The following is a 56,057-nucleotide window of genomic DNA, read 5'->3' as shown; positions in this document are numbered from 1 at the left end:
TTGTCGGCGGCGTTCGACATCATGTCCGAAGCCGAAGCGTTCGAGGTGTTGTCGGCCATCGCGTCCATGTTGTCAGCGGCCGCATCGATGTTGTCCGCCACCATGTCGGCGTTGTTCTCGATAGCAGCAGCCTCGGGGTTCTTGTGGCACGCGCCAAGCGACATCAGGCCGGCGGCGACGAGAACAAGGGCGATCTTCTTCATGCGGTTGCTCCCAAAGCAGTCTATATATTCCGCGGCCAGCCCGATGCCGTCGCGAAGCGTGGATGAACCATCGCGCATCCGTAACGTCTCAATCGCAAATCATATCCCTGGTTGTAAATCGGGGATTTGCGGCTGTTTACGCGTCGCCGCCTTATTGGGAAGATTGCCCTGAGACAAGAGGTTCGGGCGCATCCGCAACGATCGCCAGCATCGCCGTCCACGCGGCGACGTTCTGGCGGAGCTGTTCGGGGTCGATCCGGTCGAGCACGTCCTCGGGCGTGTGGTGCCAGTCGAAGTAGCGCAATGCCGACTGGTTGAGGTCGATTCCCGCCGCGCCCAGCGCCAGCGTCGGCTCGACATCGGTGCCGCCGTGCGCCGTGTCGTGCCCGCGCACCACGCCGATCGGCGCGAGCGCGACCGCGATCCGGTCCGCCACCGGTTTGGCGGCGTCGGGGAAACTGGCGTTGAAGCGATAGACGTAATCCGCACCCGAATCGGATTCGGCGGCGAGGGCATGGCGTTCGCTCGCATGCGCCTTGGCATAGGCGAGGCCGCCGAACCCGCCGGTCTCCTCATCGCCGAACCACACGACGCGGATCGTGCGGCGGTGCCTGCCCGCTTCCATCAGCCACTTCGCCGCCGCGGTGGTGATCGCGAAGCCGGCGCCGTCGTCGATCGCGCCGGTGCCGAGATCCCAGCTGTCGAGATGCCCGCCGATCGTGATGATCCCCGCCCTGGGGTCGGTGCCGGGCACTTCCGCGACGACGTTGCCGGAGGTGCGCGTGCCGACGAACTTCGGCGTGAGCGTCAGGTGCAACGTCACGGGCTTGCCGCGCTTGATGATGCGCACGAGGTTCTCGGCATCCGCGACCGACAGCGCGGCGGCGGGGATCGGCGCGACGCCCGCCTCGAAATCGGTGGTGCCGGTATGCGGCGCACGGCTGTGATCGGTGCCGATCGAGCGAATGACGATCGCGGCCGCGCCCTTCTTCGCGGCGAGGTTCGGCCCGAGGAAGCGCGCGACGCCGTTGCTGCCATAGCCTTCACCGCCCTGCGTGGGCTGCATCGCGTTGGAGACGAACGCGATCTTGCCGGCCAGGCTGCCGTCGGGCGCGAGCATGAGATCGTTGACCGTTTCGAAATAGACGACCGGCGCAGTCAGCCCGGCCGCCGGCGTCGCGCCCGAATTGCCAAGCGCGGCGAGCTTCAACGGCTGCGGATAGGGTGCGACCACCTCGGCAGTCTCGGCGCCGCGCTCCCATACGTTGTGGAGGTCGTAGGGTTCGACCCGCACGTTCCTGAAGCCGAGGCTCTTGAGCTTTGCCACCGCCCAGTCCCGCGCGCGCTGTTCTGCGGGCGAACCGTCGGGGCGCGGGCCGATTTCGGTCGTGATGCCCTCGACGATATCCCAGGCGACATCGTCCTTCATCGCGGCATCGCGCAGCGCGGCCACCTTCGCATCCGGCACGACACCGGCGGGCATGACACGTGGTGCGGCGAGTGCGGGCAGCGGCGAAGCGAGGGCACAGCAAAGCAGGGCGAGGCGAAGGGAGGTCATGAGCTATCCCGAATTGGCAGGCTGGATGGGCGAAAGCCCGAGCGAACGCGCCGCCGAGAACTGCTGGCGGTCGAGGGTGAGTAAGGGAACACCGAGCCGTTCCGCAATCGCGATATGAATCGCGTCAGGCAATTTGATTGCCAGCGAAGCGCGGGCGGTAAGGGCGATCGCGCGGTCGAGATCGCCGGGCGTCCAGTCGGCCCAGTCCCAGTTCGTCAGAAAAACCCGGAGATCGCGAAAGCGGTCGGCGGCATCCTCGTCGCTGCCGTGTGCGGCACGGGTGCGTGCGGAGATTGCCGAAACGACTTCGCCAAAGCCAAACGTGCTATAAGCCAGCACCGTGCCGATTGGCACAACGGTGGCAACGGCGTCGGTCTCGATATCGCCGAGTACGATACCGGCAATCACGCTGGGGTCGACGTAGAACGCGGATGCGCTCAATGGTCGGACGCGTCGCGCAGTTCGCGTATCAACTGGGCTCCTGTCACGCCCGGAACCCGCAGCGGCGCCATCGCCGCCTGCACCGCCGCGAGCGCGTCCGGGTCGAGCGGATTTTTCCTGCCCTCACGCCGCGCCGCAAGCTCCGCCACGGGCTTGCCGTCGCGCACGAACACCACTTCGTCGCCGCGTTCGAGCGCGTCGAGCCAGCGCTCGCTGTCGCCATCCACCGGGATTTCGAGCCGTTCCATGCCGCCAGTCTAACCGCCCGCGCTCACGTTGCCAATTGTGCCCGAGCCTCTTAAATGCCCGTGCAACTTCCAGTTTATCCTGTCTCGGAGCACGACCCCGAATGGCCGTCCAATATTCCTATGTGATGAAGGGCCTGACCAAGACCTTCCCGGGCGCATCCAAGCCCGTTCTCAACAACATCCACCTCCAGTTCCTGCCCGATGCGAAGATTGCGATCATCGGGCCAAACGGTTCGGGCAAGTCGACGCTCATGAAGATCATGGGCGGCATCGATCAGGATTTCACCGGCGAGGCGTGGGCGGCCGAGGGCATCAAGGTCGGCTATCTGCCGCAGGAACCGACGCTTGACCCCACCAAGGACGTGATCGGCAACGTGCGCGACGGCGCCGGCCCGATTGCCGACATGCTCGCGCGCTTCAACGCGATCTCGGCGGAGATGGGCGATCCCAAGGACGACACCGATTTCGATGCGCTGATGGAGGAGATGGGCGATCTCCAAGCCAAGATCGACGCGGTCGACGGCTGGAGCCTCGACAGCCAGCTCGAACAGGCGATGGAGGCGCTCCGCTGCCCGCCCGGCGACAGCCCCGTCACCAACCTGTCGGGCGGCGAGAAGCGCCGCGTCGCGCTCTGCAAGCTGCTGCTGGAGAAGCCCGACATCCTGCTGCTCGACGAGCCGACCAACCACCTTGATGCCGAGAGCGTGCAGTGGCTTGAGAACTATCTCAAGGAATATACCGGCAACGTCATCCTCGTCACCCACGATCGCTACTTCCTCGACAACGTGGTGAACTGGGTGCTCGAGCTCGATCGTGGCCGCTATTACACCTACGAGAGCAACTATTCGGGCTATCTCGAGAAGAAGTCGCAGCGGCTGGCGCAGGAAGAGCGCGAGGAGCAGGGCAAGCAGAAGGCGATCGCCGACGAGCTGGCGTGGATGCGCCAGACCCCCAAGGCGCGCCAGACCAAGTCCAAGGCGCGTATCCGTGCGTTCGACGAACTGATGGCCGCGCAGGAGAACCGTTCGATCGGCAAGGCGCAGATCCTCATCCAGATCCCTGAGCGGCTGGGCGGCAAGGTGATCGAGGCGAAGGGCCTGACCAAGTCCTATGGCGACAAGTTGCTGTTCGAGAACCTCGACTTCACGCTGCCGCCCGGTGGCATCGTCGGGGTGATCGGGCCGAACGGCGCGGGCAAGTCGACGCTGTTCAAGCTCATCACCGGGCAGGAGCAGCCCGATGAGGGTTCGCTCGACGTCGGCTCGACCGTGCGGCTCGGCTACGTCGACCAGTCGCGCGACGATCTCGACCCCAACAAGAACGTCTGGGAGGAGATTTCGGACGGGCTCGACGTGTTCCGCTTCGGCAAGCAGGAACTCGGCACGCGCGCTTATGTCGGCGCGTTCAACTTCAAGGGGCAGGACCAGCAGAAGAAGGTCGGCCAGCTTTCCGGCGGTGAGCGCAACCGCGTCCACATGGCGAAGATGTTGAAGGAGGGCGGCAACGTCCTGCTGCTCGACGAACCGACCAACGATCTCGACGTCGAGACGCTCCGCGCGCTTGAGGAAGCGCTGGAGAGCTTCGCGGGTTGCGCGGTGGTGATCAGCCACGATCGCTTCTTCCTCGATCGCCTCGCCACGCACATCCTCGCCTTCGAAGGCAACAGCCATGTCGAATGGTTCGAGGGGAACTTCGAAAGCTACGAGGAAGACAAGCGCCGTCGCCTCGGCGATGCTGCCGACCGTCCGACCCGGCTGGCGTACAAGAAGCTGACGCGGTGACGACCCGGTCCTCCGGCCTCGATGGCGGCACGCTGTCGCAGTGGCTGGAGGACGAAGGCATCGTGCCCGCCGAGACCGGACCGGGCACGATCGCCGACGTGGCGCGCGTGCGTGCGCTGCTCGTAGCCGCCGCGCGCGACGGGCGGGTGGTGAGCTATTCCGAGGCGCTGCGCGATCTCGGCCACCGCTTCACCCGGCCCAAGATGCGCGCGTTGTGCAAGACGCTCGACGCGATCGACATGCAGGGGGCGGGAGCGGGCGAGCCCGAACTGGCGGTTCTGGTGGTGCGCGAGAGCGACCGCTTGCCGGGGCAGGGCTGGTGGACCGGCGTCGCCGAGCGGCACGATTACACCGGCGCATGGGAAGGGCCGGAGGCGGCGGGGTTGGTGCGCGAACTTCAGGGCCGCGCGTTCGAGTATTGGCGCGGGCGCTGACGGATCAGAGCGTGTCGGTGGCGATGGTCAGGCCGGCGACCGTCGCCGCGGTGATCGGCGTGCCGAACGCGATCTCGCGGCGTTCGGCATAGGTCTCGCCGGCGGGCGACCACATCTGGTGAATGATGCGCTTGTTGACGTCGACCACCCAATATTCCGGCACGTCATCGCGGGCATAGATGCGCTGCTTGCGGCCGAGATCGTTCCTGACTGTCGCGTCCGCCACCTCGATCACCAGTGCGAGCGACGCGAGCGGGATGAGGCCTTTGCCCTCAGGTTCGGCCGTCAGCGCTATATCCGGTTCCGGCACGTTATGCGGCGGCATCGCGATCGAGCCTTCGACCAGCGCTTCGAGGTTGCTTGCCGCAGCGTCCAGCGCATCAGCAAGCACCCGGAACAAACGAGATTTGATCCGCGCATGCGGCCGATGCTGCGCATTCATGTAAACGACTTCCCCCTCGATCAGTTCGGTCTTGCCGTAAGCCTCGAACGCGCCGAGTTCGTCGAGCACGAGGTAATCCTCCACCCGCAACTTCACGGGTAACGGCTCGATCGTCAGGGGAACAAGCTCGGTCATGATCCGATCGTATCACGAAAATCGTAACGTCGCATCATCGTACGGTGATCAGAGCGCGCTCGTCTCTACCGTCAGGCCGGCTATCGTCGCGGCGGTGATCGGCGTGCCGAACGCGATCTCGCGGCGCTCGGCATAGGTTTCGCCGGCGGGCGACCACATCTGATGGATGACGCGACCCTCGACGTCGATCACCCAGTATTCCGGCACGGCATACCGAGCGTAGAGCCGCAGCTTGCGGCCAAGATCGATATCGAGCGTGGAATCGGAGATCTCGATGGCGATGCGCACGTCGCCGCCGGGCAGGATGCGTGCGTCGTTGGGGTCAGCGACGGCAATGTCAGGTTCGGGCAGTGAGTCGCCGGACAATTCGGTCGATGGTGCGGTGTAGAGCAGCAGCGGCGAGGCCATAACCTTCAGTGCGATGCCGAGTTCCACGGTGACGATGGAATGCGCACGGGCATGGCGGCTGTGGACGGCATTCACGACCCAGATTTCCCCCTCGATCAGTTCGGTACGGGCGTAATCCTGAAACGCGCCCGCCTCCGCGAGCAGCAGAAAGTCGGCCACGCGCAATTTCGCGCGGTGGGGGATGGTGATGACTTCCTGCGCCGTCATGGCATGCAGAGTAACACGATCGCGGTGCGATGCCACCGGCGATTTCCGACCAACCGCCTGCCGCAATTTTTGCTTTTGATACGAGACACCTTAGCGGCTTTGGCTTATATATTGCGGCATGGTTCCGGGGGTCATCAAATTCGTGTTGCTGGCGGCGGGTGCATCCGGCGCGATCGCCGTTGCCGGCGCGGCACAGGATCAACTCGGCTGGGGGCGCGCGACGCAGGCGCTGACGCAGCAGCAGAATCCGGCGCAGAACGCCGCGCTGTCGGCGGCGGTCGCGCAGTGGAAGTCGCTTCAGCAGACCAGCGGCTATCCGTTCGAGACGTATGCCAATTTCCTGATCGCGCACCCGGGCTGGCCGGCGGAGATGTCGCTGCGCCGCGCGGCTGAGCGTGCGCTCGACGGCACCACACCGGTTTCGCCGACCACCACGGTCGCGTTCTTCCGCCGCTTCCCGCCGCTGACCGGCGCGGGCAAGACGCGTTTCGCCGAGGCGCTGGCGGCATCGGGCTATCGTGACGAGGCGAACCTCGCCGCGCGTAACGCCTGGGTATCGGGCAACCTGTCCGTCACCGATGAAGCCAAGATCATCACCGGCTTCTCGGCTGCGCTCACCCCGGCGGATCACGATCTGCGTATGGACATGCTGCTGTGGCAGGGTGCGACCTCGGCGGCGCAGCGTCAGCTTGCGCTGACCAGCTTCGCGCGCCGGCCGGTGTTCACCGCGCGGCTCGCGTTCCGCACCAATGCGGCCGATGCGCCGTCGCAGGCGATCGCGACTCAGGCGGTAGGCACGACCGATCCGGGCTGGCTCGCCGATCGCGCGACGTGGCTGCGCAACAACGGCGGCTTCGGCGCGCGCGAGCTGCTCGCGCGGCGCCCTGCGCTCGCGACGCGGCCGGGGAGCGTCGAGGAATGGTATGAGGTGCTGCTCGCCAACGCCAAGGGCGCGGCGGCGGATGCGCAATATGCCACCGCCTATGATATCGCGCGCCAGGTGGATGACGCCTACCCGGTCGGCACCGACGTCAGCGCACAGCCTTATGGTGAGCGCGACGATTACACGAGTCTGGTCTGGCTGGCCGGCTACACCGCGCTGAAGCAGCTCGGCCGTCCCGCCGATGCGGTGTCGCTGTTCGCGCGCTATGCGCATGCCTCGAAGGCGCCGACCACGCAGTCGAAGGGGCTGTACTGGGCGGGCCGGGCCGCCGAAGCCGCCGGGCAGCGCGACGTGGCGACCGGCTATTACACGCAGGCCGCCGGCTTCCCCGACCTGTTCTACGGCCAACTCGCTACCGAACGGCTCGGCCGCGCGCTCGCCGCACCCGGCGCGCCGGTGATGCGCCCGGTCGATCCGGTCGCGCGTGACGCGTTCTACAATCGCGAGACGGTGCGCGCCGCGCAATATCTCGGCACTGCCGGCGACTGGGAGGATCAGAGCGCGTTCGTCCGCCAGATAGCGATCGACGCCAAGACCGACAGCGACCACGCGCTCGCGACCGAGCTGTCGCGCACGCTCGGTCGCCCCGATCTCGGCGTGATGGTCGGGCGCAGCGCGCTCCAGAACGGCCTCAGCGATTATTCGACGGTCGGCTTCCCGACGGTGCGCGTGCCCGCCAGCGCCAACGATAGCTGGGTGATGATCCACGCGATCGCCCGGCAGGAGAGCCAGTTCGACCGCGCCGCGGTCAGCCATGCCGGCGCGCGCGGGCTGATGCAGTTGATGCCCGGCACCGCGCGCGAAACCGCGACCAAGCTCGGGCTGAGCTATAATCCCGCCGATCTGACCACCGACACCGATTACAACATCATGGTCGGATCGAGCTATTTCGCGCGGATCTACAATCTGTACGGCAGCTATCCGTTGGCCGTGGCGGCGTACAATGCCGGGCCCGGCAACGTGAACAAGTGGCTCCGCGCCAACGGCGATCCGCGCACTGGGGCGGTGGACGTGGTCGACTGGATCGAGGCGATTCCGATCTACGAGACCAAGAACTACGTCCAGCGCGTGCTTGAAAACGCGGTGGTGTACGATCTGATGAACCCGCAGCATGCGCGTTCCACCGGGGTGAACCGGATCAGTTGGTATCTCGGCAAGGGCCGGCCCGGCTGAACCATGACAGCACGGCGGCGGCGCGCTAGGCCGCTGCGATGAACGACCGTCCCAATTACATCACGCCCGCCGGCTATGCGGTGCTGCGCGCCGAATACGACCAGTTGCTGGGCGACGAACGGCCCAAGCTGGTCGATGTGATCTCCTGGGCGGCGGGCAACGGCGATCGTTCCGAGAACGGCGACTATATCTACGGTCGCAAGCGGTTGCGCGAGATCGACCGGCGGCTTAATATCCTCGCGCGGCGGATGAAGGCCGCCAGGATCGTCGATCCCGCGCAGCAGGCCGACCGCAGCCGCGTGTGGTTCGGCGCGACCGTCACCATCGCCGACGAGGACGATACCGAGCGGGTGCTGACGCTGGTCGGCGACGACGAGACCGATGCGGGTGCGGGCAGGATCGGCTGGAACGCGCCGCTCGCCCGCGCGCTGCGTGGCGCCGGGATCGGCGATCTGCGGCGCGTGGTGCTGCCGGCGGGCGAACGCGAATATGAGGTGATCGCGATCGACTATCCGCCCGCGCGCTAGCGGCTGCGCGACCAAGGCGGCGTGCTTTGCGACAAGCCGCTCGCATGGCCTATGTCCTTCGCGGCCGCGCGTGCTAGGCGTCGCGGCATACCCGTGCCGGGCGGCGCGGTCGTTCAAGGGAAGCTAGGTCGCAATGCAAGTCGTTCAACGCGTTTACGTGAGTGGCAAGGTTCAGAACATCGGTTTCCGCGATTGGGCGGTGCGCCGCGCGCGCGATTTCGGCGTGGCGGGCTGGGTACGCAACCTGCGCGACGGACGGGTCGAACTGCTGATCGCGGGCGAGGAGGAGCAGGTCGACGGCATGGTCGAGGCGGTGCGTGAAGGCCCGGAAAAGGCGCGGATCGACAATGTCGAGGCGCGTGCCGATCAGGAGCGCGCGCCCAAGGGCTTCACCAAGCGGTTCACCGCCTGAACGGGCTTTCGTTTCGACGCGCCCGCGCGTAGGGGACGGCCATGTTCACAGGCTCGATCCCCGCACTCGTCACGCCGTTCGCCGAAGACGGCAGCTTCGTGGAAACCGCGTTCCGCGACTTCGTCGAATGGCAGATCACCGAAGGCTCGACCGGTCTGGTGCCGTGCGGCACCACCGGCGAATCCGCGACGATGGATTTCGAGGAGCATTTCCATGTCGTGAAGGTCTGCGTCGATCAGGCGAAGGGCCGCGTGCCGGTGATCGCGGGTGCGGGCAGCAACGACACGCGGGTCGCAATCCGCAACATCAAGGCCGCCAAGGATGCCGGTGCGGATTGCGCGCTGATGGTGCCGCCATACTATAATCGCCCGAGCCAGGAGGGCATCTTCCGCCACTTCGCCGCGATCGTCGAGGCGTGCGACCTGCCGGTGCTGCTCTACAACGTGCCCGGGCGCACCGTCACTGACATCCAGCCCGAGACGATGGGGCGGCTCGTCGAGGCGTTCCCCGCCAGTATCGTCGGGGTGAAGGACGCCACCGGCGCGCTCACCCGCGTGTCGCAGCAGCGCGCGGCGTGCGGGCCGGCATTCGCGCAGCTTTCCGGCAACGACGAGACCGCGCTCGCCTTCAGCGCGATGGGCGGAGTGGGCTGCATCTCGGTGACGGCGAACGTCGCGCCGCGGCTCTGCGCCGAGTTCCAGGCGGCGATCGACGATGAGGATTACACCGGCGCGCTCGCGCTACAGGATCGGCTGTTCGCGCTGCATCTGGCGATGTTCACTGATGCCTCGCCGGGGCCGGTGAAGTACGCGGTGTCGAAGGTGATCCCCGGCTTTCCGACCGGCCTGCGCCTGCCGATGACCTGGCCGAACGAGGCGGCGCGCGCTGCGGTCGATGCGGCGATGGCGGCGGCTGGGCTATAGGCGCTCGTCTCGTGCGCGAGATGATGGTATGTTCCACGCGATGAACGTCGAGCGAGCCCTCTACGAGCAACCCGATCCGCAAGCTGTCGCGGATGCCGATGCGCGCGCGGACGCGGACGTCGCTGCTGGCCGGATCGTCGATCATGCCGAGGTCGCCGCGTGGCTGGCGACATGGGGAACGCCTGCCGAAGCCCCGGCACCTGCCGAATGGCTCGAATAGTCTGGACACGCGAAGCGCTCGCCAGTCTCGAGGTGATCCGCCGCTACATCCACCAGTTCGACCCGCAGGCGGCGCAGCGCATGGCGCGACGCCTGATCGACGCCGCCGATACCCTCAAGGACTTTCCCGAACGCGGACGCACCGGCGGCCGGCGCGAGCTTGCGACGATCCCGCCCTATGTCATGCGCTACCGGGTCGACGGCGAAACGGTGTATATCGTCGGCGTCCGCCACGGCGCGCGGCGGCCGGACTGAACACCGCAGTCGGGGCCGACGCAACTCCGGCCTTCCCATAAGCGGCCGCGCGCCTTACATCCCCGTCTCTTATGGCCCGTCCCAAACCCCCCGTTTTCGAAAAAACCAAAATCGTCGCCGAGAACCGGCGCGCGCGGTACGATTATGCGATCGAAACCACCTACGAGGCCGGCATCGCGCTGACCGGCACCGAGGTGAAGTCGCTGCGTTCGGGCACCGGTTCGATCGCGGAGAGCTATGCCGAGGTGAATGACGGGCAGGTGTGGCTCATCAACTCGAACGTGCCCGAGTTCAGCCACGGCAACCGCTTCAACCACGAGCCTAAACGGCCGCGTAAACTCCTCCTTCACGAGCGCGAGATCAACAAGATGCACGGCGCCGTCGCCCGCGAGGGGATGACGCTGGTGCCGTTGATGATCTACTTCAACTCGAAGGGTCGTGCGAAGGTGGAACTGGCGCTCGCCAAGGGCAAGAAGGCGCACGACAAGCGCGAAGCGACCAAGGAGCGCGACTGGAAGCGCGAGCAGGGCCGCCTGATGCGCGAGCGCGGATGAGCGGCATGCTCGCGCGGGCAACTGCGTGGCTGCGCGCCAACGTGCCGACGCGCGAGAGCATGGAGCGCAGCCGCATCCTCCGTCCGGTCGCGCACCGCGTGCTCGCGCCGGAGCTTTGGCGGTTCACGCGGCGATCGGTGCCGCGCGGCGTCGCGCTCGGCATGGTGACCGGCATCCTGTTCCCGGTCGCGCAGGTGCCGCTGTCGGCGCTGCTCGCGCTGCCGTGCCGGGCGAACGTGCCCACCGCCGCGCTTACCACGCTCATCACCAATCCGCTGACGACACCGCCCCTGTGGGTCGCGGCCTATTGGGTCGGCAGCCGACTGCTGCGGTACGAAGCCGAAGGCGCGAACGTGGTGCGCGCGAGCGAGGGCTGGCTGCACTGGCTGCTGTCAGAGGCTGGGCCCGCGCTGGCGCTCGGGCTGGTGACGATCACGGTCGTCTTCGCGGTGACGGGCTTCGCGGCGAGCACGCTCGGCTGGCGCTGGTGGATCGTGCGCAAGTGGCGCGCGCGATCGTTACGGCGGGCTGGACCGGGGCTGTAACATCCGCTTACAACACCCTATCATAATGTTTCAGGGGTGTTTCATGATCCGATCCTCGCTTCTCGCGGCGTTGCTTTCCGCCACGATGCTGGCCGGCTGCGCGACCGACTCCGCGCCGCCCGCCGCAGACGTGCCGCCGCCGCCCGCCGCCGATCGCGCTGCCGCGGCGACGACAACCGGCAAGCCGCAATTCGGCACGTTCGGCTTCGACGAAGCCGGGATGGACCGCTCGGTCCCGCCGGGCGACAATTTCTACAAGTACGGCAACGGCACCTGGGCGAAGACCACGCCGATCCCGGCCGACAAGTCGAACTACGGTTCGTTCAACCTGCTGTCCGATCTGTCCGAATCGCGCACCAAGGGTATTCTCGAAGAGGCCGCGAAGGATTCGAACTCGAAGATCGGCACGGCGTATGCCACCTTCCTCGATCGTCCGGCGATCGACGCCAAGGGGCTTGCGCCGATCCAGCCGTGGCTGACCAAGGTGAAGGGGCTGAAGGCCAAGGGTGCCTATGCGGCTTTGGTGGCAGAGGCCGCACGGGCGGGGATCGACGGCCCGTTCGGCGCGGGGGTCGGTCAGGACGACAAGAACCCCGAAGTCTATGCGCTCAGCCTGTCGCAAGCCGGGCTCGGCATGCCCGACCGCGACTATTATCTGAGCAAGGACGCCAAGCTTGCCGAAGCCCGCGCCGCCTACGAAACACACATCGCCAAGGTGCTGACGCTCGCCGGCGAGCCCAATGCGGCAGCGCGCGCTAAGGCGCTGGTCGAGTATGAGACCAGGATCGCAGGCGTAAGCTGGACGCGGACCGAAAGCCGCGACGCGGACAAGACCTACAACAAGATGACCGTCGCCGCGCTGACCAAGGCCGCACCCGGCTTCGATTTCGTCGCCTATTTCGCCGGCATCGGCGCGCCGGTCGACAGCGTGATTGTCGCGCAGCCCACCGCCGTCGCCGGCATCGCGCGGCTGATCGCCTCGGCGTCGCTGACCGTTCTGCGCGACCAGTTGCTGATGCGCTCGCTCGATGCCTACGCCGACGTGCTGCCCAAGACCTTCGATGACGAGCATTTCGCCTTCTACGGCAACGTCCTGTCCGGCACGCCCGAGCAGGAGGCGCGGTGGAAGCGCGCCGTGCAGTTCACCACCGGCGCGATCGACGACGAGGTGAGCAAGCTCTACGTCGCGAAGTATTTCCCGCCCGAGACGAAGGCTGCGGCGGACAAGCTCGTCCACAACATCATCGCCGCGATGGACGCCCGTATCGACAAGCTCGACTGGATGACGCCCGCCACCAAGGTCCGCGCGCATGCCAAACTCGCCGCGTTCACGCCGAAGATCGGCTACCCGAGCCAGTGGAAGGATTATTCCGGCCTGACCGTCACGGCGGGCGATGCGTTCGGCAACGCGTGGCGCGCTAACCAGTGGAGCCACGCCTATAACGTCAGCCACCTCGGCAAGCCGCTCCAGCGCTGGGAATGGGGCATGACGCCGATGGAGGTGAACGCCTACGCCAACCCGCCGATGGTCGAGATCGTCTTCCCGGCGGCGATCCTCCAGCCGCCGTTCTTCGATCCGGCGGCGGACCCGGCGGTGAACTATGGCGGCATCGGCGCGGTGATCGGCCATGAGCTGACCCATCATTTCGACGATCAGGGTGCGAAATATAACGAGCACGGCCAGCTCGCGAGCTGGTGGTCGCCCGCCGACGTCAAGGCGTTCAACGCGCGCACGGAGGCGCTCGCCAAGGAATATGATGCGTATGAACCGCTGCCCGGCATGCACGTCAACGGCCACCTCACACTCGGCGAGAACACCGCCGATCTGGGCGGCCTGACGATCGCTTACGACGCGTATCACGCTTCGCTCGGGGGTGCGCAGCCGCCCGTGATCGACGGGTTCAGCGCGGATCAGCGTTTCTACCTCGGCTGGGCGCAGGTCTGGCGGCGCAGCTACCGCGAGGCGAACCTGCGCCAGCGGCTGCTGGTCGATCCGCACAGCCCGTCCGAGCAACGCGCGGATATCGTGCGCAATCTCGATCCGTGGTACGGCGCGTTCCAGCCCAAGCCGGGCGAGACGCTGTATCTCACGCCCGAGCAACGCGTCCGCATCTGGTAGCTTGACGCTGGTCCGGGTGCGACCACAGAGAGGGTTCGAATGGCCAGCTTTCCTGCCCTGAACCCGGACCCGACCGCCGCGCAGCGCAGCGCCGCGCTGATCGCCGTTGGCAGCGGCATCGCCGCCGCGCTGGTGATCCTGCTGCTGCTCGGCAACATCGTGATCGCGGCGGCGTTCCTCGCCACCGCGATCCTGGTGGCGGGCGGCGCAATCGCGTTCCGCCGCCTGTTCCCGGCCAATGCGGGCGAGGGGGCGGAACCCGACTGGGCACTCGCCCGCACGCTCGCCGCCGCCAGCCCCGATGCGGTCGCCGTGACCGACCGCGCCGGGCGGCTGGTGTGCGCGAACGATCGTTACGAGGCGCTGTTCGGCGGTTTCCCGACGCCGCCCGGCCTGCCGCTCGACGGCGACGGCGCGGACCGGCTCGGCATCGCTGGCCGCAAGGCGTGGCGCGACGGCACCGCGACGGTCGAGCGGCTCGTCGTGCGCGGCACCGCCGTCACCGGTGAGATCGCCTGCGCGGGCGAGGACGGGGACCTGCTGGTGTGGCGCTTCCGTCAGTCCACCGGCATGAACCTCGCCGCGACGGTCGAGGATCTCGTCGCGAGCCGCACCGGCGACCAGTTCGGTCGGGCCGGCATCATGATCGCGCTGATCGGGCATGACGGGCGGGTCGTCACCGCCAACAGCGTGCTGCGCGCGCGGGCGATGGGGCATGAGGATGCCGCCATCACCGGCCGTGATTTCGCGCGCTTTCTCATCACCGACGAACGCGGCATGGTCCGTTTCGAACGCGAGGGGATGCTCAGGAACCCGCTGCGGATCCTGCAAATCCCGTTCCTCGAAGGCGACGAGGCGCCGATGCTCGTCGCGCTGATCGACGAGGAGCAGGGCGGTGCACCCGCGATCGGCGCGAGCGCCACCGCGCATGTCCAGACGCTTGTCGCGCTGATGCCGTTCGGCGTCGCGCTGGTCGGGGCCGACGGGCGCTTCCTGCAAATGAACGATTCGTTCGCGCGCGCCGCCGGGGTCGATCCCGCCGCGCCGCCGCTCTATCCGGGCGATCTGGTGGTGCGCGAGGACAAGGGCGTGGTGTCCGACGCGGTGCGTCGCTTCGCGAGCGGGGCGGCGCATTCGAGCGATCTCGCCATCCGCCTGAAGGATCATCCCGACGAGCCGGTCGCGTTGTCGATCGCGGGCGCGCGGGGGCTGGGCGATGCGGCGGTGCTGCTCAGCCTCAAGGACAATGGCGAGGAGACCCGGCTCAAGCGCGAGGTCGCGCAGGCCACCAAGATGCAGGCGGTCGGCCAGCTCGCCGGCGGTGTCGCGCATGATTTCAACAACATCCTCACCGCGATCATCGGCCATTGCGACCTGATGCTGATGCGCCATTCGCCCGGCGACAGCGACTATGACGACATCCAGCAGATCCGCGCCAATTCGAACCGCGCCGCCTCGCTGACGCGCCAGTTGCTTGCCTTCTCGCGCCAGCAGACGCTCCGCCCGCAGGTGCTGCAACTGCCCGATATCGTCTCGGAAGTGTCGCAGCTTCTCAAGCGCCTGCTCGGCGAGACGATCACGCTCAACGTCAAGCATGGCCGCAGCCTCGCGCCGGTGCGCGCCGATCCGGGGCAGCTCGAACAGGTCGTCGTCAACCTTGCGGTCAACGCGCGCGATGCGATGCTCAGCAAACCGCCGCAGGGTGGCGCGGTGCTGTCGATCCGCACCTTCGCCGTCACCGCCGCCGACGTGCGGCGGATGGGGTCGGACATCCTGCCGATCGCCGATTACGTCGCGCTCGAAGTCGCCGACAATGGTGCGGGTATTCCTCCTGAGATCCTGCCCAAGATCTTCGAGCCGTTCTTCACCACCAAGGAGGTCGGCAAGGGCACCGGGCTCGGGTTGTCGACCGTCTATGGCATCGTCAAGCAATCGGGTGGCTATATCTTTGCGGAATCCAAGGCGGGGCAGGGGGCGGTGTTCACGCTCTATCTGCCGGTCCACACCGCCTCGGTGCCGGTCGCCGATACGGTGATCGTGCCGCCCAAGAAGCCGCTCGACCTGTGGGGCAGCGGCACCATCCTGCTGGTCGAGGACGAGGACATGGTGCGCGCCGTCGCCGAACGCGCGCTGACGCGGCAGGGTTATACCGTCCTCACCGCCGAACATGGCGAGGCGGCGCTCGAACGGCTCGCCAGTCAGCCGCGCCCCGATCTGCTCGTCACCGACGTTATGATGCCGCTGATGGACGGGCCGACGATGGTGCGCCACGCCCGCAAGCGCTACCCGGACCTGCCGATCCTGTTCATGTCGGGCTATGCCGAGGAGACGCTGCGCAAGTCGATCGATCTCGACAACGTCGCATTTTTGGCCAAACCGTTTTCAGTTCAGCAGCTTGCCGAGGCGGTGCGCGCGCTTATGACGGCAAAAGGGCTTGGTGCGGGCGGGGGTTGACGGTTATGGGCGAATCATGGGCGCACCGCAGAATATCCTGATCGTCGAAGACGAACCGCTGATCGCAATGATGCTGGAGGACTTCCTCGAGATCCTCGACAAGGTGCCGGTCGGCACTGCCGATTGCTGCGCGGCGGCGCTGGAGCTGGTCGAGGCGGGGGGGATCGACGCCGCGATCCTCGATCTCAATTTGCGTGGCGGCGAGACCAGCCTGCCGATCGCCGACGCGCTGGCCGAGCGGAACATCCCGTTCGTGTTCGCGACCGGCGGCTCGCACGACAGCGTGGCGGAACGCTTCCGCGACCGGCCGTCGCTCGCCAAGCCGTTCACGATGGATGGCGTGTCGAAGGCGTTAGACGCGCTCGCCTGACCTCGTCGCCCCGGCGCAGGCCGGGGCCGCTGCATAATCTGGCTAGCCGATTGCTCCGAAGTGAGCGGCCCCGGCCTGCGCCGGGGCGACGATGACACGAAATTGTAAGTTCCGCTCTTGTTCTCCCGGAACAAATAGGATACGAAGCCTCCAACGCGCATTGTATCGGTGCGCACAACGGTTTAGCGATGGAGGCTCCTGTGGCGGCATCTTTGAAGGTCATCGACTCCAAAATGGCAGCATCCAATACCAAGGCCGCCGACGAGCGGCAAAAGGCGCTCGAAGCCGCACTCGCGCAGATTGATCGCGCGTTCGGCAAGGGCTCGGCGATGAAGCTCGGCTCCAAGGAGACGATGCAGGTCGAGGCGATCTCGACCGGCTCGCTCGGACTCGATATCGCGCTTGGCGTGGGCGGCCTGCCGCGCGGCCGCGTGATCGAGATCTACGGGCCGGAAAGCTCGGGCAAGACCACGCTCGCGCTCCATGTCATCGCCGAGGCGCAGAAGACCGGCGGCACCGCTGCCTTCGTCGATGCGGAGCATGCGCTCGATCCGGTGTATGCCAAGAAGCTTGGTGTCAATATTGACGAACTGATCGTCTCGCAGCCCGACACCGGCGAGCAGGCGCTCGAAATCGTCGACACGCTCGTGCGCTCGAACGCGATCGACGTGCTGGTTGTCGACTCGGTCGCCGCGCTGGTGCCGCGCGCCGAAATCGAGGGCGAGATGGGCGACAGCCATGTCGGCCTTCAGGCGCGTCTCATGTCGCAGAGCCTGCGCAAGCTGACCGGCTCGATCAGCCGCTCGCGTTGCATGGTGATCTTCATCAACCAGCTCCGCATGAAGATCGGTGTGATGTACGGCAATCCCGAGACGACGACGGGCGGCAACGCTCTCAAATTCTACGCCTCGGTCCGCCTCGACATTCGTCGCACCGGCCAGATCAAGGACCGCGAGGAGATCATCGGCAACACCACGCGCGTCAAGGTCGTCAAGAACAAGGTCGCCCCGCCGTTCAAGCAGGTCGAGTTCGACATCATGTACGGGCAGGGCGTCTCCAAGATCGGCGAGATCCTCGATCTCGGCGTGAAGGCCGGGCTGGTCGAGAAATCGGGCGCGTGGTTCAGCTACGACAGCGTGCGCATCGGTCAGGGTCGTGAGAACTCGAAGAACTTCCTGCGGGAAAATCCCGAGATGTGCGACCGTCTCGAAAAGGCGATCCGCAGCCGCACCGACAAGGTCGCCGAAGAAATGATGGCCGGTCCCGAGGACGACGACGCCGAAATGTGAGGTAGCGCCGCCGCTCGGGTGGCGGCGCACTCTTTCTTTTACGCGACGTGCCCTCACACGCCGCGAAGCCCGGAAAGGCCCGCGTACGCCGCGGGCCTTTCAGCATGTCGCGCCGCAGCATGCGCCGGTCGCCCTTGCCGGAGGTTTTCGGAACCGTCTTGCACGGCATGCGCTGAGCGCTCCGCGAAAGGAGCCGGCATGACCATCATCGTCCATCATCTCGAGAATTCGCGGTCGCAGCGCGTCTTGTGGTTGCTCGAGGAACTCGGCCTGCCGTACATCGTCCGCCGTTACGCGCGCGATGCCAGGACGATGCTCGCGCCCGAAGCGCTCAAGCGCATCCACCCGCTCGGCAAGTCGCCGATCGTCGAGGATGACAGCCACGTTCTGGTCGAGACCGGTGCGATCGTCGAATATCTGGTCGAGAAAGGCGATGGCCGCTTCGCCGCGCCCGCGCATCGGGGGGCGGCTTTGCGTTACCGCCAGTTTCTTCATTACGCCGAGGGCTCGCTGATGCCGCCGCTGTTGGTGTCGCTCGTGCTGAGCCGTGTGCCGGTGTTCGGACGCGCGGCGATCAAGCGTTTCCGGCCGATGGTGGAGGTGCATCTCGACTATGTGGAAAGCGTGCTGGCGGATCATCCGTGGTTTGCGGGCGACACGATTACCGCCGCCGACGTGATGATGAGCTTCCCGCTCGAGGCGGCGCGCAGCCGCGCCGGGCTAGACGCGAGTCGCCCGGCGACGATCGCCTGGCTCGACAGGATTCATGCGCGCCCCGCCTATCAGGCGGCGCTCCAACAGGGTGGCGCTTACGCTTACGCGGGGTAGGTCGGGCGATCTTTCGGGAATCTATATCATCAGGCGCCTTACCTAGGGCGACGCGACGAGACGGCTTTCACCAGCGGTGCGAGCGCGATCTCGATTCGTGCGGGGGGCGATCTTCACCGGCGATCCTCAGGTGAGCCGATTCCACAGCGGTTCGCCGACACCGTTCGTCTGCCCTACGCCGACATGCGTTTGCGGGGTTCCGCGCCGCCGCGTTCGCTCCGGGCAGAACGTATGCGTACAATGTTCGCGGACGTCGCCCAGCCTTTGTCGCGGAGAACGCACTTACCCCCGCGATCGAATCGACGTCACCGCTCCCGCTACGCAGGATCGTTGTCACCCGTGATGGCTGAACCCATGGCTCGGTGCATGCGGCGGCTCGATCTCGGCGGGTAGCGGCTCCTCGAAGCCGCCTTCCCAGCGCGCCACGACGCTCGCCGCAATCGCGTTGCCCACCACGTTGGTCGCCGAGCGGCCCATGTCGAGGAACTGATCCACGCCGATGATGAGCAACAGCCCCGCCTCGGGAATGCCGAACTGCGACAAAGTCGCCGCGATCACGACGAGGCTCGCGCGGGGCACGCCGGCGATACCCTTCGATGTCACCATCAAGGTCAGCAGCATGACGATCTGCGTGCCAAGCGCGAGGTGGATGCCATAGGCCTTGGCGATGAACAGCGCCGCGAAGGTCATGTACATCATCGAACCGTCGAGGTTGAACGAATAGCCGAGCGGCAGCACGAAGCTGGCGATCTTGGCGGGCACGCCGAACCGGTCGAGCGCTTCGAGTGTGCGCGGGAAGGCGGCCTCGGACGATGCGGTAGAGAAGGCGAGCAGCGCCGGTTCGCGGATGTAGCGGAACAAAGTGCCCGCCCGCCTGCCGATCACCGCGAACGCCGCGGCGCCGAGCGCAATCCACAAGGTCGCCAATCCGAAATAGACGCTGCCCATGAAATAGGCGAGCTTGAATATCAGCGCCGGCCCGTGTTCGGCAAGCGCGGCGGTGATCGCCGAGAACACCGCGATCGGCGCCAGTCGCATTACGTAATCGGTGATCTGAAGCATCACCGCCGCCAGCCCCTCGGCCGCCGCGACCAGCGGCTCCGCGCGCGCGCCGACCGCCGTCACCGCGACGCCGAAGAACACCGAGAAGATCACGATCTGGAGGATTTCGTTGGTCGCCATCGCGTCCACGATCGAACTCGGCACGATATGCGTGATGATCTTGGCGACGTCGAACCCGCTTTCGTCCAGCCCGACCGAGGCGTCGACCGGCGGCGGCGTCAGATGCGGGCTGAGGCCCAGCGCATCGCCGAGATCGGAGGTGAGGTGGAACAGCAGCAGCCCGAGCGTCAGCGACACCAGGCTCGCGCCGACGAACCAGCCGAGCGACTTCAGCCCGACCCGGCCGAGCGCGCCGGTATCGCCCATATGCGCGATGCCCACGACCAGCGTGGAGAACACCAGCGGCGCGATGATCATCTTGATGAGGCGCAGAAACACCGTCGTCAGGATCGAGAACCAGCCTGCGATCGCCTTCAACCGTGCCGCACTGGCCGGCGTGCCGTCATCCACCCCCGCGTGGATCGCCCAGCCAAGCACGATGCCGAGCACCAGCCCGCCCAGGATGTACCACGTCAATCGCTTCGCCAAGTTTGTTCTCCCGGATGCCCCGCGTACAGCGAAGGGCATTGCCCCCGCGTCGTCAAGCGCCGTATCGTCGCGGCATGCAGCAAAATTTCTTCTCGGTGGATCGTCGCAGGATCCTGAAAGGTGCGGGGACGCTCCCGTTGCTCGCGTCGTCCGGCCTGCTTCGCGCGGCCGAACCCGACCTTGCCGGCCTGTCCGACATGACCAAAGCGGCGGTGCCGATCGGCGCGGACGAGCGACGCGCACGGATCGCGCGGGCGCAGGCGTTGATGAAAGCGAACGGGATCGGCGCGGTGCTGGTCGAGGCGGGATCGTCGCTCATCTACTTCACCGGCGTGGCGTGGCACCGCAGCGAGCGGCTGACCGCGGCGGTGCTGCCGGCGGAGGGCGACCCCTGCATCGTCACCCCGTTCTTCGAGGAGCCGTCGGTGCGCCAGACGCTCGGCATCGCCGCCGACGTGCGGGTGTGGCAGGAGGATGAGGATCCACTCGCGTTGGTGGCGGGGTTCCTGCGCGAGCGGGGTCTCGCCGCTCGGCCCGTCGGCGTGGAGGAAACGGTGCGCTATTTCGCGGTGGACGGGCTCGCGCGCGCGCTGCCGGGCGCGAAGATCGTCTCGGCCAATCCGGTCGTGCGCGGCTGCCGCATGGTCAAGACCGCACCCGAGATCGCGCTGATGCAACTCGCGACCGACGTGACGATCGCGGCCTATCGCTGGGTCTATCCACGCGTCGAGACGGGCATGACGCGCGAGCAGATCGCCGCGCTGATGGATGCGGCGACGCGCAAGCTGGGTGGCAGCCCCGAATTCTCGCTGGTGCTGATCGGCGAGGCTGCCGCCTACCCGCACGGCAGCCGTGCAGCCCAGATCGTGCAGGACGGACAGGTGGTGCTGATGGACTGCGGCTGCACGGTGCAGGGCTATCAATCGGACGTGTCGCGCACCTTCGTCCACGGTGCGGCGAGCAAGGCGCAGCGTACCGTGTGGCAGCATGTCCGCACCGGTCAGGCGAAAGCCTTCGCTGCGGCGCGGATCGGCACGCCGGCGGGCGCGGTCGACGATGCGGTGCGCGGCTATTACGAAAGCCTCGGCTATGGTCCGCGTTACCGTCTGCCGGGGCTGTCGCACCGCACCGGCCACGGCATCGGGCTCGACGGGCACGAGCCGGTCAACCTCGTCCGCGGTGAGACCATGCCGCTCGCGGCGGGCATGTGTTTCTCCGACGAACCCGGCCTGTATCTGCCCGGTCAGTTCGGCGTGCGGCTGGAGGACTGCTTCCACATGACGCCGGCCGGGCCGAAATGGTTCTCGGTGCCGCCGCTGTCGATCGACGCGCCGCTGGGGTGAGCGGACACCGCTCGTCGCACACGCGCCACGCTTGAGAAGATCGCCGCGCTCGCCTAAGTCGTCGCTATGATCTCGACCAACGACATTCGCCGCAGCTTCCTCGACTATTTCGCGGCCGAGGGGCATGCCCGCATCCAGTCCGCGCCGCTGGTGCCGCAGAACGACCCGACCTTGATGTTCGTGAATGCGGGCATGGTGCCGTTCAAGAACGTCTTCACCGGGCTGGAATCGCGCGCCTATTCGACCGCGACCTCCTCGCAGAAATGCGTGCGCGCTGGCGGCAAGCATAACGATCTCGACAATGTCGGCTATACCGCACGGCACCATACCTTCTTCGAAATGCTCGGCAATTTCTCGTTTGGCGATTATTTCAAGGAACGCGCGATCACGCTCGCCTGGAATTTGCTGACGAAGGAATGGGGCATCCCGGCCGAGAAGCTGACCGTCACGGTGTACCACACCGACGATGAAGCGTTCGACCTGTGGAAGACAATCGCCGGTCTGCCGGAAGACCGCATCATCCGCATCGCCACCAAGGACAATTTCTGGTCGATGGGCGACACCGGCCCGTGCGGCCCGTGCAGCGAGATCTTCTACGATCACGGCGATCACATCTGGGGTGGCCCTCCCGGCAGCCCGGAGGAGGATGGCGATCGTTTCGTCGAGATCTGGAACCTCGTGTTCATGCAGTACGAGCAGGTCGACAAGGAGACGCGCAACCCGCTGCCGCGTCCGTCGATCGACACCGGCATGGGGCTGGAGCGGATCGCGGCGGTGCTTCAGGGCGTCACCGACAATTACGATACCGACACGTTCAAGGCGCTGATCGCGGCCTCGACCGCGCTGACCGGCACGGCGGCGGAGGGCGACGCCAAGGCCAGCCACCGTGTGATCGCCGATCATCTGCGCTCGTCGGGCTTCCTCGTCGCGGACGGCGTGTTGCCGGCCAATGAGGGGCGCGGTTACGTGCTGCGCCGGATCATGCGGCGCGCGATGCGGCATGCGCATCTGCTCGGCGCGAAGGATCCGCTGATGCACCGGCTGGTGCCCTCGCTCGTCGCGGAAATGGGCGCGGCGTTCCCCGAGCTGGTGCGCGCGCAGCCGCTGATCGAGGCGACGCTGCTCCAGGAGGAGACGCAGTTCCGCCGCACGCTCACCAACGGTCTTCGCCTGCTCGACGAGGCGACTGCCGGTTTCGGCGAAGGCGCGACGCTGCCGGGTGAGACCGCGTTCAAGCTCTATGACACGTTCGGCTTCCCCTATGATCTGACCGAGGATGCGTTGCGCGCGAAGGGCTTCACGGTCGATCGCGCTGGGTTCGATGCGGCGATGGCCGAGCAGAAGCGCCAGGCGCGCGCGGCATGGAAGGGTTCGGGCCAGCGCGCCTCGGACGATTTGTGGTTCGACCTCGCCGAGGAGCATGGCAGCACCGAGTTCATCGGCTATGCGACCGATTCGGGTGAGGCGCAGGTGATCGCGATCGTCAAGGATGGCGTGCGCGTCGATCGGGCCGAGGCTGGCGAGACGGTCGAGGTGCTGGTCAACCAGACGCCGTTCTACGGCGAGAGCGGCGGCCAGATGGGCGACGCGGGTACGATCACCGGCGACGCGGTCGCGATCACCGTCGAGGATACCGCCAAGCCGCTCGGCCGGCTGTTCGCGCACCGTTCGCGGATCGACAGCGGCGCGGTCGCGGTCGGCGACACCGTGCGGCTCGCGATCGACGTGGATCGCCGCGCGCGCATCCGCGCCAACCACAGCGCGACGCATCTGCTGCACGCGGCGCTGCGGCGCCGGCTGGGCGGACACGTCACGCAGAAGGGGAGCCTCGTCGCGGAGGACCGGCTGCGCTTCGACTTCTCGCACAACAGCGCGATGTCTCCGCAGGAGATCGCCGACGTCGAGGCCGACGTGAACCGCCACATCCGCAGCAACGACGCGGTGACGACCCGGCTGATGACGCCTGACGATGCGATCGCGGCCGGCGCGATGGCGCTGTTCGGCGAGAAATACGGCGAGGAAGTCCGCGTGCTGTCGATGGGCCGCGATGCGGATGCGAGCTATTCGGTCGAACTGTGCGGCGGCACCCATGTCGATGCGCTCGGCGATATCGCCTTGTTCGAGATCGTGTCCGAAAGCGCGGTGTCGAGCGGCGTGCGCCGGATCGAGGCGCTGACCGGCGAGGCGGCGCGCGCCTATCTCAGCGCGCGCGACGAGAAGCTGCGCGAGGCGGCGGCCGCGCTCAAGGCGACGCCGGACGATGTGCCCGCGCGCGTCGCGGCGCTGGTCGAGGAGCGGCGCAAGCTCGAGCGCGAACTGGCCGAGGCGAAGAAGGCGCTCGCGCTCGGCGGTGGTGCGGGTGCCGCGCCGGCGGGGCCGGAGCAGGTCGGCGGGGTCAACTTCGTCGGGCAGGTGATCGACGGGCTCGACCCCAAGAGCTTGCGCGGTGCGGTCGACGACGTGAAGGGGCGGATCGGCTCGGGCGTGGCGATGATCGTCGCGGTCAACGAAGGCCGGGCTTCGGTCGTGGTCGGGCTGACGGCGGACGTGGCGGGGCAGCGCAGCGCGGTCGATCTGCTGCGCGTCGCGGTGACGGTGCTCGGCGGGCAGGGCGGTGGCGGCCGGCCCGACATGGCGCAGGGCGGCGGTCCCGACGGTGCCAAGGCGGCGGAAGCCGTCGCGGCGGTGCGTGCGGCGCTTGCCGAGGAACATGCGCCGGCCTGATCTCGCCGGCGCGAACGCCGCGCACTCGCAGAGTCTCAGATACGGCGCGCAACCTACCGGGTTGTGCGCTTTATCTTTGTCGCGGCTCGGCTCATCGTTCTGCTGCGGCGCAGCAATATTACGTTACCGGCGGTTCAAACGCGGCACGGGAGCCGCTTTCTATCTTTGTCTGGCCATCCACAATCGGAGTCAGACCATGCACCCATCGAACGATCGCGACCGCAACGCCGTACTCGAAACCTGGCGCGGATCGTGGAAGTTCCTCGCCTTCGGGCTGTTCGTGCTCGCCTATCTGATCGCTATCGAACATCCGCAGTGGTTCGTGCTGCGTCCCGCGACCGGCACCGCGATCGCGCTGGCGAGCGCCGCAGATCCGTCAACCACGCAGAACACCGACGGCGACTCGGCGCGGCCATGATAGGGCTGCGTATGTTTCGAACCACAATCGAGGGCCTATGATCGTAACTGCCGTGCCGGGCGCCAAGCAGGTGATCCGAGAGATATGGAAGCCGCTCGCCGTGTTGTTCGTGTGGGACGTCACCGTCACCATCACCTATTACGTGCTGCCGTTCCACGCGCCCTCGCTGCCGCTGACATTGTTCGGCTCGGCGCTGGCGCTGGTGCTCGGGTTCCGTAGCAATTCGGCCTACCAGCGCTGGTGGGAAGGGCGCGGGCTGTGGGGGGCGATGATCAACGCCAGCCGCAGCCTTGCCCGGCAAGCGCGCAATTTCCTGCCCGAGGACGCGGTCGATCTCAAGCGGACGATCGTTCTGCGTCAGGTTGCCTACGTCAACGCGCTGCGCTGCCAGTTGCGCCGCCAGAAGCCGGACGAGGACGTGCTGCGCTTCCTCTCCGAAGGCGAGGCGACGCCAGCCTTGCAGCGGACCAACGTCGCCAACGGCATCGTCGACGGCACCGGGCGCCGTATCGCGGCGGCGCGGCGCGAGGGGCTGATCGACACGATCCAGCAGACCGCGATGGAGCAGATCCTGGTCGATATCGCCAACGCGCAGGGCGGGATGGAGCGGCTGAAGAACACCCCGCTACCCAACCAGTACCGCTTCTTTCCGATGGTGTTCACGCACATGTTGTGCATCCTGCTGCCGATCGGATTGGTCGAGACGCTTGGTTTTGCGACCCCGCTCGGCTCGACCATCGCGGGGCTGATGTTCCTCGCCATCCTCGCGATTGGCGACGATCTGGTCGATCCGTTCGCGAACACGCTGCACGACGTACCGCTGTCGGCGATGTGCCGGACGATCGAGATCGATCTGTTGCAGGCGATCGGCGATGCCGCGCCCGAACCGCTCAAGCCGGACAGCAACGGGGTGCTATGGTAGCAGGGCGACACCACCCCGTTCATGGAAGCGCAACCTTTTGGCCGCGGCAGGCATTGAGGCTTCAATCGTTCTTAACGTCTGGAAGACCTGTCATGAACAAGCTCGGCCCCGTCATCCTCGCGCTGATCCCGCTGGTTTTCACCGTAAGTGCGTGCATGGCGACACACTGATCGCGGGTCAGGCCCATCGCCGCGGCGGGCCAGAGCCCCTTGCCACCCGACGCCGGCAGACCAATCGCAAAGAAAAGGGCCGCCCGGATTGCTCCGGACGGCCCTTTTTCATGATACCCGTGCGGGCGAGGGGATCAGCCCTCGGCCTGCTCCGGCGCATCCGAGGAAACCTCGGCGGTTGCGCCCGGCTCGGCGTTGGGATCGTACGCCTCGACGAAGCCAGCCTCGTCCTTCTCGAACATCGCCGCCATGACGTCGACGCCCTGCGACTGCATCTCGGCCTCTTCGGGCGAGCGCGCCACGTTGACCTTGATCGTCACCGACACTTCCGGGTGCAGCGAGACCTTGACCTCGTACAGGCCGATCGCCTTAATCGGCTTGTTGAGCACGATCGCCGACTTCGACACCTTGTGGCCCTCGGCCTCCAGCGCGTCGATCAGATCGCGCACCGCGACCGAACCGTAGAGCTGGCCGGTGTTCGACGCCTGACGGATCAGCGTGACGGTGATGCCGTCGATCGTCTTGGCTTCGGTCTCCGCTTCGCCGCGGCGTGCGGCGTTGTCGGCGACGATGCGCTCGCGGTTCTTCTCGAACACCTTGCGGTTGGCTTCGTTCGAACGAAGCGCCTTCTTGTTCGGCAGCAGGAAGTTACGGGCGAAACCGTCCTTAACCTTCACCACGTCGCCGATGTTGCCGAGCTTTTCGACTCGTTCCAGCAGGATCACATCCATGTGGGTCGCTCCCTTACTTAACGATGTAGGGCAGCAGGCCCAGATGACGGGCGCGCTTGATCGCCTGGGCGAGTTCGCGCTGCTTCTTCGCGCTCACCGAGGTAATGCGCGAGGGGACGATCTTGCCACGCTCGGACACGAAGCCCTGGAGCAGCCGGACGTCCTTATAGTCGATCCGGGGAGCGTCCTTCGCGGAGAACGGGCAGCTCTTGCGGCGGCGGAAAAATGGGCGTGCCATTGTCTATAACTCCTTATTCGCCGTCGAATTCGCGACGCGGGCGCTCTGCGCGCTCACCACGGTCCGGACGATCGCCACGGCCGCCTTCGCGGTCGCCACGACGCTCACGGTCGCGCTCGTTCTTGCGCATCATCACGGTCGGGCCGGCTTCCAGCTCGTCGACCTTGACGGTCATGTAGCGGATGACGTCTTCGTTGATCTGGGTCTGGCGCTCCAGCTCGGCCACGACGTCGCCCGGCGCGTCGATCTCGAGCATCACGTAATGTGCCTTGCGGTTCTTCGCGATCTTGTACGCGAGGCTGCGCAGGCCCCAGGTCTCGGTCTTGACGACTCGGCCGTTGTTGTCTTCGATGATCTTGGTGGCGGTTTCCGCCAGTGCATCCACCTGCGCCTGTGCCAGATCCTGGCGCGCAAGGAACACATGCTCGTACAGAGCCATGTCTTGTCCTTCGTCTTGGCCGATCGCTGACGCCCGCACCATGCGGACGCCCCTCCGGCTGTCGTCGTCTTCAATAGCAACCGGGGCGGAAAGCGTGCGCTTCCCACCCCGGAGTGCGGTTCCTTAGCGATTTTCGCGTCGGAAGCAAGCGTTGCTTAGTTGAACGCGCCTGCCAGCACCGCGCCGATCAGGCCGCCCGAAACTGCGACGAGCACCGCGTCATTGCCCGAGCGGACCCAGTGGTAGCCGCGCGGCGGAGCGTAGAGGCGGCGGCCGCGATAGGCGCGCCAGTCACCGATCTCGCGGTAGTTCTGCGCATAGCGGCGGTCGAAACGCTGGCCCTTGTTCCAGCGGCGATACTGGCCGCGATTGTCGACGACGGTGCGGTTGGTCACGACGGTGCGGCCGTGCGGTCCTTCGCGGACGACCGTCGTGTGCCGCTCGTCATGCCGCTGCGCCTCGGCCGGCGCGATCGCGAGCGGGCTAGCGAGGATCGAGGTTGCCAGCGCGGCGAGGATGAACTTTTTCACGTGTCAGCTCCTGTTTTTCAACGGCGCCTTTCTCCCGGCGTCGAGAACAATCTAGGGTGCGTTTGTCGCAGACCCGTCCCGCCAAACGTACAAAAGCGTCGCAAAGTGTCCCGGCTTGCGTTCGTTCGTTCATCTTTCTAGTCCGGCGCGCTGAGTTGAAGGATGAGAGATGCGCGCATTCATTTTCCCGGGGCAAGGCAGTCAGGCAGTCGGCATGGGCAAGGCATTGGCGGAGGCTAGTCCAGTCGCGCGCGAAGTCTTCCAGGAGGTCGACGAGGCGCTCGGCCAGCATCTCTACCGCTTGATGATCGAGGGGCCGGTCGACGAGTTGATGCTGACCGAGAATTCGCAGGCGGCGATCATGGCCAATGCGATCGCGACGCTGCGCGTGCTGGAGAAGGAAGGCGGCGTGCGGCTCGCCGACAAGGCCGAGTATGTCGCGGGCCATTCGCTCGGCGAATATACCGCGCTCTGCGCAGCCGGCGCCTTCGACCTGCCGACGACGGCGCGGCTGCTCAAGCATCGCGGCCTCGCGATGCAGGCGGCGGTGCCGGTCGGCGAGGGTGCGATGGCCGCGCTGCTCGGTGCCGATCTGGAAAAGGCGCGCGCGATTGCGGAGGCGGCGGCCGAGGGTGAGGTCTGCACCGTCGCCAACGACAATGATCCGTCGCAGGTGGTGCTGTCGGGCGCGAAGGGCGCGATCGACCGCGCGATCGCCGTCGCCAAGGAGCATGGCGCGAAGAAAGCGGTGCTGCTGCCGGTCTCCGCGCCGTTCCACTGCCCGCTGATGCAGCCCGCCGCCGATGCGATGGAAAAAGCGCTCGCCGACGCACGCATCGACGCGCCGCTGATGCCGGTGTTCGCCAACGTGACCGCCGCGCCCGTCGCCGATCCCGACACGATCCGCCGCCTGCTGGTCGAGCAGGTGACGGGCATGGTGCGCTGGCGCGAATCGGTGCTGGCGATGGCGGACACGGGCGTGGATCACTTCGTGGAGTTCGGCGCAAAGGTGCTGACCGGCATGGTCAAGCGCATCTCGCCCGATGCGCAGACGATCAGCGTAGTGACGATGGACGATGTCGAGGCTCTGCTGAAGACGCTTTGAATGTGATGGACTGACCGGCTTCAACCGGCGTGACGGAGACTATGATGTTCGACCTGACTGGCATGACCGCGCTCGTAACTGGCGCAAGCGGGGGGATCGGCTCCGCGATCGCACAGGCGCTGGCGGGGCAGGGCGCGCGGCTGGCGGTGTCCGGCTCCAATGCCGACAAGCTCAACGCGTTTCGTGATACGCTTGGCGGCGAGCATGTCGCCTTGCCGTGCGATTTGTCGGACGGGGCCCAAGTCGACGCGCTGGTGCCGCAGGCGGTCGCGGCGCTCGGCAAGCTCGACATTCTCGTCAACAACGCCGGCGTTACGCGCGACAACCTGATCCTGCGCATGAAGGACGACGAATGGGATCAGGTAATCCGCGTCAATCTCGAGGCCGCGTTCCGGCTGATGCGCGCGGCGGCCAAGCCGATGATGAAGGCGCGTTATGGCCGCATCGTCTCGATCACCTCGATCGTTGGCACCACCGGCAATCCGGGGCAGGCCAATTATGCGGCGTCCAAGGCCGGGTTGGTCGGCATGTCGAAGGCGCTCGGGCAGGAGCTTGCCGCGCGTAACGTCACCGTCAACTGCGTCGCGCCGGGCTTCATCCGCACCGCGATGACCGATGGGCTGCCCGATGCGCAGAAGGACGCGCTGAATGCGAAGATCCCGGCCGGTCGCATGGGCGAGAGCAGCGACATCGGCGCGGCGGTGGTGTACCTTGCCAGCAAGGAGGCGGGCTATGTCACCGGGCAGACGCTGCACGTCAACGGCGGCATGGCGATGATCTGAGCGCCATCTCCCCCTTGCGCGGGGTGAAACCGCGTTCTACGTGCAAACCGGTAATTTGACCACTCATGAGAAGGACATGAACATGAGCGAGACTGCCGATCGCGTGAAGAAGATCGTCGTCGAGCATCTCGGCGTCGAAGCCGACAAGGTGACCGAGGATGCGAGCTTCATCGATGATCTGGGCGCCGACAGCCTCGATATCGTTGAACTGGTGATGGCCTTCGAGGAAGAGTTCGAGGTCGAGATCCCCGACGACGCCGCCGAGAAGATCGCGACCGTGAAGGATGCGATCACCTTCATCGACGAGCACAAGGGCTGATCTGGCGGGCGTCGCCCACAGGCGATGCCCGGCCCGTCGGGGCCTTGAAGAGATAGGATCGGCTCCCCGTCCCAGGGTTTGCTTAGGGGCGGGGAGCCGTTTCGTTTTGAAGCATATTCCTAAGAGCAAGTAGAACGGAGAAGGCCATGCGCCGTGTCGTCGTAACCGGATTGGGGCTCGTCACGCCGCTCGGCGCGGATGTCGAGACCGCCTGGCGCAACATCATCGCCGCCAAATCGGGTGCGGCTACGATCACGCGCTTCGACGCGACCGATTTTCAGATGAACTATGCGTGCGAGGTGAAGCCCGCCGACCACGAGTACGGCTTCGATGCGAACAAGCGCGTCGACCACAAGGTTCAGCGTCAGGTCGATCCGTTCATCGTTTACGGCATCGACGCCGCAGGCCAGGCGATCGAGGACGCCGGTCTCACCGACATGACGGAGGAGCAGCGTTACCGCGCGGGCTGTTCGATCGGCGCCGGCATCGGTGGCCTGCCGGGCATCGAGAGCGAGTCGCTGGTGCTCGCCGCCAAGGGGCCGAAGCGTGTTTCGCCGCACTTCGTCCACGGCCGGCTCATCAACCTGATCTCGGGTCAGGTCTCGATCAAATACGGGCTGATGGGGCCGAATCATGCGGTCGTCACCGCCTGCTCGACCGGCGCGCACTCGATCGGCGATGCGGCGCGGATGATCGCGATGGATGATGCCGACGTGATGCTCGCCGGTGGCGCGGAGGGCGCGATCTGCCCGATCGGCATCGCCGGCTTCGCGCAGGCGCGCGCGCTGTCGACTAATTTCCGCGACGATCCCACCAAGGGCAGCCGCCCCTATGATCGCGACCGTGACGGTTTCGTGATGGGCGAGGGCGCCGGCGTGGTCGTGCTGGAGGAGTATGAACACGCCAAGGCGCGCGGCGCGAAGATCTATGCCGAGGTGATCGGGTACGGCCTGTCGGGCGATGCGTACCACGTCACCGCGCCGCACCCGGAGGGCTCGGGCGCGTTCCGCTCGATGCAGATGGCGGTGCGCAAGTCGGGCCTCGCGCTCGAGGATATCGACTATATCAACGCGCACGGCACCTCCACCCCGCTCGGCGACGAGTTGGAACTCGGCGCGGTGCGGCGGCTGTTCGGCAGCGCGATGGACGGCGTGTCGATGTCCTCCACCAAGTCGGCGATCGGGCATCTGCTCGGCGGCGCGGGCGCGGTCGAGAGCATCTTCTGCATCCTGGCGCTGCGCGATCAGATCGTGCCGCCGACGCTCAACCTCGACAATCCGAGCGAGAATTGCGTTGGCGTCGATCTCGTGCCGCACAAGGCCAAGGAGCGTAAGGTGAAGGCGGTGCTGAACAATTCGTTCGGCTTCGGCGGCACCAACGCCTCGCTTATCATGAAGGCGATCTAGGCTTCGTGCGCAAACTCGGCTGCCTTACGCTGCTGATCGTCCTTGCGGCGGTCGTCGGCTTCTTCGGCGTGCTGCATGTGTGGAGCGGTCGCGGGCCGCTCACGCACAACGTCACCGTCACGGTGGCGCAGGGCAGCACGCTGGCGGCCGCATCCGAGCAATTGCAGAAAGCCGGCGCGATCACCTCGGCGAGCCGTTTTCGCGTGCTCGCCAAGGTGTTGGGCGCGGGCGCGCCGATCAAGGCGGGCGAGTATCGCATCCCCGCGCATCTCAGCCAGTCCGATATCCTGAAGCTGTTGCAGGGCGGCAAGACGCTCCAGCGCTTCATCACGATCCCCGAAGGCTATCCTTCCGTGATGGTGCGCGACGTGCTGATGAAGGCGAGCGAGCTGAAGGGCAATGTCGCCGTGCCGAACGAGGGGACGGTGCTGCCCGACAGTTACAGCTTCGATCGCGGCGACATACGCGCGGGCATCGTCGCGCGTATGCAGAAGGCGATGGACCGCTATCTCGCCGGTGCATGGGCCAAGCGCGCGCCGGGGCTGGTGGTGAGCACCCCACGAGAGGCGCTGATCCTCGCCTCGATCGTTGAAAAAGAGACCGGCAAGCCCAGCGAGCGGGCGATGGTCGCGGCGGTCTATTCCAACCGGCTGCGGCGCGGCATGATGCTTCAGGCCGATCCGACCATCCTGTATCCGCATACGATGGGCCGCGCGCTCGGCCGGCGCATTCCGCCGCCGTGGATCCACGAGGTCAACGCCTATAATACGTACGCGATGGTCGGCCTGCCGCGCGGGCCGATCTGCAATCCGGGGCGGGCGAGCATCGATGCGGTACTCAATCCGGCCAGGTCGAACGCGCTGTACTTCGTGGCGGATGGGTCAGGCGGCCATGTGTTCGCCGACACGCTCGACCAGCACAACGCCAACGTGAAGAAATGGTGGGCCTACCGCCGGGCGCACGGCATCTGACGTCCTCCACCGCAGGCGCGCCCGGGTGATCGGGCCGTGCCTGCGGAAGAATCCGCGACGGATTATGTGCGCAGCGCCACCGCCGCGCGTGCCTTCGCCTCGATCTCCTGCGCGGTGCCGCCGAGCACCCAGCTACCGCCGACGCACAGCACCGGATCGAACGCCAGCCATTCGGGCGCGGTCGCCTCGGTGATGCCGCCGGTCGGGCAGAAGCTGCACTGGTTGAACGGCGCCGCCAGCGCCTTCAATGCGGGCAGGCCACCCGCCGCCATCGCCGGGAAGAACTTGAAGTGGGTGAGGCCAAGGTCGAGCCCGAGCATGATGTCGGCCGAATTGGCGGTGCCGGGCAGGAACGGCACGCCGCTGTCGACGATCGCGCGGCCCAGCCGCTCGGTCAGGCCGGGCGAGACGATGAACTCGGCGCCCGCGTCCATCGCCTGTTCGAACTGACCGGTGTTGATGACGGTGCCCGCGCCGACGATCGCGCCCGGCACCTTCTTCATCTCGCGCATCGCGTCGAGCGCGGCGGGGGTGCGCATCGTCACTTCCAGCACGCGGATGCCGCCGGCGACGAGCGCCTCGGCCGTCACCTTTGCGGTGGAGGCATCGTCGATCACGATCACCGGGATCACGGGTGCGATCAGCATCAGGTCGCGGACGGTATAGCTCATTGGTGATGCTCCTGCGCAAAAGCGGCCGCGGCGCCGAACAGGCCGGGCTGGGGATGGGTGATGAGTTTGACGGGAAGCGCCTGCATCATCGCGCGGAACCGGCCCTTGGCGGCGAACCGCTCGGCGAAGCCCGACCGCACGATGTGATCCTTGATGCGCAGGCCAAGCCCGCCCGCGATGACGACGCCCTTGGCGCCGTGGCAGATCGCGCGGTCGCCGGCGGTTGCGCCGAGCGCGAGGCAGAAGCGATCGAGCGCGGCGAGCGCGAGGCTGTCGCTGCCCTCCAGCGCCATTTGCCAGATCGCCTTGTCGTCGAGCCGCGGCACCGGCCGCCCATCGATCTCGGCGAGCGTCTCGTAGATCGCGACGATGCCGGGGCCGGACACGACGCGTTCCGACGATACGCGGCCGTGCGACTTGCGCAGCCGCTGGAGCAGCGCGTCCTCGAAACTGTCGAGCGGCGGGAAGTCGCTATGCCCGCCCTCGGTTTCCAGCACATGATAGCCGCGCTTCTCGCGCAGCACCTGCGCGACGCCGAGCCCCGTGCCCGGGCCGACGATGGTGATGATGCCATGATCGGGCAACGGCACGTCAGGGCCGGTGATATGTTCGAACATCGTGTCCGGCACCTGCGCGACGGCATGGCCGACCGCGCCGAAATCGTTGACCAGCACGAAGCGGTCCACTTCGAGCCGCTCCTTCACCAGCCCGCGCCGGATGATCCACGGGTTGTTGGTGAGCTTGATGAGATCGCCGTCGACCGGTGAGGCCACGGCGATGGCCGCTGCGCGCGGGGCGGGGCGGTCGAGCGTCTTGCCGAACGCCTGCCATGCGGTTTGCAGCGAGGCGTGCTCGGCGGTCTTGAGCGTCACCGGCTCGCCGAGCGAGACGACGCGGCCGCCCTCGACCTCGGCGATGGCGAAGCGGGCGTGGGTTCCGCCGATATCGACTGCGACGACTTCCATTACAGCATCCCCGCGAGAACGGCCGAAGCGCCTTTTTCCGCCTCGTTCGAGAGCGAGCGGAACATGCCGAACAACTCACGCCCCATGCCTTGCGCGGGCGGCGGGCCTTCGACCGGCTCGCGCGCGTCCCACTCGGCGGCATCGACCAGCGCGACCAGTTCGTTGCTCTCCGCCGACATGCGCACCACGTCACCGTCGCGCAGTCGCGCGAGCGGACCGCCGCCCAGCGCCTCGGGCGTGCAATGGATCGCGGCGGGCACCTTGCCGCTCGCGCCCGACATGCGCCCGTCCGTCACCAACGCAACGCGGTAGCCGCGGTTCTGGAGCACGCCGAGCGTAGGGGTGAGCTTGTGCAGTTCGGGCATGCCGTTGGCGCGTGGACCCTGGAAGCGGACCACCACCACCACGTCGCGGTCGAGTTCGCCCGCCTGGAACGCGGCCTGCACCTCGGCCTGCGTCTGGAAGATGCGGCAGGGTGCCTCGATCGTCCAGCGGTCGCGCTCGACCGCCGACACCTTGATGCAGGCGCGGCCGAGATTGCCGGCGAGGATGCGAAAACCCCCTTCCTCGGAGAAGGGCATCGCCGCGGGGCGAAGGATCGTCTCGTCGCCGCTCGCGCCGGGATCTTCCCAGACGAGGCCGTCGCCCGCGACCACCGGGCGCTTGCCATATTCGGTCATGTCGCCGGTGCCGACCGTCAGCAGATCGCGGTGAAGCAGCCCGGCATCGGCCAGTTCGCGGATCACGAAGGGCATGCCGCCGGCATCCTCGAAGCCGTTCACGTCGGCCGAGCCGTTCGGATAGACGCGCGCGATCAGCGGCACGACGCGCGACAGGCGATCGAAATCCTCCCAGTCGATGACGATGCCGGCAGAGGCCGCCATCGCCGGCAGGTGAATCATGTGGTTGGTCGAACCACCGGTCGCGAGCAGGCCGATCGCGGCGTTGACGATCGCCTTTTCATCGACGCAATGCCCGATCGGGCGGTAATCGTCACCGCCCCAGCCGATCTCCGCAAGGCGGTGTACAGCGGCGCGGGTGAGTTCCTGGCGCAGCTTGGTGCCCGGGTTGGCGAACGCCGCGCCGGGGATGTGGAGGCCCATCATCTCCATCATCATCTGATTCGAATTGGCGGTGCCGTAGAAGGTGCAGGTGCCCTTGGAGTGATACGCCGCGATCTCGGCGTCGAGCAGGTCTTCGCGGCCGACCTTGCCTTCCGCGAACGCCTCGCGCACCGCCGCCTTCTGCTTGTTCGGGATGCCGGTCGGCATTGGGCCGCCGGGGATCAGGATCATCGGCAGATGGCCGAAGCGCAACGCGCCGATCAGCAGGCCCGGCACGATCTTGTCGCAGATGCCGAGCAGCGCCGCACCCTCGAACATGCCGTGGCTGAGCGCGATCGCGGTCGACAGCGCGATCGTGTCGCGGCTGAACAGCGACAGCTCCATGCCGGCATAGCCCTGCGTCACGCCGTCGCACATTGCCGGCACGCCGCCCGCGACCTGCGCGGTTGCACCCGCTTCGCGCGCCCAGACCTTCATCTGTTCGGGATAGCGGTAATAGGTCGCGTGCGCGGACAGCATGTCGTTGTACGAGGTGACGATGCCAATGTTCATCGCCCTCGCGGTGCGCATCTCGTCGCGATCCTCCTCGGTGCCGGCATAGGCATGGGCGAGGTTGGCGCAGCTGAGACCGGGCCGCGCGATATGCTGGTCGCGCTCACGCTCGATCAGCGCGAGATAGGCGTCGCGCGTCGGTTTGGAACGGCTGATGATCCGGTCGGTAACGGCCGCGATCTCGGGATGGAGCGTCATGGTCTGGTTCCCTTGGGGGGGGATGCGCCCCTTTATCGCGCGTTGCCGGCACGAAGAACAGAGGGGCGATACTTGTAAGGCTCAGGCTGCGGTAATCAGCGTTGTCCGTTCGTCCCGAGCAGCAAACGCGTAGAGCCGCCGGCCCGTATCGAGATGAGCAGATCGGGTGCCGCGAGGCCAGCCATGCTTCGATACGGGCTTTCGATACGCCTTCGACTACGCGGTTCCTGCTCGGCAGGATCAGTTCGCCGCGTTACGGCGCCCAGTGGATGTCGGCGGGCAGTTCGGCCGCCGCCAGCACCCGGCCGATCGGGTACTTCGAGGACGGACCCTGCTTGATCGCGGTTTCGATCACCTTGCGCTTGGCGTCGCCGGTGACGGCGAGCATCAGCGCGCGCGCCGAGGTGATCGCGGCGAGGCTGAGCGTCACGCGTGCGACGGGTGCCTCGGCGGGCAGCGGATCGGGCATCACGCCGAGCGCGCGACGCTCCTTGGGGCCGTTCACGGCTTCGTCGAAGTCCGGGCCGGGCAGGATCGAGGCGGTGTGCCCGTCGCCACCCACGCCGAGCAGGCAGAGATCGAGCGGCCAGTGCAGATCGCCCAGACGCGCGTCGGCGGCCTTGCCCGCCGCCTTGTAATCCTTCGCCGCCTCGCTGATGAGCGGGATGACGCGTGCGCCCTTGGGAATGAAGAACTTGCCGATCGCGGTGACGTTCGACAGCGGATCGCCCAGCGGTACGATGCGGTCGTCGCCGGGGATGATCGTCACGCGCTTCCAGTCGAGCTTGGTTGCCGCGAGATTCTCGTAGATCGGCATCGGCGTCTTGCCGCCAGCGAGCGCGATGACGGCCGCGCCCCGTGCGTCGATCGCGCTTTCGATGATGAAGGCGATGTCGCCCGCGACGGCGGCTGCCATCTCGGCGGCGTCGTCATAATCCCACCATTCGACTTCGTCGGTCATGTTTTACTCCTGAATCTCTTGCACCGTTCGTCCCGAGTAGAGACCGAGCTTGTCGAGGGCTCGTATCGAGGGACACGCCCCTGGCGCAATCCCTCGATACGCCATCTCGACAAGCTCGATAGCTACTCGCGACGAACGGCTTGATATTGTCGCCGGTTCAATCCCGCCTAGTCGTCCTGCCAGGTCACCCCGTCGCGCTCGGTCAGCGCGATCGCGGCGCTCGGACCCCAGCTTCCCGAAGGGTAGCTTTTGGGCTTGGTGTCGTTGGCGTCCCAGCCGGCGCGGATCGCGTCGATCCAGCTCCATTGCGCCTCCACCTCGTCGCGGCGGACGAACAATGTCTGATCGCCCTCGATCAGGTCGAGCCACAACCGCTCGTAAGCGATCCGGCGCGGCTTGCCCGCGAAGGCGGTGTCGAGGCTGAGGTTGAGCGGCAGCTCGCGCAGGCGGATGCCCTCGCGGTCGAGCCCGGGCTCCTTCGCCATCACGAGGATCTGGATATATTCCTCGGGCTGCAAGCGGATTACCAGCACGTTGGGCTGGAGCATGCCGCCGCGGTTGCGGAACATCGAATGCGGCACCGGCTTGAACTGGATCGCGATCTCGCTGCGCCGCGTCGTCATGCGTTTGCCGGTGCGGATGTAGAAGGGCACGCCCTGCCAGCGCCAGTTGTCGACATGCGCCTTGATCGCGACGAACGTCTCGGTGGTAGAAGGCTGGCCGAGTTCGTCGATATAGCCCTTGACGATCTCGCCCTTGACCGCGCCCGAACCATACTGGCCGGTGACGGTCTGCGAAGGCACGTCTTCAGGCGCGATCGGGCGCAGCGAGCGGAACACCTTGGCCTTTTCGTCGCGGATGGCGGTGCCGTCGAACTGCGCGGGCGGCTCCATCGCGACCAGAGCGAGCAACTGGAGCATGTGGTTCGCCACCATGTCGCGCAAAGCACCCGCGCCGTCGTAATAAGAGGCGCGATCCTCCAGCCCGACCGTCTCGGCAATCGTGATCTGGATGTTGTCGATGCCTTGCGCGTTCCAGATCGGTTCGAAGAACGAATTGCCGAACCGCAGCGCCATGATGTTCTGGACGGTTTCCTTGCCCAGATAATGATCGATGCGGAAGATCCGGTCCTCGCTGAACGCGGTGGCGACCGTGTCGTTAATCTCCTTGCTCGACGCGAGATCGTAGCCGAGCGGCTTTTCGAGGCCGATCCGCACCGTCTCGCCGGCAAGCCCGGCCGAAGCCAGCCCTTTGATGACCGGCTCGAACAGCGAAGGCGCGGTCGACAGGAAGATCGCCAGCCCGCCCGACACGTCGCCGACCTTCTCGGCGAGCGCCTTGTAGCCCTCGACGTCCGACGCGTCGTGCGGCTGATAGCCGAGTCGCGTAAGGAAGCTCTTGATCTTGTCCGCGTCCTTGCGGTCGTCGGGCAGGAACTGGTTGAGCGCCTTTTCCGCGAATCTCTGATAGTCCGCATCGTCATGCTCGGCGCGCGCGGTGCCGGTGATGGTCAGCGCCTCGGGCAGCAGACCGTCGGCATGGAGGCCGTAGAGCGAGGGCAGCAGCATGCGCTGGGCGAGATCGCCCGTTGCCCCGAACAGCAACAGCTTGGCCACTGGCTGACGCGTTCCCGGCATTAGACGATCTCCTTGGTTCGGCAGCGAAACGAATCGGTGCCGCTTAAAGTGTAAGCCCGGCCACGGGGTCCAACCCCGCCATGAGATTGAGGTTCTGCACGGCCGCGCCCGCCGCGCCCTTGCCGAGATTGTCGAGCGTGGCGATCAGCCGCGCCTGACCGGTCTCGGCATTGCCGCACACGCGCAGGGTGAGCCGGTCGGTGCCGGCATCGTCTTCGATCGCGACCAAAGTGGCGTCGCCATCGGCGACACGCACCACCGGCGAGGTCTTGTACGCCTCCCGCAACGCCGCCTCGCACGCCGCAAGCGTCGGGCGGCGCGGGAAGACGTGGAGCGGCAGCGGCACTTCGACCAGCATGCCGCGATAGGTGTTCGCGACCGTGGGCATGAAGATCGGCGCATGTTCGACGCGCGCGTGCTTCTGCATCTCCCCGACATGCTTGTGCGCGAGCGCGAGGGCGTAGGCGCGGGCGGCAGGGCTGGGCGCGCCGTCCTCATATTCCGCGATCATCGCCTTGCCGCCGCCCGAATAGCCCGACAGCGCATTGACGCTGATCGGCCAGTCGGCGGGGATCAGCCCGGCGCGCACCAGCGGCCGCACCAGAGCGAGGAAGCCGGTCGGATAACAGCCCGGATTGCTGACGCGGGGCGCGGCGGCGACCGCATCGGCCGCACCCGGCTCCAGCTCCGGAAAGCCGTAGGTCCAGCCATCGGCGGTGCGGAACGCGGTGGAGGCGTCGATCACGCGGGTGCGATCGTTGGCGATCAGCGACACCGCCTCGCGCGATGCGGCGTCGGGCAGGCACAGGATGACGAAATCGGCATCGTTGAGCGCTTCGGCACGCGCCTTTGGATCCTTGCGGCGATCCTCGTCGAGGATGATCTGCGTGAGATCGGCACGCCCGGCGAGCCGCTCGCGGATCTCGAGTCCGGTGGTGCCCGCGGCACCGTCGATAAAGACGCGCACGCTCATGCGCCGATCCTCGCCAGCGCGGTCTCGTCGAGATAGCCGACCAGCCCGCATTCGGGCGCCTTGCCCCAGGCGTTGCCACCGGCGAGTTCGAACACTTCGAACACCGCGCGTGGGGCAAGCGCGGTCAGCACGTCCGAATCACCCTCGCGCGACGCACGCAAGTCCGTCTCACGCGCGATCACCATGATGACGGGGGCGGCATAATGCGGTGCGAACACCCGGTCGGCCAGCCGCACGTCGGCCAGATCGCGACGCACCGCGTTGAAACGCGGATCAATCGCGACCGAGTGCCCCGACAGCGCGAAGCTCCTGCGGGGCGGCCCTGCGGGGCTTTGGCTGCTCTGTATCGCCGATAAACTGGCCGAACTCTTCAAGAAAATCTGCCCCTTCGGACGTTTGCGCAATGAAGATATTGCGCTTGTCGGTATCGTCCCGTTGGCGCCGCAGATAGCCGAGGGAGCCGAGCCTATTCAAGGCGCGCGTGACGACGGGTTTGGAAACATTCAGAACCCTGGCCAGACCGCGCACGGTATGCGGGCCGGGCGTAAGATAAACGAACAGGAGCAGCGCCATCTGACGGTTCGTCAGGTCAGGTTCACCTGACCGGACATAGTCGACCAGCGCTTGCATCCAGCTATCGAGCGAACGATTGAATACAGAGGCCACGGCGAGACTTTCTGTTAAGCAACGCGTGCATCCCGCGCTCCGGGATGCTCATGGTTAGTAACGATCCGCATTCGCTCTGGTTTCAGTGCGTGCCCGAAATGTCTTGAGGCGCGCGTGGCGGCGGTTGATCGATCGCCGATGCCGGCCTATGTGCGCCGCTTGAATGTCCCCGCAGGGTTATCCGATTTCATGCTGTTCCAGTTCATCCTCGTCGTTCAGGCCATCATCGCCGCCATGCTGGTGGGGGTGATTCTCGTGCAGAAGTCCGAAGGCGGCGGGCTCGGCATGGGCGGCAGCCCCTCGGGGTTGATGTCGGCGCGCGGCGCGGCGGATTTCCTCACCCGCGCGACGACGGTGCTGGCGACGTTGTTCATCGTGTTCAGCATCACGCTCGCCGTGCTGGCGGCGCGCGGCCATACCTCCAAGATCGACACGACGCTGGCCCACGGCACGCCGGCACCGGCCGCGCAATTGCCGGTGCCGGGTGCGCCTGCCGACGATTCGGGCGCGCCGTTCTCCTCGGCGGCCAAGCAGGCGATCGGGTCGGGCAACACGGCGGCTCCGGTCGTCCCGGCTGACAACAACAGCGTCCCGCTCGCCAAGTAAGCGGACGCCCGCGCGGGAGGGCTCCTCCCGCTTTTTTCATAATCGGCCGGAGTCGCGCGCTTGTCGCGCCACGGCGTTTGACGTTAGGCGTTTTCTCCCATGGCGCGGTTTATCTTCATCACCGGCGGCGTGGTTTCCTCGCTCGGCAAGGGTCTCATGGCGGCGAGCCTCGCGGCTCTGTTGCAGGCACGGGGCTATCGGGTGCGAATCCGCAAGTTCGATCCGTATCTGAACGTCGATCCGGGCACGATGTCGCCGTACCAGCACGGCGAGGTGTACGTTACCGACGATGGCGCGGAGACCGACCTCGACCTCGGCCATTACGAGCGCTTCACCGGCGTCGCATCCCGCCAGTCGGACAACATCACCTCGGGCCGGATCTATCAGCAGATCATCACGCGCGAGCGGCGCGGCGACTATCTCGGCGCGACCGTACAGGTGATTCCGCACGTCACCGACGCGATCAAGGAGTTCGCGCAGGCGGAGACCGACGATCTCGACTTCGTGCTGTGCGAGATCGGCGGCACGGTCGGCGATATCGAATCGCTGCCGTTCATCGAGGCGCTGCGCCAGCTCAAGAACGATCTCGGCCGCGGCCAATCGATCAGCGTCCACGTCACTCTGGTGCCCTATATAGCCGCGGCGGGCGAGCTGAAGACCAAGCCGACCCAGCACTCGGTGCGTGAGCTCGCCGCGCTCGGCGTGCAGCCCGACGTGCTGGTATGCCGCTGCGAACAGCCGCTGCCCGAGAGCGAGCGCGCCAAGATCGCCTTGTTCTGCAACGTGCCCAAGGAAGCGGTGATCCCAGCGCTCGACGCCCGGAGCATCTACGCGGTGCCCGCGCAATATCATGCCGAGGGGCTCGACAGTGCGGTGCTCAACGCCTTCGGCATCGCGCCCGGCAGCGCGCCCAATCTGTCTCGCTGGACCGACATCATGGACCGCGTGGCCAATCCCGAGGGCGAGGTTACCATCGGCGTGGTCGGCAAGTACGTCGGCCTCCAGGACGCCTACAAGTCGCTCAACGAGGCGCTCGTCCACGGTGGCATCGCCAATCGCGTCAAGGTCAACGTCCAGTGGATTGACGCGGAACTGTTCGAGGCCGAGGACAGCGATATCGCCGCCAAGCTCGAACCGATGCACGCGATCCTCGTGCCCGGCGCGTTCGGGTCGCGCGGCGCGGAGGGCAAGATCGCCAGCGTCCGCTTCGCACGCGAGCGGCGGGTGCCGTATCTCGGCATCTGCTTCGGGATGCAGATGGCCTGCGTCGAGGGCGCGCGCGATCTCGCCGGGATCGCGGAGGCGAGCTCGACCGAATTCGGTCCGACGCCCGAGCCGGTGGTCGGCATGATCACCGAGTGGATGAGCGAAGCCGGCATCGAGAAGCGCGAGGAGGGCGGCGATCTCGGCGGGACGATGCGATTGGGCGCGTATGAGGCGAAGCTCGACGGCAACAGCGTCGTCGCCTCGATCTACGGCGGCGAGACGATCTCCGAACGCCACCGCCACCGTTACGAGGTCAACACCGCCTACCGCGAGGCGCTCGAGAAGGGCGGTCTCGTGTTCAGCGGGATGTCACCCGACGGCATGCTTCCCGAGATCGTCGAGCGGCCCGATCATCCGTGGTTCGTCGGCGTGCAGTTCCATCCCGAGCTGAAGTCCAAGCCGTTCGACCCGCACCCCTTGTTCAAGAGCTTCATCGAAGCGGCGGTAAAGCAGAGCCGCTTGGTCTGAGGCCACCGGCCGGGGCGGACCGTCGTCCGCCCCGCCGGGCTCAGTTGCGGTCGCTCTGCACGACCTGCACCAGCCTGGCCGGATCCTGACCGGTCGGCAGTCGCCCCGAGGACGACAGCCGCTGCGTCGCGTCGTCCCAGTGCAGCGTGGCGGTGGTGCCGCCGCCGTGCTGATAGCGGTTGGTCACGCCATCGTCGTCGTACAATGTGAAGCTCGCGTTGCGCCCCGGATAGACACGGATGCTGTCGAGCGGCTGGCGCGTCGCGGTGCTCGGCACCTGCACCCCCATCGGCACGATCGAGCCGGCGCGCACAAACAGCGGGATCTTGTCGATCGGCGCGGCCGCCTTCACCGTCTGACCACCGGTGTAGCGGTGGTTGGTCCAGTAATCGTACCAGTCCGCACCCGCTGGCAGATAGACATCGCGGCTGGTGACCCCTTGCGCGGTGACGGGGGCGACGAGGAAGGCCGGGCCGAACATATATTCGTCGCCGATCGTCGCGACGGCGGCGTCGTTCGGGAAGTCCATGAACAGCGCGCGCATGAACGGTGCGCCGGTCTTGTAGGTCTGATAGCCGAGCGCATAGAGGTACGGCACCAGCGCGTACCGCAGCTTCAGGAAGTTGGCGAGCACCGGCTCGGCGGCGGCACCATAGTTCCAGATCGCGGTGGCAGGGCGCTGGCCGTGGATGCGCAGCGTCGGCGTGAAGCTGTTGTAGGCGAACCAGCGCGTGAACAGCTCCGGATAGTCGGTGTACGAAGGCGGCATCGCGGTCGCGCCGGCGGGATCGAGCAGGACGGGATGCTCGGCCTTGGGGCCGGAGGGATCCTGCCAGCCGCCGGTGTCGCTGCTCCAATAGGCGAGGCCCGTCGCGGTGAAGCCCAATCCGGCGGGCACCTGCCGGCGCAGCGCCTCCCAGGTCGATTGCACGTCGGACGACCAGAACAGCGCGCCGTTGCGCTGCGTGCCGAGATAGGCGGCGCGCGACAGGATCAGGTTGCGCATGTCCGGCCGGTCGCGCGCGGAGCCTTCGGCGACGCTGCTGGTGTGCACGAGCGGGAACAGATTGTGATAGCGATCGCCCGAGCCGATCGAGAAGAAATGGCCATCGGGCACCAGATCGGGCTCGGTCTCGTCGAGCCAGAACCAGTCGAAGCCCTGGCTGGCGATATTGTCGCGGATCCTGTCCCAATACCATGCGCGCGCATCGGGGTCGGTCGAATCGAGCAGCGCGCCCGCGCGGTCGGCGCGGACCGGCAGGCCGTCCACCACGCTGCCGTCCTTGTCGTGGAGCAGCCAGCCCTTGGCGGCGAGCATGTTGTAATAGCGCGATTCACGTTCGAAGCGCGGCCACACGCTAACAATCGAATGCATGCCCATAGCCTTCAGCGCGTCGTTCATGCCTTTGGGATCGGGGAAGAACGTGCGGTCGATGTCGAGCTGCCCCATCCGCGTCCAGTAGAACCAGTCGAGCACCATCACGTCGAGCGGCAGGTTGCGCTTGCGATAGCCCTGCGCGACGTCGAGCAGCTCGGCCTGACTCTCGTAGCGCGCCTTGGACTGGATCAGCCCGAACGCTGCCTTGGGGGGCAGGGGGGTGCCGCCGGTCAGCTTTGCATAGCCGGCGTAGAGTTGGTCGGTGGTGTCGCCGGTGATGACGAAGAACGACACGCGCTCGCCGACCTTCGACTGCCAGTGCGTGTTGTTGTGCAGGCCCGGCGACACGGTCGTCACCGAGGCATTGTCCCACACGATGCCGTAACCCTTGTTCGTCACCATGAAGGGCACGCAGACGCTCTCGCCTGCGGGGGCATCGTAATAATGCTCGCAGTCGATCGTGCGGCCCTTGAGATCGAGCACGCCTTCCTGGTTCTGGCCGAGCCCGTAATAATGCTCGCCCGGCTGCACCGCGAAACTGGCGCCGACGTGGAAGGTCTTCTCGCCGTTCACCTGGGCGGGGGCCATCTCCCAGCCGGTCATCTCGGCGATGGTGTGGCCGTCCGCGCCGCGCACGACGAGGCCGACATGCGGCAGCGACGGCGCGAAATAGCGCTGCATCTGCGTTGGCGCCTTGGGCCACGGCTCGGCGTTGACCGTGAGCGACAGCGCGGGCGAGGCGAACACGTCGCCGCTTGCATCGCTGCGGTGCGTCCAGCCGGTCGCGTCGGGCTTGGCGTCGGGACCGTCGCCGGGCGGGGCGTCGGCGAGGGTACGGTCCATCGCGATGGTGACGCGCACGATGTTGGGCGCATAGGGTTCGACCGAAACGCTCGCGCCGTTGCGATCGAGCGAGGCGAGCGGCGCGGCAAGCGCCGGCGTGGCGAGCAGCGCCAGCAGCGAGGCCCCGGCGGCGAACACGGCGCGCGCCGCCCGTCGCGTGTGCAACACCGTCTTCATCGTCTCTCTCCCGGACACAGCTTGTTCGTCGATAATTTTCACTTATGATATCTTCATTCACCAGCGCAAGTGACGTTGCGCGTCGGCGGTGTTTGCATTCCTGAAGCCGACGCGGCCGCCAAGATAGACCAAGGGAGGGGTTATGAAGATCGCCATCACGCTCGCGCTGCTGGCCGCGGCCACGCCGGTCGCGGCGCAGGAGACGCCGCTGCCGCGTGTGGAGACGCACGGCGGGCGGCACACGCTCATCGTCGACGGCAAGCCGTTCCTGATGCTGGGCGGGCAGGTCAACAATTCGAGCAACTATCCCGCCGCGCTGCCGGCGGTGTGGCCCCTGCTCGATCGGATCAACGCCAACACGGTCGAGGTGCCGGTGGCGTGGCAGCAGATCGAGCCGGTCGAGGGCAAGTTCGACTTCAGCTTCGTGACATCGCTGCTCGATCAGGCGCGCACGCACGACAAGCGCGTGGTGCTGCTGTGGTTCGGGACGTGGAAGAACACCTCGCCCGCCTATACGCCCGATTGGGTGAAGCTCGACAACCGCCGCTTCCCGCGCATGAAGACGCGCAGCGGCGCCGATCACGGCACACTGTCGGCGATGTTCCGCGCCACGCTGGAGGCGGACAAGCGCGCGTTCGTTGCGTTGATGCGGTATCTCAAGGATCACGACCCGCAGAATACCGTCATCCTGGTCCAGCCCGAGAACGAGACCGGCAGCTACAGCAACCCGCGCGATTACGGCGCGGCGGCGAATGTGGAGTTCGCCAAGCCGGTGCCGGCGGCGCTCGCCAGGGCGCTGGGCAAGCCGGCGGGTACGTGGAGCGCGCTGTTTGGCGCTCAGGCGGACCGTGCGTTCAACACCTGGCACACGGCGGCGTACGTCAACGAGATCGCGGCGGCGGGCAAGGCGGTGAAACCGCTGCCGATGTACGTCAACGCGTCGCTCGCCGGGCCGTCGAACGTGCCCGACCCGGACGGCGTGGCGAGCGGCGGCCCGCAGCAGGACGTGCTGCCGATCTGGAAGGCGGCTGCGCCCGCGATCGATTTCGAAGCGCCCGATATCTACGACGGCAAGGCGCCCAACGTGATCGCCTATCTCGATGCCTATGCCCGCCCCGACAACGCGCTGATGGTGCCCGAGATCGGCAATGCCGAGGGCTTCGCGCGCTTCTTCTGGCCGGCGCTGGGTCGCGGGGCGATCGGCTACTCGCCGTTCGGCATGGATGAAACGGGTTATTCCAACTATCCGCTCGGCGCGAAGACGCTGGACGCGGCCACGCTCGGCGCGATCGCCGACAAATATGCGCTGTTCGCGCCGATCGCGCGCGACTGGGCGAGCCTTGCCGCGACGCATCCGATGTGGGGCGTGGCCAAGGGCGACGACGGCGCGGCGCAAACCACGACGATGGGCGACTGGACGATCACCGCGAGCTTCGGCGAATGGCAGTTCGGCCAGAAAAGCTGGACGTGGATCAAGGCGGACAAGCCCGACTGGGCGGATCGCCCGGTCGGCGGCGGCGTGGTCGCGCAGCTATCGGCGGACAGTTTCCTGCTCGCGGGCGATTACATCCGCTTCCAGTTCGCCGGGCGCAACGGCGGGCCGGCGAACGGCATGATCGTGCGCGTCGAGGAAGGGACGCTCACCGATGGCACATGGGTGACGAGCCGGGTGTGGAACGGCGACCAGACCGACTATGGCATCAACATCACCGATCGTCCGGTGATGCTGCGCGTGACGATGGGGCATTATCGGTAGGGCGGCGGCGGCCTGATCCAAATCCCTACCCGTTCGTGCCGAGTAGGGATCGAGTAGGCGAAGCCGTACCGAGAGCCTGTATCGAGGCATAGGTCCCGCGTGGTGCCTGTCCCTCGATACGCGACCTCGATACGGGCCTGCGGCCCTACTCGGCAGCTACTCGGGACGAACGGTTTGCCTAAAGGACGCGCGCGCTCAACCCAGCCCGCGCCCCTCGATCCGCACCACCGGCACGAAACCGCCGCCCTCACGCGGCATGTCGAGATGCAACCCGGCGGCATCGCGGCGATGCCGCACGGTGCCGCCGCCGAGCAACGTCACCCGCTCCACCGCCCCCTCGGCGCGCCCGCTCGCCAGCGACGTGATCGTCGCTCGCCCCTTGGGCGGCGCCAGGAACAGCGCGTAGAGCGCGCCTTTGTTGGTAGTGAAGCGGATGTCCTCGGGCGTGAAGGGCTTGGCGGTCTGCTCGTTCTGCATGCCGACCGCCAGCTTGGTCGGCCCCTCGCCGTAGCGCCGCCACGGCCGCGAGCCGAAGATCGCCTCGCCGTTGGTCGCGATCCAGCCCGCCATGCCGTCGAGGATCTTCTCCTCCTCGGTATCGATCGCGCCATCGCCCGGCTGCGGGATCGACAGCAGCAGATTGCCGTTCTTCGACACCACGTCGGCGAGGCGCTGCATCACCTCCTCAGGCGTCTTGTAGTTGCGGTCGTTGAGGCGCGCGACGTTGTAGAACCAGTCGCCGATGCAGGTGTCGGTCTGCCACGGCTCGTCCCACAGATGGTCGGTGAAGCCGCGTTCGACGTCCTGGAGGATGCCGAAGCGCTGGTTGGGCTTCAGTTGCTTGCCGGTCAGCACGACGTCGATCTTGCCGTGCCACGCGATCGAGCGGTTGTAATAATCCGCCGCCGCTTCGAGCCCCACCGGCCCGAACGGCAGTTGGTAATCGTCGAAATAGACGAGATCGGGTTTGTATTTGTCGATCAGATCGGTCTGGCGCAGCAGCCATTTGGTGACATAGGCGGGATCGTCCTTTGGCCCGGTCTCGATCCACTGGCCGTCGTGCGCGTCGTGCCACGCGTTCATCGCGGCAATGCTGTCGATCCCGTCGGGCAGCACCGCGTGGCCGCCGGTGTAGAGATCGCGCGGGTCGAGACCCTCCCACCACGTCCCGCGTCCGTCTTGCTTGCGCAGGCTGTACGCATCGTAACGCACGCCCTTCTTCTCGCCCACCGGATCATAGCCATAGGCCGGCTGATACCAGTGCCACGCATGCGCGGCGTGGTTGGAGACGCCGAACTTCAGCCCGGCGCGCCGCGCGACCTTCTCCCATTCGGCGACCACATCGCGCTTGGGGCCGACGCGCAGGCTGTTCCATGGCTGGTAGCGGCTGTCGTAGCAATCGAGATTGTCGTGGTGGCAGGCGAGCGCGACGAAATATTTCGCACCGGCCTTCACGTAGCGCTGCATCAGCGCATCGGGATCCCAGCGTTTGGCGGTCCAAAGGTTCTGGATGTCCTTCATCCCCGACACCGACGGATGACCGTAGGTCTTGAGGTGATGTTCGTACATCGGGTGGCCCTGCATATACATGAAGCGGCCGTACCAGTCGCCCTGCTCGGGCACTGATTGCGGCCCCCAATGCGCCCACAGGCCGAGCTTGGCGTCGCGAAACCAGTCAGGATAGCGGTAGTTCTCGACCAGCGAAGGCCAACTCGCCTGCACCGGCCCGGTCGCGCGACCCATCGGGCTGGCGGCGCGCGCGGCCTGCGCGAGACCGAGCGCGGCGGTGCCGGCGAGAAAGCGGCGGCGATCGAGCGACGTCACTTGTCTGCGCCCAACGTCTTGGCGATCGCAGCGAGCGCGAGCGGGCGTATCACCGCATAGCCGGCGGGCGTCGGATGCACGCCGTCGCTGGCGAGACCGGGCTTCATCGCCCCCTCCGGTGTGGCGAGCGCGGCGTAGTAATCGACATAGGTGAAGCCGTTCGCCTTGGCATAGCCGCGCAGCCACGCGTTCATCGCGGCGATCTGCGGGACTGGATGCTTGTCGGGGCTCCACGGGAATGCGGCGGCGGGCGGGATCGAGGCGAGGATCACCTTGATGCCGTGCGCGCGGGCGAGGTCTGCCATGCTCGCGATATTCCCCTGCACCGTCTCGATCGTCGCCGCGCCGGTGTTGCCGGCCACGTCGTTGGTGCCCGCCATGATGTGCACCGCTTTGGGGTGAAGCTCGATCACGTCGCGACGGAAGCGCACCAGCATCTGCGGCGTGGTCTGCCCGCTGATGCCGCGATCGACCAGGCCGCCGGTGAACAGCGACGGGTCCGCGCCGATCCAGTTGTCGGTGATCGAATCACCCATGAACACGACGCGGACTGGCGCCTTCAGCGCGGCGTTCTGCGCGGCGTAACGGCAGAGTTGGCCATAGTCGCGGGTCAGCATGTGGAGGTTCCGCAACTGCCGCCCGGCTTTGTCGGTGGGATTGTCGTGCGCTGGGCAGGGGTTCGCGACGATGCCGGCCGGATCGTCGGCATAGGGATCGCCTGGTACGGGCGTCTGCGCGGAGGCGGCCGAGGCGAGCAGGATCGCGAACAGGGGAAGGGTGCGCATCAGTGGCTCCTTGGGTGCGAGGCGAGCGCCGCCGCGATCGCGCGTGTGGCGATCGGCGCCATGCGCGCATAGCCGGCATCGAGCGGGTGGACGCCGTCGGTGGTGTAGGCGGCGGTCATCATGCCCTTCGGGTCGACCAGCGCCGCGTAATAATCGGCATATACGTAGTGCCGCCGCGCGCAGAACGCGCGCAGCCAGGCGTTGAGCGCGCGCAGTTCGTCGGGCTTGCGTTCCTTGACGACGTCGCGCGCCGCCTCGGTGTAATCGTTGACCGGCAGCAGCGAGGCGAACACGACCGCGATGCCGTGCGCATCGGCGAGATCGGCCATGGTTTCCCAGTTCGCTTCGATCTGCTCGGACGTTTCGTGTTGCAGGAAGCCCTGCACGTCGTTGATGCCGGAGAGGATCACCACCGCCGCCGGGTGCAGCGCGATCACGTCCTGATGGAAGCGCAACACCATCTGCGCGGTCACCTGACTGCCGATGCCGCGATTGATGTACGGCTTGCCGGGGAAGCTCGCAGCGAGGTTCCAGCGATCGGTGATCGAGTCGCCCAGGAACACGACGCGCTGCTCGCCCGCGCGCGGCGGCGGCAAGGCGGCATTGGCGGACTGGTAGAGATAGCGTTCGCCGAAATCCTGCATCAGGCTCGGCACCAGCTTGGCGCGGAACGGCCCGAGCCACGGCCCCCAGTCCTTCTCCACCACCGTGCGCCGTTCGGGCGAGCTCTGGTATTGCGGCGTCTCGGCGGCGACCGGCGCGCTGGCCAGCACGGCGGCGAGCAGCACCGGCCACGCCTTCACAGCGCGACGCCCTGACGCGCGGCGAAGCTCGCGAACAGCCCCGGCCATGCGGACGCCGACCGCGCGGGCGGCAGGCGCACGCCGAAGCCGTGGCCGCCATCCTCGAAGATATGCAGCGCGGCGGGCCGCTTCGCCGCGATCAGCGCATCGAACAGGGCGATGCTGTTGGCGGGCGGCACGAGGCCATCGTCGGCGGCATGGACGAGGAAGGTCGGCGGTGTCGTCGCATCGACCTTACGCTCGACCGAGCGGGCGCGCTGGTCCGCCACGCTCGATCCCGGCCCCAGCAGCATGTCGCGTGAGCCGACGTGCGTGAACGGCTGATCGAGCGTCACCACCGGATAGATCAGTCCCGCCACATCGGGTCGCGCGCTCAGCCGATCGGCGGCGTCCACCGGCGCGTAGGTGCGCTCGGCATGGCGTGTCGCGAGCGAGCCGGCGAGATGCCCGCCCGCCGAGAAGCCGAGGATCGCCACCTTGTCGCCTCGAACGCCGAAGCGCGCCGCGCCCGCGCGGATCACCCGCATCGCGCGCTGCGCATCCTGGAGCGGCACCTCGCCGCGACCGTTCCAGCCTTCCGACGGCAGACGGTACAGCAGGATGAAGGCGGTGACGCCGCGCGCGTTGAGCCATGCCGCCTGCGACACGCCCTCATTGTCGTAGGACAGGAAGCCGTAGCCGCCGCCCGGCATGATAAGCGCGGCCGAACCATTGGGGCGGGCAGGGCGGCGAACCACCAGCACCGGCCGCGCGATCCCGCTGACGAACCGGTCCGGGTGGACAGGGTCTTTCGACTGATCGGCGACCTTGCGCGTGATCGTCGCACCCGTGTCGCCGGGCGGCGGCCCGGGCCAGAGTTCGACCACTTCGTCACGCGCGCTCGTCTGCGCGACGGCGGTCGTGGCGGCGGCGATGCCGAGCAGGGCGGTGCCGCCGATCAGCGTGCGGCGCGACATATCGGTCATGCGGTCGTGTCCTTTTCCTGATCCTCGTCGGTGCGTGGCGTGATGTCGCGCACGATCGGGGCGAGGTGATCGGCGATCGCCACCGCCGCCTCGCGCAACGCGTCTTCCGATTCGGCGAGCGAAACGCGCGCGCCCGGCCCATCCACGAACGGAATTGTCAGCGCGGCGCGCGCCACATCGAGTTGCAGCACCGGCACGGAAAGATCGGTGATGCCGGTCAGCATCGGGCTGGGCGTCACGCCGCTGCCATGGGCGACGATCGTGTCGAGCTGCGCCGTGAGCGCGGCCGGATCGATCTCGCCACCGGCGGCGCGCACGTCCTCGAACAATGCCGCGCGCGTTTCGGACGTCTGGAAGGCGAGCAGGATGCGGCCGGAGGCGGAGCGGTGCAGCGGCCGACGATAGCCGACGCGCACCGCAAAGCCGGACAGACCGGGAGATTCGACGCCGGCGATCACCACCATTTCCGCGCCCGAAACCACTGCGAGGTGACAGCTCTGCCCGGTCCGCCGCGCCAGCGCCTGCATCACCGGCATCGCGGTGGAGACGAGATCGCGCACCGGCGGCTGCCCCATGCTCAGCGCGAACAGCCGGTTGGTGAGCCGATAGCCTTCTTCGCTGCGGACGATGTAGCGATGCTCCTCAAGCACCTGCAACATCCGAAAAATCTCGCTGACCGAGCGTTCGAGCGCGACCGAGATGTCCGACATGGTGATCGGCGCGCTGGCGGAGGCGAGGAGTTCGAGAATCTCGAGCCCCTTCTTCAATGCCGGCGCCTGATATCGCGTCTTGGTTGCCATGCCTCTCCTCTCCGTGTCGTTCGGAGCGCTTGTACGGCGCACCAGCGCCTGTCGCCAATCCGCTAACAAAAAATCACCTGTGAAAGCAATTTTTATATTTCATAATTGTGGCATCGGACGTAAGGAGCCCACGCCAGAGCCCTGCCCGGGGGCCACTACGGAAGGAGAGGGGAACGTCATGTCACTTCGGATCACCACGCAGCATACCGGCAAGATCACCATGCTGATGGGCGCCTCGCTCGCCGCGATGGTTCTCGGCACCGCGTCGACCGCAAGCGCGCAGACTGCCACGACGCAGCCCGACGCCGCGGCGGCGCAGAGCGGCACGACTCAGCCGAGCGGCGACCAGAACACGGTTGACCCGGCCTCCGCTGCGCCTGCTCCAGCGGCTGACGACATCGTCGTCACCGGCGTGCGCGCCAGCTTGCAGAGCGCGCAGAACATCAAACGCAATTCCGACCAGATCGTCGACTCGATCGTCGCGGAAGACATCGGCAAGCTGCCCGACCGCAACGTCGCCGAGGCGCTCCAGCGTATCTCGGGCATCCAGATCCAGCGCCAATATGGTGAAGGCAGCTCGGTCGCGATCCGCGGTCTCACCCAGGTCCGTACCGAACTCAACGGCCGGGACATCTTCACCGCCACCGGCGTCGGCGGCGAGGGCAGCAGCCCGCCGGGAACTCTGAGCCTCGAGGACGTGCCGTCCGAGCTGCTCGCCGGCATCGACGTTTATAAGAACCCGTCGTCGGACCTGATCGAGGATCAGCTTGCCGGCACGATCAACTTCCGCACGCGCAAACCGTTCGATTTCGATGGGTTCAAGGTGTCGGGTGCGGTCAGCAACACCTATTCGGATCTCGTCGCCAAGAGCGAGCCGTCCGCCTCGCTGCTCATCAGCGATCGCTGGCACACCGGCATCGGTGAGATCGGCGTGCTGGTCAGCGCCTCGTACCAGCGCACCGCCTTCCGGCAGGACACGATCTCGACCGAGCCGTTCAACACGCTCGATCAAAGCCTCAACGCCGCCGGCCAGCCCAACACGCCGGCCGACTACAGCGCGGCGCAGACGCTCGGCCGCCTCGGCCAGACCACCACGCTCGCGCACGGCACCGGCATCGGCGAGGTGTACGGCGACCGCCGCCGCTTCGGCATCGACGCATCGGTCCAGTGGCGGCCGAGCGACACGCTCGAATTCACCGCCGAGGTGTTCCGCAACGACTATAAGTTCCGTTTCGACGATTACAGCTACTTCGCGGAGCCGGCGGGCGCGCAGATGGTGCCGAAGCCCGGCGCGGCCTTCACCTTCGCACCCAATGGCGACGTGCAGAGCGGCACGTACCAGAACATCGCGGTCGCGGCGAACACCAGCCTCGAAACCCGCCACTCCCGCGTCACCGACTATTCGCTGCACGGCAAGTGGGAAGCCTCCGCGCACCTCACCATCACCGCGGACGGCCAGTATGTCGATGCGAACACGCAGGACGTTCGTTCGATCGTGGGCCTGAACGGCGTGGGCGACGGCACGCTCGTGCAGACGATTTCGGGCGACAAGCCCAGCTTCTCGATCACCACGCCGGAGGGGCTGACGAACGCGGCGACCTATAACGCCGCCTTCTACCTCGACGACCTCAACCACTCCGAGGCCAAGGACAAGACCGGCCGCATCGACGCGGAATATCGTTTCGATGGCGGCATCCTGAAGTCGATCAAGGCGGGCTTCCGCTTTGCGGATCGCTCGAACACCTACAGCGACACCGGCTATCGCTACACCCAGCTCTCGGGCGTACCGAGCCAGCTTGAAGTCGTCGGCCTCGACGATTTCTTCCACGGCGATGCTTCGATCCCCAGCGAGGGCCTGTTCTTCTCGCGGAACACCACGCTCGATTACGACGCCACCCGCGCCGCGCTCGGTATCTCCACCGCAGCGCCCTATCAGGTAAGCGGGACCAGCAACCAGTCGCAGAAGACCTATGCCGGCTATGTCGCGGCGTTCTTCAAGGCGGATCAGCTCCCCGTACCGATCGACGGCAATGTCGGCGTCCGCTTTGTGCGCACCGATCAGGCGGTCGACGGCTATCTCCAGCGCACCGGCCTCATCACCGGCCCGGACGGCAAGCAGACCACCGGCGGCACCACCTCGAGCCTCGTCAGCGTCGGGCAGACGTATGACACATGGCTGCCGAGCCTCAACCTGCGCGCGCACCTGACCGACAAGCTGCAACTGCGCTTCGCCGCGTCGAAGAACATCTCGCGCCCGTCGCTGTCGCAGCTCAATCCGGCGCTGACCATCACCGAGCCGGGCACCGCGCAGATCTTCCAGGAGCATGACACCTCGGGTGGCAACCCGAACCTCAAGCCGATGACGTCGAAGAATTTCGATCTGTCCGCCGAATGGTATTTCTCGCGCACCGGATCGCTGACGGCGGCGGCGTTCTACAAGCAGATCTCGAACTATATCCAGACTGGCATCACGACGCAGAACGTGACGTTCGACGACGGCGTGACGGCGACGTACAACGTCACATCGTACAACAACGTCTCCGACGCCAAGGTGAAGGGCTTCGAAGTCGCCTATCAGCAGTTCTTCGATTTCCTGCCGGGCGCGCTGAAGGGCCTCGGCGTGCAGAGCAACTTCACCTATGTCGATTCGGACGCGCCGAGCCCGGCGACGGCGGGGCCGGTGCGCAACGTCCCGCTCGAAGGGCTGTCGAAGTATAACTACAACATCGTCGGCATCTACGAGCGCGGGCTGATCTCGACCCGCGTCGCCTACAACTGGCGCAGCGAGTTCCTCGTGACGACCTCGGGCAACGGGTCGGGCAACCTGCCGGTGTTCCAGCGGCCGTTCGGCCAGCTCGACGCGTCGGTGACGGTCAACGTGAACCCGCACTTCTCGCTGACCGCGAACGGGGTGAACCTGCTCAACACGATGACGTCGACCTATTACGGCATCGAGACCCGCCCGCGCGACGCGATCGTCAACGATCGCAAGATCACCATCGCCGCGCGCGTCACCTTCTGAGGCGCATGGCGCTCGACACGGTTCCTCCCCTGCGGCCAGAGCTTTCGGGCTCTGGCCGGCTTTTTGTGCCAAAGCGGCGGGGTACGGGTCGATGCGAGCGGAGGACAAGACGATGACGGAGCGGACGCAGGACGGACACGTTTCGCGCGGTGCCGGGCGCGTTGGCATGATCCTGATCGTCGGGCTGTTCTTCCTGTGGGGTCTCGCCAACAACCTCAACGACGTGCTGATCGCGCATTTCCGGCAGGTGTTCCGGCTGTCCGATCTGCAATCGGGGCTGGTGCAGTCGGCCTTCTATCTCGGCTATTTCTGCTTCGCGCTGCCGGCGGCCTATGCGTCCGAACGCTTCGGCTACAAGGCGGCGGTGGTGGCCGGGCTGCTGCTGTTCGCGGCGGGCGCGCTGCTGTTCTGGCCGGCGTCGCTCAAGCCGAGTTATCCCTTCTTCCTGTTCGCGCTGTTCGTCATCGCGAGCGGACTGGCGTTTCTCGAAACCGCGGCGAACCCGCTGGTGATGGTGCTGGGGCCGGCCGAAAGCGCCGACCGCCGCCTCAACCTGGCGCAGGCGTTCAATCCGCTCGGCTCGATCACCGGCGTGGGCGTGGGCGCGGCGCTGCTTCTGTCCGATCTGCCGGCCGGTGCCGTTCCGGATGCGTCGGCGGTGCGGCTGCCGTATCTCGCGATCGCGGCGGTGGTGCTGGCGTGGGCGGTGTTGCTGATGGCGACGCCGTTGCCGCGCGCCGCCTTGCGAAGCGAACGGCGGACGGGTGAGCCGGGCGTTCTGTCGGGCGTCGGTGCATTGCTGCGGCGGCCGCGCTATCTGGCGGGCGTCGCCGCGCAATTCTTCTACGTCGGCGCGCAGGTCGGCATCTGGAGCTACCTGATCCGCTACGTCGCGGCGGAGTGGCCCGGGTTCGGCACGCAGCACGCGGCGTGGCTGCTGACCGCCTCGCTCGTGCTGTTCATGGCCGGCCGTTTCGTCGGGGCGGCATTGCTCGCACGTATCGACGGGGCGCGGTTGATGGCGGCCTTCGGCGCGATCAACACGGTGCTCGCGGCGGTGGCGGCGCTGGTCGGCGGCAGCGTCGGCGTGGCGGCGCTGGTGGCGAGCAGCTTCTTCATGTCGATCATGTATCCGACCATCTTCGTGCTGTCGCTGCGGGGCCTCGGGCCGCTTACCAAGCCCGGCGCGTCGATGATCGTCATGGCGATCATCGGCGGCGCGGTGCTGACGGCGGTGATGGGCTTCGTGTCCGATACTGCCGGCGCGATCCCGCTGGCGATGCTGGTGCCGGCGGTGTGTTTTGTAGTGGTGACGCTGTTCTCGCGGTCGCACCGGGGGGAGGTGGCGCGATGACCTTTATGCCTGTTCTGCCGCGTTTCGGCATGGGTACGGCCGCGATCGGCAACCTGTACCGTGCGGTCGGCGATGACGTGGCCATGGGGACCGTCGCGGCGGCGCTG

Annotated in this window: 55 protein-coding genes (2 of these 55 cut by a window edge); 30 read left to right on the top strand and 25 right to left on the bottom strand. The window is 66.8% G+C overall.

What is annotated here, in order from left to right:
• The 4 genes from AC3ANX_RS11565 to AC3ANX_RS11550 all read right to left on the bottom strand — a co-directional run.
• A protein-coding gene (locus AC3ANX_RS11565) for a hypothetical protein (RefSeq protein ID WP_488333429.1) crosses the window boundary here: on the bottom strand, window positions 1-203 show its 5' portion. The gene continues 67 nt to the left of window position 1, outside the view; 203 of the gene's 270 nt are visible here — the first part of the coding sequence; its start codon is at window positions 201-203; its stop codon lies off the left edge, out of view.
• 151 nt (window positions 204-354) lie between these two features.
• Window positions 355-1,761 carry a M20/M25/M40 family metallo-hydrolase gene (locus tag AC3ANX_RS11560; protein ID WP_488333428.1) on the bottom strand — a complete coding sequence of 469 codons (1,407 nt, stop codon included), beginning with the start codon at window positions 1,759-1,761 and terminating at the stop codon, window positions 355-357.
• Window positions 1,762-1,764: 3 nt separating this feature from the next.
• Window positions 1,765-2,202: a type II toxin-antitoxin system VapC family toxin gene (locus tag AC3ANX_RS11555; RefSeq protein WP_488333427.1), complete on the bottom strand. Its 438-nt coding sequence runs from the start codon at window positions 2,200-2,202 to the stop codon at window positions 1,765-1,767.
• Window positions 2,199-2,450, bottom strand: a complete 252-nt coding sequence (locus AC3ANX_RS11550) for a hypothetical protein (RefSeq protein ID WP_488333426.1) — start codon at window positions 2,448-2,450, stop codon at window positions 2,199-2,201. The genes AC3ANX_RS11555 and AC3ANX_RS11550 overlap by 4 nt, the downstream gene beginning before the upstream one ends.
• Before the next feature lie 101 nt (window positions 2,451-2,551).
• Here AC3ANX_RS11550 and ettA point away from each other — a divergent pair, with 101 nt between their 5' ends.
• Window positions 2,552-4,231, top strand: a complete 1,680-nt coding sequence (gene ettA, locus AC3ANX_RS11545) for an energy-dependent translational throttle protein EttA (RefSeq protein WP_488333425.1) — start codon at window positions 2,552-2,554, stop codon at window positions 4,229-4,231.
• Window positions 4,228-4,665, top strand: a complete 438-nt coding sequence (locus AC3ANX_RS11540; RefSeq protein WP_488333424.1) for a ribose-phosphate pyrophosphokinase — start codon at window positions 4,228-4,230, stop codon at window positions 4,663-4,665. The genes ettA and AC3ANX_RS11540 overlap by 4 nt, the downstream gene beginning before the upstream one ends.
• Before the next feature lie 4 nt (window positions 4,666-4,669).
• Here the strand turns inward: AC3ANX_RS11540 and AC3ANX_RS11535 are convergent, their stop codons facing one another.
• Window positions 4,670-5,242 carry a Uma2 family endonuclease gene (locus tag AC3ANX_RS11535; protein WP_488333423.1) on the bottom strand — a complete coding sequence of 191 codons (573 nt, stop codon included), beginning with the start codon at window positions 5,240-5,242 and terminating at the stop codon, window positions 4,670-4,672.
• A 48-nt stretch (window positions 5,243-5,290) separates the two neighbouring features.
• Window positions 5,291-5,893: a Uma2 family endonuclease gene (locus AC3ANX_RS11530; RefSeq protein WP_488333422.1), complete on the bottom strand. Its 603-nt coding sequence runs from the start codon at window positions 5,891-5,893 to the stop codon at window positions 5,291-5,293.
• 82 nt (window positions 5,894-5,975) lie between these two features.
• Between AC3ANX_RS11530 and AC3ANX_RS11525 the strand changes: the two genes are divergently transcribed.
• The 13 genes from AC3ANX_RS11525 (at window position 5,976) to AC3ANX_RS11465 (ending at window position 18,468) form a co-directional block, all read left to right on the top strand.
• Window positions 5,976-7,973: a lytic transglycosylase domain-containing protein gene (locus tag AC3ANX_RS11525; RefSeq protein ID WP_488333421.1), complete on the top strand. Its 1,998-nt coding sequence runs from the start codon at window positions 5,976-5,978 to the stop codon at window positions 7,971-7,973.
• Between the two features lie 38 nt (window positions 7,974-8,011).
• Complete coding sequence (gene greB, locus AC3ANX_RS11520; protein WP_488333420.1) at window positions 8,012-8,500, top strand: transcription elongation factor GreB; 489 nt, start codon at window positions 8,012-8,014, stop codon at window positions 8,498-8,500.
• Between the two features lie 157 nt (window positions 8,501-8,657).
• Entirely contained in the window at window positions 8,658-8,912 is a 255-nt protein-coding gene (locus AC3ANX_RS11515) for an acylphosphatase (protein ID WP_488333419.1), read from the top strand.
• Between the two features lie 41 nt (window positions 8,913-8,953).
• Complete coding sequence (dapA, locus tag AC3ANX_RS11510) at window positions 8,954-9,835, top strand: 4-hydroxy-tetrahydrodipicolinate synthase (RefSeq protein ID WP_488333418.1); 882 nt, start codon at window positions 8,954-8,956, stop codon at window positions 9,833-9,835.
• Window positions 9,836-9,863: 28 nt separating this feature from the next.
• Window positions 9,864-10,055 (top strand): antitoxin, encoded by a 192-nt coding sequence (locus AC3ANX_RS11505; protein WP_488333417.1) that lies wholly within the window; start codon window positions 9,864-9,866, stop codon window positions 10,053-10,055.
• Window positions 10,043-10,309 carry a type II toxin-antitoxin system RelE/ParE family toxin gene (locus tag AC3ANX_RS11500; RefSeq protein ID WP_488333416.1) on the top strand — a complete coding sequence of 89 codons (267 nt, stop codon included), beginning with the start codon at window positions 10,043-10,045 and terminating at the stop codon, window positions 10,307-10,309. Before AC3ANX_RS11505 ends, AC3ANX_RS11500 begins: the two co-directional genes overlap by 13 nt.
• 71 nt (window positions 10,310-10,380) lie before the next feature.
• Window positions 10,381-10,863 carry an SsrA-binding protein SmpB gene (smpB, locus tag AC3ANX_RS11495; protein ID WP_488333415.1) on the top strand — a complete coding sequence of 161 codons (483 nt, stop codon included), beginning with the start codon at window positions 10,381-10,383 and terminating at the stop codon, window positions 10,861-10,863.
• Between the two features lie 5 nt (window positions 10,864-10,868).
• On the top strand, window positions 10,869-11,408 hold the full coding sequence (locus AC3ANX_RS11490; RefSeq protein WP_488336937.1) for a DUF2062 domain-containing protein: 540 nt from the start codon (window positions 10,869-10,871) through the stop codon (window positions 11,406-11,408).
• A 43-nt stretch (window positions 11,409-11,451) separates the two neighbouring features.
• Window positions 11,452-13,527: a M13 family metallopeptidase gene (locus AC3ANX_RS11485; protein WP_488333414.1), complete on the top strand. Its 2,076-nt coding sequence runs from the start codon at window positions 11,452-11,454 to the stop codon at window positions 13,525-13,527.
• Window positions 13,528-13,566: 39 nt separating this feature from the next.
• On the top strand, window positions 13,567-15,981 hold the full coding sequence (locus AC3ANX_RS11480) for a hybrid sensor histidine kinase/response regulator (RefSeq protein WP_488333413.1): 2,415 nt from the start codon (window positions 13,567-13,569) through the stop codon (window positions 15,979-15,981).
• Window positions 15,982-15,997: 16 nt separating this feature from the next.
• The gene (locus tag AC3ANX_RS11475) at window positions 15,998-16,351 is read left to right on the top strand and encodes a response regulator (protein ID WP_488333412.1); all 354 of its coding nucleotides are present in this window, start codon (window positions 15,998-16,000) and stop codon (window positions 16,349-16,351) included.
• Window positions 16,352-16,551: 200 nt separating this feature from the next.
• Window positions 16,552-17,640 carry a recombinase RecA gene (gene recA / locus AC3ANX_RS11470; protein ID WP_488333411.1) on the top strand — a complete coding sequence of 363 codons (1,089 nt, stop codon included), beginning with the start codon at window positions 16,552-16,554 and terminating at the stop codon, window positions 17,638-17,640.
• 198 nt (window positions 17,641-17,838) lie between these two features.
• Entirely contained in the window at window positions 17,839-18,468 is a 630-nt protein-coding gene (locus AC3ANX_RS11465) for a glutathione S-transferase family protein (protein ID WP_488333410.1), read from the top strand.
• Between the two features lie 333 nt (window positions 18,469-18,801).
• On the opposite strand, the gene AC3ANX_RS11460 is transcribed toward AC3ANX_RS11465, so the two are convergent.
• Complete coding sequence (locus tag AC3ANX_RS11460; RefSeq protein ID WP_488333409.1) at window positions 18,802-20,118, bottom strand: dicarboxylate/amino acid:cation symporter; 1,317 nt, start codon at window positions 20,116-20,118, stop codon at window positions 18,802-18,804.
• Window positions 20,119-20,192: 74 nt separating this feature from the next.
• Between AC3ANX_RS11460 and AC3ANX_RS11455 the strand changes: the two genes are divergently transcribed.
• The 4 genes from AC3ANX_RS11455 (at window position 20,193) to AC3ANX_RS11440 (ending at window position 25,525) form a co-directional block, all read left to right on the top strand.
• Window positions 20,193-21,461, top strand: a complete 1,269-nt coding sequence (locus AC3ANX_RS11455) for a M24 family metallopeptidase (RefSeq protein WP_488333408.1) — start codon at window positions 20,193-20,195, stop codon at window positions 21,459-21,461.
• 66 nt (window positions 21,462-21,527) lie between these two features.
• Window positions 21,528-24,185: an alanine--tRNA ligase gene (gene alaS / locus AC3ANX_RS11450; protein WP_488333407.1), complete on the top strand. Its 2,658-nt coding sequence runs from the start codon at window positions 21,528-21,530 to the stop codon at window positions 24,183-24,185.
• A 196-nt stretch (window positions 24,186-24,381) separates the two neighbouring features.
• Window positions 24,382-24,603, top strand: coding sequence for a hypothetical protein (locus AC3ANX_RS11445; protein ID WP_488333406.1), 222 nt, complete (start codon window positions 24,382-24,384; stop codon window positions 24,601-24,603).
• Between the two features lie 37 nt (window positions 24,604-24,640).
• Window positions 24,641-25,525: a bestrophin family protein gene (locus tag AC3ANX_RS11440; RefSeq protein WP_488333405.1), complete on the top strand. Its 885-nt coding sequence runs from the start codon at window positions 24,641-24,643 to the stop codon at window positions 25,523-25,525.
• 304 nt (window positions 25,526-25,829) lie between these two features.
• Here AC3ANX_RS11440 and rplI read toward each other — a convergent pair whose 3' ends face one another.
• The 4 genes from rplI to AC3ANX_RS11420 form a co-directional block, all read right to left on the bottom strand.
• On the bottom strand, window positions 25,830-26,426 hold the full coding sequence (gene rplI / locus AC3ANX_RS11435) for a 50S ribosomal protein L9 (protein ID WP_488333404.1): 597 nt from the start codon (window positions 26,424-26,426) through the stop codon (window positions 25,830-25,832).
• 13 nt (window positions 26,427-26,439) lie between these two features.
• Window positions 26,440-26,664, bottom strand: a complete 225-nt coding sequence (gene rpsR, locus AC3ANX_RS11430) for a 30S ribosomal protein S18 (RefSeq protein ID WP_010543816.1) — start codon at window positions 26,662-26,664, stop codon at window positions 26,440-26,442.
• Between the two features lie 13 nt (window positions 26,665-26,677).
• Window positions 26,678-27,103 carry a 30S ribosomal protein S6 gene (gene rpsF / locus AC3ANX_RS11425; RefSeq protein ID WP_488333403.1) on the bottom strand — a complete coding sequence of 142 codons (426 nt, stop codon included), beginning with the start codon at window positions 27,101-27,103 and terminating at the stop codon, window positions 26,678-26,680.
• A 155-nt stretch (window positions 27,104-27,258) separates the two neighbouring features.
• Window positions 27,259-27,633: an RcnB family protein gene (locus tag AC3ANX_RS11420; RefSeq protein ID WP_488333402.1), complete on the bottom strand. Its 375-nt coding sequence runs from the start codon at window positions 27,631-27,633 to the stop codon at window positions 27,259-27,261.
• Between the two features lie 169 nt (window positions 27,634-27,802).
• On the opposite strand from AC3ANX_RS11420, the gene fabD reads away from it, so the two are divergent.
• The 5 genes from fabD to mltG all read left to right on the top strand — a co-directional run bounded on the left by fabD (window position 27,803) and on the right by mltG (window position 32,216).
• Window positions 27,803-28,738 (top strand): ACP S-malonyltransferase, encoded by a 936-nt coding sequence (gene fabD / locus AC3ANX_RS11415; RefSeq protein ID WP_488333401.1) that lies wholly within the window; start codon window positions 27,803-27,805, stop codon window positions 28,736-28,738.
• Between the two features lie 44 nt (window positions 28,739-28,782).
• On the top strand, window positions 28,783-29,520 hold the full coding sequence (gene fabG / locus AC3ANX_RS11410) for a 3-oxoacyl-[acyl-carrier-protein] reductase (protein ID WP_488333400.1): 738 nt from the start codon (window positions 28,783-28,785) through the stop codon (window positions 29,518-29,520).
• A gap of 82 nt (window positions 29,521-29,602) precedes the next feature.
• On the top strand, window positions 29,603-29,839 hold the full coding sequence (locus AC3ANX_RS11405; protein WP_069207325.1) for an acyl carrier protein: 237 nt from the start codon (window positions 29,603-29,605) through the stop codon (window positions 29,837-29,839).
• Window positions 29,840-29,985: 146 nt separating this feature from the next.
• Entirely contained in the window at window positions 29,986-31,245 is a 1,260-nt protein-coding gene (fabF, locus tag AC3ANX_RS11400) for a beta-ketoacyl-ACP synthase II (protein ID WP_488333399.1), read from the top strand.
• Window positions 31,246-31,250: 5 nt separating this feature from the next.
• Window positions 31,251-32,216, top strand: a complete 966-nt coding sequence (gene mltG / locus AC3ANX_RS11395; protein ID WP_488333398.1) for an endolytic transglycosylase MltG — start codon at window positions 31,251-31,253, stop codon at window positions 32,214-32,216.
• 62 nt (window positions 32,217-32,278) lie between these two features.
• Here the strand turns inward: mltG and eda are convergent, their stop codons facing one another.
• From eda to AC3ANX_RS11355, 8 genes are all read right to left on the bottom strand, one after another.
• The gene (eda, locus tag AC3ANX_RS11390; protein ID WP_488333397.1) at window positions 32,279-32,887 is read right to left on the bottom strand and encodes a bifunctional 4-hydroxy-2-oxoglutarate aldolase/2-dehydro-3-deoxy-phosphogluconate aldolase; all 609 of its coding nucleotides are present in this window, start codon (window positions 32,885-32,887) and stop codon (window positions 32,279-32,281) included.
• A complete protein-coding gene (gene glk, locus AC3ANX_RS11385) occupies window positions 32,884-33,852 on the bottom strand; it encodes a glucokinase (RefSeq protein ID WP_488333396.1) in 969 nt (322 codons plus the stop codon). The genes eda and glk overlap by 4 nt, the downstream gene beginning before the upstream one ends.
• Window positions 33,852-35,666 carry a phosphogluconate dehydratase gene (gene edd / locus AC3ANX_RS11380; protein ID WP_488333395.1) on the bottom strand — a complete coding sequence of 605 codons (1,815 nt, stop codon included), beginning with the start codon at window positions 35,664-35,666 and terminating at the stop codon, window positions 33,852-33,854. The genes glk and edd overlap by 1 nt, the downstream gene beginning before the upstream one ends.
• A 253-nt stretch (window positions 35,667-35,919) precedes the next feature.
• Window positions 35,920-36,627 carry a 6-phosphogluconolactonase gene (gene pgl / locus AC3ANX_RS11375; RefSeq protein ID WP_488333394.1) on the bottom strand — a complete coding sequence of 236 codons (708 nt, stop codon included), beginning with the start codon at window positions 36,625-36,627 and terminating at the stop codon, window positions 35,920-35,922.
• Window positions 36,628-36,794: 167 nt separating this feature from the next.
• Window positions 36,795-38,264, bottom strand: a complete 1,470-nt coding sequence (zwf, locus tag AC3ANX_RS11370) for a glucose-6-phosphate dehydrogenase (RefSeq protein ID WP_488333393.1) — start codon at window positions 38,262-38,264, stop codon at window positions 36,795-36,797.
• 43 nt (window positions 38,265-38,307) lie between these two features.
• Complete coding sequence (gene argC / locus AC3ANX_RS11365; protein ID WP_488333392.1) at window positions 38,308-39,237, bottom strand: N-acetyl-gamma-glutamyl-phosphate reductase; 930 nt, start codon at window positions 39,235-39,237, stop codon at window positions 38,308-38,310.
• Entirely contained in the window at window positions 39,234-39,494 is a 261-nt protein-coding gene (locus AC3ANX_RS11360) for an SH3 domain-containing protein (protein ID WP_488333391.1), read from the bottom strand. The genes argC and AC3ANX_RS11360 overlap by 4 nt, the downstream gene beginning before the upstream one ends.
• 16 nt (window positions 39,495-39,510) lie before the next feature.
• Window positions 39,511-39,867 (bottom strand): MarR family transcriptional regulator, encoded by a 357-nt coding sequence (locus tag AC3ANX_RS11355; RefSeq protein WP_488333390.1) that lies wholly within the window; start codon window positions 39,865-39,867, stop codon window positions 39,511-39,513.
• Between the two features lie 228 nt (window positions 39,868-40,095).
• Between AC3ANX_RS11355 and secG the strand changes: the two genes are divergently transcribed.
• Complete coding sequence (secG, locus tag AC3ANX_RS11350) at window positions 40,096-40,509, top strand: preprotein translocase subunit SecG (protein ID WP_488336936.1); 414 nt, start codon at window positions 40,096-40,098, stop codon at window positions 40,507-40,509.
• A 99-nt stretch (window positions 40,510-40,608) separates the two neighbouring features.
• Complete coding sequence (gene pyrG, locus AC3ANX_RS11345; RefSeq protein WP_488333389.1) at window positions 40,609-42,243, top strand: CTP synthase; 1,635 nt, start codon at window positions 40,609-40,611, stop codon at window positions 42,241-42,243.
• A gap of 40 nt (window positions 42,244-42,283) precedes the next feature.
• On the opposite strand, the gene AC3ANX_RS11340 is transcribed toward pyrG, so the two are convergent.
• Window positions 42,284-44,641, bottom strand: a complete 2,358-nt coding sequence (locus AC3ANX_RS11340) for a glycoside hydrolase family 31 protein (RefSeq protein ID WP_488333388.1) — start codon at window positions 44,639-44,641, stop codon at window positions 42,284-42,286.
• A 142-nt stretch (window positions 44,642-44,783) separates the two neighbouring features.
• On the opposite strand from AC3ANX_RS11340, the gene AC3ANX_RS11335 reads away from it, so the two are divergent.
• Entirely contained in the window at window positions 44,784-46,397 is a 1,614-nt protein-coding gene (locus AC3ANX_RS11335; protein WP_488333387.1) for a DUF5597 domain-containing protein, read from the top strand.
• A gap of 195 nt (window positions 46,398-46,592) precedes the next feature.
• Here the strand turns inward: AC3ANX_RS11335 and AC3ANX_RS11330 are convergent, their stop codons facing one another.
• The 5 genes from AC3ANX_RS11330 to AC3ANX_RS11310 all read right to left on the bottom strand — a co-directional run bounded on the left by AC3ANX_RS11330 (window position 46,593) and on the right by AC3ANX_RS11310 (window position 51,574).
• Entirely contained in the window at window positions 46,593-48,140 is a 1,548-nt protein-coding gene (locus tag AC3ANX_RS11330; RefSeq protein WP_488336935.1) for an alpha-L-fucosidase, read from the bottom strand.
• 77 nt (window positions 48,141-48,217) lie between these two features.
• Window positions 48,218-49,006, bottom strand: a complete 789-nt coding sequence (locus tag AC3ANX_RS11325; RefSeq protein ID WP_488333386.1) for an SGNH/GDSL hydrolase family protein — start codon at window positions 49,004-49,006, stop codon at window positions 48,218-48,220.
• On the bottom strand, window positions 49,006-49,809 hold the full coding sequence (locus AC3ANX_RS11320) for a GDSL-type esterase/lipase family protein (RefSeq protein ID WP_488333385.1): 804 nt from the start codon (window positions 49,807-49,809) through the stop codon (window positions 49,006-49,008). Before AC3ANX_RS11320 ends, AC3ANX_RS11325 begins: the two co-directional genes overlap by 1 nt.
• Window positions 49,806-50,774: an alpha/beta hydrolase gene (locus tag AC3ANX_RS11315; protein WP_488333384.1), complete on the bottom strand. Its 969-nt coding sequence runs from the start codon at window positions 50,772-50,774 to the stop codon at window positions 49,806-49,808. The genes AC3ANX_RS11320 and AC3ANX_RS11315 overlap by 4 nt, the downstream gene beginning before the upstream one ends.
• Window positions 50,771-51,574, bottom strand: a complete 804-nt coding sequence (locus tag AC3ANX_RS11310; RefSeq protein ID WP_488333383.1) for an IclR family transcriptional regulator — start codon at window positions 51,572-51,574, stop codon at window positions 50,771-50,773. The genes AC3ANX_RS11315 and AC3ANX_RS11310 overlap by 4 nt, the downstream gene beginning before the upstream one ends.
• Before the next feature lie 178 nt (window positions 51,575-51,752).
• Between AC3ANX_RS11310 and AC3ANX_RS11305 the strand changes: the two genes are divergently transcribed.
• The 3 genes from AC3ANX_RS11305 to AC3ANX_RS11295 all read left to right on the top strand — a co-directional run.
• Complete coding sequence (locus AC3ANX_RS11305; RefSeq protein WP_488333382.1) at window positions 51,753-54,596, top strand: TonB-dependent receptor; 2,844 nt, start codon at window positions 51,753-51,755, stop codon at window positions 54,594-54,596.
• Window positions 54,597-54,708: 112 nt separating this feature from the next.
• Entirely contained in the window at window positions 54,709-55,950 is a 1,242-nt protein-coding gene (locus AC3ANX_RS11300; RefSeq protein ID WP_488333381.1) for a sugar MFS transporter, read from the top strand.
• Window positions 55,947-56,057, top strand: partial view of an aldo/keto reductase gene (locus AC3ANX_RS11295; protein ID WP_488333380.1) — the start only. Its footprint extends 1,176 nt past the window's final position; only the first 111 of its 1,287 coding nucleotides appear in the window; the start codon lies at window positions 55,947-55,949; the stop codon falls past the right edge of the window. Before AC3ANX_RS11300 ends, AC3ANX_RS11295 begins: the two co-directional genes overlap by 4 nt.

The sequence above is a fragment of the Sphingomonas sp. BRN-1R genome (assembly GCF_057748035.1).
The sequence above is the reverse complement of the archived record's forward strand: the minus strand, read 5'-3'. Positions and strand labels throughout refer to the sequence as shown.

Bases quoted from the DNA above. Each gene is read 5' to 3' on its own strand.
- AC3ANX_RS11560 (WP_488333428.1), bottom strand. From the start codon at position 1,761: ATGACCTCCCTTCGCCTCGCCCTGCTTTGCTGTGCCCTCGCTTCGCCG.
- AC3ANX_RS11550 (WP_488333426.1), bottom strand. From the start codon at position 2,450: ATGGAACGGCTCGAAATCCCGGTGGATGGCGACAGCGAGCGCTGGCTC.
- ettA (WP_488333425.1), top strand. From the start codon at position 2,552: ATGGCCGTCCAATATTCCTATGTGATGAAGGGCCTGACCAAGACCTTC.
- AC3ANX_RS11535 (WP_488333423.1), bottom strand. From the start codon at position 5,242: ATGACCGAGCTTGTTCCCCTGACGATCGAGCCGTTACCCGTGAAGTTG.
- AC3ANX_RS11525 (WP_488333421.1), top strand. From the start codon at position 5,976: ATGGTTCCGGGGGTCATCAAATTCGTGTTGCTGGCGGCGGGTGCATCC.
- greB (WP_488333420.1), top strand. From the start codon at position 8,012: ATGAACGACCGTCCCAATTACATCACGCCCGCCGGCTATGCGGTGCTG.
- dapA (WP_488333418.1), top strand. From the start codon at position 8,954: ATGTTCACAGGCTCGATCCCCGCACTCGTCACGCCGTTCGCCGAAGAC.
- AC3ANX_RS11505 (WP_488333417.1), top strand. From the start codon at position 9,864: ATGTTCCACGCGATGAACGTCGAGCGAGCCCTCTACGAGCAACCCGAT.
- AC3ANX_RS11500 (WP_488333416.1), top strand. From the start codon at position 10,043: ATGGCTCGAATAGTCTGGACACGCGAAGCGCTCGCCAGTCTCGAGGTG.
- smpB (WP_488333415.1), top strand. From the start codon at position 10,381: ATGGCCCGTCCCAAACCCCCCGTTTTCGAAAAAACCAAAATCGTCGCC.
- AC3ANX_RS11490 (WP_488336937.1), top strand. From the start codon at position 10,869: ATGCTCGCGCGGGCAACTGCGTGGCTGCGCGCCAACGTGCCGACGCGC.
- AC3ANX_RS11485 (WP_488333414.1), top strand. From the start codon at position 11,452: ATGATCCGATCCTCGCTTCTCGCGGCGTTGCTTTCCGCCACGATGCTG.
- AC3ANX_RS11480 (WP_488333413.1), top strand. From the start codon at position 13,567: ATGGCCAGCTTTCCTGCCCTGAACCCGGACCCGACCGCCGCGCAGCGC.
- AC3ANX_RS11475 (WP_488333412.1), top strand. From the start codon at position 15,998: ATGGGCGCACCGCAGAATATCCTGATCGTCGAAGACGAACCGCTGATC.
- AC3ANX_RS11465 (WP_488333410.1), top strand. From the start codon at position 17,839: ATGACCATCATCGTCCATCATCTCGAGAATTCGCGGTCGCAGCGCGTC.
- AC3ANX_RS11455 (WP_488333408.1), top strand. From the start codon at position 20,193: ATGCAGCAAAATTTCTTCTCGGTGGATCGTCGCAGGATCCTGAAAGGT.
- alaS (WP_488333407.1), top strand. From the start codon at position 21,528: ATGATCTCGACCAACGACATTCGCCGCAGCTTCCTCGACTATTTCGCG.
- AC3ANX_RS11445 (WP_488333406.1), top strand. From the start codon at position 24,382: ATGCACCCATCGAACGATCGCGACCGCAACGCCGTACTCGAAACCTGG.
- AC3ANX_RS11440 (WP_488333405.1), top strand. From the start codon at position 24,641: ATGATCGTAACTGCCGTGCCGGGCGCCAAGCAGGTGATCCGAGAGATA.
- rplI (WP_488333404.1), bottom strand. From the start codon at position 26,426: ATGGATGTGATCCTGCTGGAACGAGTCGAAAAGCTCGGCAACATCGGC.
- rpsR (WP_010543816.1), bottom strand. From the start codon at position 26,664: ATGGCACGCCCATTTTTCCGCCGCCGCAAGAGCTGCCCGTTCTCCGCG.
- rpsF (WP_488333403.1), bottom strand. From the start codon at position 27,103: ATGGCTCTGTACGAGCATGTGTTCCTTGCGCGCCAGGATCTGGCACAG.
- fabD (WP_488333401.1), top strand. From the start codon at position 27,803: ATGCGCGCATTCATTTTCCCGGGGCAAGGCAGTCAGGCAGTCGGCATG.
- fabG (WP_488333400.1), top strand. From the start codon at position 28,783: ATGTTCGACCTGACTGGCATGACCGCGCTCGTAACTGGCGCAAGCGGG.
- AC3ANX_RS11405 (WP_069207325.1), top strand. From the start codon at position 29,603: ATGAGCGAGACTGCCGATCGCGTGAAGAAGATCGTCGTCGAGCATCTC.
- fabF (WP_488333399.1), top strand. From the start codon at position 29,986: ATGCGCCGTGTCGTCGTAACCGGATTGGGGCTCGTCACGCCGCTCGGC.
- eda (WP_488333397.1), bottom strand. From the start codon at position 32,887: ATGAGCTATACCGTCCGCGACCTGATGCTGATCGCACCCGTGATCCCG.
- glk (WP_488333396.1), bottom strand. From the start codon at position 33,852: ATGGAAGTCGTCGCAGTCGATATCGGCGGAACCCACGCCCGCTTCGCC.
- edd (WP_488333395.1), bottom strand. From the start codon at position 35,666: ATGACGCTCCATCCCGAGATCGCGGCCGTTACCGACCGGATCATCAGC.
- pgl (WP_488333394.1), bottom strand. From the start codon at position 36,627: ATGACCGACGAAGTCGAATGGTGGGATTATGACGACGCCGCCGAGATG.
- zwf (WP_488333393.1), bottom strand. From the start codon at position 38,264: ATGCCGGGAACGCGTCAGCCAGTGGCCAAGCTGTTGCTGTTCGGGGCA.
- argC (WP_488333392.1), bottom strand. From the start codon at position 39,237: ATGAGCGTGCGCGTCTTTATCGACGGTGCCGCGGGCACCACCGGACTC.
- AC3ANX_RS11355 (WP_488333390.1), bottom strand. From the start codon at position 39,867: ATGCAAGCGCTGGTCGACTATGTCCGGTCAGGTGAACCTGACCTGACG.
- pyrG (WP_488333389.1), top strand. From the start codon at position 40,609: ATGGCGCGGTTTATCTTCATCACCGGCGGCGTGGTTTCCTCGCTCGGC.
- AC3ANX_RS11340 (WP_488333388.1), bottom strand. From the start codon at position 44,641: ATGAAGACGGTGTTGCACACGCGACGGGCGGCGCGCGCCGTGTTCGCC.
- AC3ANX_RS11335 (WP_488333387.1), top strand. From the start codon at position 44,784: ATGAAGATCGCCATCACGCTCGCGCTGCTGGCCGCGGCCACGCCGGTC.
- AC3ANX_RS11330 (WP_488336935.1), bottom strand. From the start codon at position 48,140: ATGGGTCGCGCGACCGGGCCGGTGCAGGCGAGTTGGCCTTCGCTGGTC.
- AC3ANX_RS11325 (WP_488333386.1), bottom strand. From the start codon at position 49,006: ATGCGCACCCTTCCCCTGTTCGCGATCCTGCTCGCCTCGGCCGCCTCC.
- AC3ANX_RS11315 (WP_488333384.1), bottom strand. From the start codon at position 50,774: ATGACCGATATGTCGCGCCGCACGCTGATCGGCGGCACCGCCCTGCTC.
- AC3ANX_RS11310 (WP_488333383.1), bottom strand. From the start codon at position 51,574: ATGGCAACCAAGACGCGATATCAGGCGCCGGCATTGAAGAAGGGGCTC.
- AC3ANX_RS11305 (WP_488333382.1), top strand. From the start codon at position 51,753: ATGTCACTTCGGATCACCACGCAGCATACCGGCAAGATCACCATGCTG.
- AC3ANX_RS11300 (WP_488333381.1), top strand. From the start codon at position 54,709: ATGACGGAGCGGACGCAGGACGGACACGTTTCGCGCGGTGCCGGGCGC.